At 58.3% G+C, this 57,671-nt stretch carries 39 protein-coding genes and 2 pseudogenes (1 of these 41 cut by a window edge); 17 read left to right on the forward strand and 24 right to left on the reverse strand.

All coding sequences use genetic code 11. The features are described 5' to 3' along the window. Positions 1–2,583 (reverse strand): LuxR C-terminal-related transcriptional regulator (locus GA0061098_RS45910; protein ID WP_245323117.1); only part of this gene is annotated, 2,583 nt, incomplete at its 3' end. 928 nt (positions 2,584–3,511) lie between these two features. Here GA0061098_RS45910 and GA0061098_RS00570 point away from each other — a divergent pair. Further along, positions 3,512–4,303 carry a Crp/Fnr family transcriptional regulator gene (locus tag GA0061098_RS00570; RefSeq protein WP_091952349.1) on the forward strand — a complete coding sequence of 264 codons (792 nt, stop codon included), beginning with the start codon at positions 3,512–3,514 and terminating at the stop codon, positions 4,301–4,303. Between the two features lie 618 nt (positions 4,304–4,921). Here the strand turns inward: GA0061098_RS00570 and GA0061098_RS47375 are convergent. After that, a pseudogene (locus GA0061098_RS47375) lies at positions 4,922–5,260 on the reverse strand (hypothetical protein); the annotation flags it as partial. A 553-nt stretch (positions 5,261–5,813) separates the two neighbouring features. Further along, entirely contained in the window at positions 5,814–6,503 is a 690-nt protein-coding gene (locus tag GA0061098_RS00590; RefSeq protein WP_091953815.1) for a LuxR C-terminal-related transcriptional regulator, read from the reverse strand. A 958-nt stretch (positions 6,504–7,461) separates the two neighbouring features. Here GA0061098_RS00590 and GA0061098_RS00595 point away from each other — a divergent pair. After that, on the forward strand, positions 7,462–7,806 hold the full coding sequence (locus GA0061098_RS00595) for an H-NS histone family protein (RefSeq protein WP_038946218.1): 345 nt from the start codon (positions 7,462–7,464) through the stop codon (positions 7,804–7,806). Positions 7,807–7,844: 38 nt separating this feature from the next. Here the strand turns inward: GA0061098_RS00595 and GA0061098_RS00600 are convergent, their stop codons facing one another. From GA0061098_RS00600 to GA0061098_RS00635, 7 genes are all read right to left on the reverse strand, one after another. Beyond that, positions 7,845–8,066 (reverse strand): hypothetical protein, encoded by a 222-nt coding sequence (locus GA0061098_RS00600; RefSeq protein WP_091952354.1) that lies wholly within the window; start codon positions 8,064–8,066, stop codon positions 7,845–7,847. Between the two features lie 348 nt (positions 8,067–8,414). Continuing rightward, positions 8,415–8,972 carry an acyltransferase gene (locus GA0061098_RS00605; protein WP_091952356.1) on the reverse strand — a complete coding sequence of 186 codons (558 nt, stop codon included), beginning with the start codon at positions 8,970–8,972 and terminating at the stop codon, positions 8,415–8,417. Between the two features lie 863 nt (positions 8,973–9,835). Continuing rightward, a complete protein-coding gene (locus tag GA0061098_RS00610; protein ID WP_091952358.1) occupies positions 9,836–10,066 on the reverse strand; it encodes a hypothetical protein in 231 nt (76 codons plus the stop codon). A 24-nt stretch (positions 10,067–10,090) separates the two neighbouring features. Further along, positions 10,091–10,699 carry a transglutaminase-like cysteine peptidase gene (locus GA0061098_RS00615; RefSeq protein WP_091953816.1) on the reverse strand — a complete coding sequence of 203 codons (609 nt, stop codon included), beginning with the start codon at positions 10,697–10,699 and terminating at the stop codon, positions 10,091–10,093. A 727-nt stretch (positions 10,700–11,426) separates the two neighbouring features. Then, positions 11,427–12,740: an HlyD family type I secretion periplasmic adaptor subunit gene (locus GA0061098_RS00625; protein WP_091952364.1), complete on the reverse strand. Its 1,314-nt coding sequence runs from the start codon at positions 12,738–12,740 to the stop codon at positions 11,427–11,429. Next, positions 12,737–14,440 carry a type I secretion system permease/ATPase gene (locus GA0061098_RS00630; RefSeq protein ID WP_165637080.1) on the reverse strand — a complete coding sequence of 568 codons (1,704 nt, stop codon included), beginning with the start codon at positions 14,438–14,440 and terminating at the stop codon, positions 12,737–12,739. Before GA0061098_RS00630 ends, GA0061098_RS00625 begins: the two co-directional genes overlap by 4 nt. Positions 14,441–14,766: 326 nt before the next feature. Beyond that, a complete protein-coding gene (locus GA0061098_RS00635) occupies positions 14,767–17,229 on the reverse strand; it encodes an Ig-like domain-containing protein (RefSeq protein WP_091952369.1) in 2,463 nt (820 codons plus the stop codon). A gap of 690 nt (positions 17,230–17,919) precedes the next feature. On the opposite strand from GA0061098_RS00635, the gene GA0061098_RS45600 reads away from it, so the two are divergent. Then, complete coding sequence (locus GA0061098_RS45600) at positions 17,920–18,258, forward strand: hypothetical protein (RefSeq protein ID WP_430649250.1); 339 nt, start codon at positions 17,920–17,922, stop codon at positions 18,256–18,258. 95 nt (positions 18,259–18,353) lie between these two features. Further along, a pseudogene (locus GA0061098_RS00645) lies at positions 18,354–19,292 on the forward strand (IS66 family transposase). 210 nt (positions 19,293–19,502) lie between these two features. Here the strand turns inward: GA0061098_RS00645 and GA0061098_RS00650 are convergent. Then, positions 19,503–20,540, reverse strand: coding sequence for a glycosyltransferase family 2 protein (locus tag GA0061098_RS00650; RefSeq protein ID WP_091952374.1), 1,038 nt, complete (start codon positions 20,538–20,540; stop codon positions 19,503–19,505). Positions 20,541–21,299: 759 nt separating this feature from the next. Between GA0061098_RS00650 and GA0061098_RS00655 the strand changes: the two genes are divergently transcribed. Next, on the forward strand, positions 21,300–22,160 hold the full coding sequence (locus GA0061098_RS00655) for a hypothetical protein (protein WP_091952376.1): 861 nt from the start codon (positions 21,300–21,302) through the stop codon (positions 22,158–22,160). A gap of 109 nt (positions 22,161–22,269) precedes the next feature. Here GA0061098_RS00655 and GA0061098_RS00660 read toward each other — a convergent pair whose 3' ends face one another. After that, entirely contained in the window at positions 22,270–23,544 is a 1,275-nt protein-coding gene (locus GA0061098_RS00660) for an O-antigen ligase family protein (RefSeq protein WP_165637081.1), read from the reverse strand. A 515-nt stretch (positions 23,545–24,059) separates the two neighbouring features. Between GA0061098_RS00660 and GA0061098_RS00665 the strand changes: the two genes are divergently transcribed. Both GA0061098_RS00665 and GA0061098_RS00670 read left to right on the forward strand, forming a co-directional pair. After that, positions 24,060–25,469 carry a nucleotide sugar dehydrogenase gene (locus GA0061098_RS00665; protein ID WP_091952381.1) on the forward strand — a complete coding sequence of 470 codons (1,410 nt, stop codon included), beginning with the start codon at positions 24,060–24,062 and terminating at the stop codon, positions 25,467–25,469. 18 nt (positions 25,470–25,487) lie between these two features. Beyond that, positions 25,488–26,768 (forward strand): glycosyltransferase family 4 protein, encoded by a 1,281-nt coding sequence (locus tag GA0061098_RS00670; protein WP_245323118.1) that lies wholly within the window; start codon positions 25,488–25,490, stop codon positions 26,766–26,768. A 112-nt stretch (positions 26,769–26,880) separates the two neighbouring features. Here GA0061098_RS00670 and GA0061098_RS00675 read toward each other — a convergent pair whose 3' ends face one another. From GA0061098_RS00675 to GA0061098_RS00685, 3 genes are read right to left on the reverse strand one after another with little or no spacing between them, the layout of a single operon-like run. After that, a complete protein-coding gene (locus GA0061098_RS00675; protein ID WP_091952387.1) occupies positions 26,881–27,606 on the reverse strand; it encodes a polysaccharide deacetylase family protein in 726 nt (241 codons plus the stop codon). Then, positions 27,603–28,832, reverse strand: coding sequence for a glycosyltransferase family 4 protein (locus GA0061098_RS00680; protein ID WP_245323119.1), 1,230 nt, complete (start codon positions 28,830–28,832; stop codon positions 27,603–27,605). The genes GA0061098_RS00675 and GA0061098_RS00680 overlap by 4 nt, the downstream gene beginning before the upstream one ends. A 27-nt stretch (positions 28,833–28,859) precedes the next feature. After that, positions 28,860–29,720 carry a glycosyltransferase gene (locus tag GA0061098_RS00685; protein ID WP_091952393.1) on the reverse strand — a complete coding sequence of 287 codons (861 nt, stop codon included), beginning with the start codon at positions 29,718–29,720 and terminating at the stop codon, positions 28,860–28,862. 656 nt (positions 29,721–30,376) lie between these two features. Between GA0061098_RS00685 and GA0061098_RS00690 the strand changes: the two genes are divergently transcribed. The 8 genes from GA0061098_RS00690 to GA0061098_RS00725 all read left to right on the forward strand — a co-directional run bounded on the left by GA0061098_RS00690 (position 30,377) and on the right by GA0061098_RS00725 (position 40,280). Beyond that, a complete protein-coding gene (locus tag GA0061098_RS00690; RefSeq protein WP_091953818.1) occupies positions 30,377–31,441 on the forward strand; it encodes a Gfo/Idh/MocA family protein in 1,065 nt (354 codons plus the stop codon). A gap of 46 nt (positions 31,442–31,487) precedes the next feature. Next, the gene (locus tag GA0061098_RS00695) at positions 31,488–32,963 is read left to right on the forward strand and encodes an oligosaccharide flippase family protein (protein WP_091952396.1); all 1,476 of its coding nucleotides are present in this window, start codon (positions 31,488–31,490) and stop codon (positions 32,961–32,963) included. A gap of 24 nt (positions 32,964–32,987) precedes the next feature. Continuing rightward, positions 32,988–33,467: an acyltransferase gene (locus GA0061098_RS00700; protein WP_091952399.1), complete on the forward strand. Its 480-nt coding sequence runs from the start codon at positions 32,988–32,990 to the stop codon at positions 33,465–33,467. Between the two features lie 113 nt (positions 33,468–33,580). Further along, positions 33,581–34,759: a DegT/DnrJ/EryC1/StrS family aminotransferase gene (locus tag GA0061098_RS00705; protein WP_091953821.1), complete on the forward strand. Its 1,179-nt coding sequence runs from the start codon at positions 33,581–33,583 to the stop codon at positions 34,757–34,759. Between the two features lie 5 nt (positions 34,760–34,764). Beyond that, positions 34,765–35,757, forward strand: coding sequence for an NAD-dependent epimerase/dehydratase family protein (locus GA0061098_RS00710; RefSeq protein WP_245323147.1), 993 nt, complete (start codon positions 34,765–34,767; stop codon positions 35,755–35,757). Continuing rightward, complete coding sequence (locus GA0061098_RS00715; RefSeq protein WP_091952403.1) at positions 35,754–36,893, forward strand: DegT/DnrJ/EryC1/StrS family aminotransferase; 1,140 nt, start codon at positions 35,754–35,756, stop codon at positions 36,891–36,893. The genes GA0061098_RS00710 and GA0061098_RS00715 overlap by 4 nt, the downstream gene beginning before the upstream one ends. Positions 36,894–37,123: 230 nt before the next feature. Then, positions 37,124–39,538, forward strand: coding sequence for a glycosyltransferase family protein (locus GA0061098_RS00720; RefSeq protein WP_091952405.1), 2,415 nt, complete (start codon positions 37,124–37,126; stop codon positions 39,536–39,538). Between the two features lie 67 nt (positions 39,539–39,605). Further along, entirely contained in the window at positions 39,606–40,280 is a 675-nt protein-coding gene (locus tag GA0061098_RS00725) for a class I SAM-dependent methyltransferase (protein ID WP_091952410.1), read from the forward strand. A gap of 28 nt (positions 40,281–40,308) precedes the next feature. Here the strand turns inward: GA0061098_RS00725 and GA0061098_RS00730 are convergent, their stop codons facing one another. The 9 genes from GA0061098_RS00730 to rfbC all read right to left on the reverse strand — a co-directional run bounded on the left by GA0061098_RS00730 (position 40,309) and on the right by rfbC (position 54,029). Then, positions 40,309–41,166, reverse strand: coding sequence for a hypothetical protein (locus GA0061098_RS00730; RefSeq protein WP_091952413.1), 858 nt, complete (start codon positions 41,164–41,166; stop codon positions 40,309–40,311). A gap of 211 nt (positions 41,167–41,377) precedes the next feature. Next, positions 41,378–42,724, reverse strand: a complete 1,347-nt coding sequence (locus GA0061098_RS00735) for an HlyD family type I secretion periplasmic adaptor subunit (protein ID WP_091952415.1) — start codon at positions 42,722–42,724, stop codon at positions 41,378–41,380. Between the two features lie 62 nt (positions 42,725–42,786). Then, on the reverse strand, positions 42,787–45,003 hold the full coding sequence (locus GA0061098_RS00740; RefSeq protein ID WP_091952418.1) for a peptidase domain-containing ABC transporter: 2,217 nt from the start codon (positions 45,001–45,003) through the stop codon (positions 42,787–42,789). Continuing rightward, positions 44,981–45,316, reverse strand: a complete 336-nt coding sequence (locus GA0061098_RS00745) for a hypothetical protein (protein ID WP_091952420.1) — start codon at positions 45,314–45,316, stop codon at positions 44,981–44,983. The genes GA0061098_RS00740 and GA0061098_RS00745 overlap by 23 nt, the downstream gene beginning before the upstream one ends. 10 nt (positions 45,317–45,326) lie before the next feature. Beyond that, entirely contained in the window at positions 45,327–50,144 is a 4,818-nt protein-coding gene (locus GA0061098_RS00750) for a DUF4082 domain-containing protein (RefSeq protein ID WP_245323120.1), read from the reverse strand. 439 nt (positions 50,145–50,583) lie between these two features. After that, positions 50,584–51,492, reverse strand: a complete 909-nt coding sequence (gene rfbA / locus GA0061098_RS00755; RefSeq protein WP_208610615.1) for a glucose-1-phosphate thymidylyltransferase RfbA — start codon at positions 51,490–51,492, stop codon at positions 50,584–50,586. Beyond that, on the reverse strand, positions 51,401–52,435 hold the full coding sequence (rfbD, locus tag GA0061098_RS00760; protein WP_347337515.1) for a dTDP-4-dehydrorhamnose reductase: 1,035 nt from the start codon (positions 52,433–52,435) through the stop codon (positions 51,401–51,403). The genes rfbA and rfbD overlap by 92 nt, the downstream gene beginning before the upstream one ends. Beyond that, positions 52,398–53,456 (reverse strand): dTDP-glucose 4,6-dehydratase, encoded by a 1,059-nt coding sequence (gene rfbB, locus GA0061098_RS00765; protein WP_091952426.1) that lies wholly within the window; start codon positions 53,454–53,456, stop codon positions 52,398–52,400. The genes rfbD and rfbB overlap by 38 nt, the downstream gene beginning before the upstream one ends. 15 nt (positions 53,457–53,471) lie before the next feature. Then, on the reverse strand, positions 53,472–54,029 hold the full coding sequence (gene rfbC / locus GA0061098_RS00770) for a dTDP-4-dehydrorhamnose 3,5-epimerase (RefSeq protein ID WP_091952429.1): 558 nt from the start codon (positions 54,027–54,029) through the stop codon (positions 53,472–53,474). Between the two features lie 383 nt (positions 54,030–54,412). Between rfbC and GA0061098_RS00775 the strand changes: the two genes are divergently transcribed. Together GA0061098_RS00775 and GA0061098_RS00780 are read left to right on the forward strand one after the other, a co-directional pair. Then, complete coding sequence (locus tag GA0061098_RS00775; RefSeq protein ID WP_245323121.1) at positions 54,413–56,695, forward strand: AAA family ATPase; 2,283 nt, start codon at positions 54,413–54,415, stop codon at positions 56,693–56,695. Positions 56,696–56,968: 273 nt separating this feature from the next. Then, positions 56,969–57,671: the 5' portion of a hypothetical protein gene (locus GA0061098_RS00780; protein WP_091953829.1), read on the forward strand. 1,109 nt of this gene lie beyond the right edge of the window; the window shows 703 of its 1,812 coding nt (coding positions 1–703); its start codon is at positions 56,969–56,971; its stop codon lies off the right edge, out of view.

Raw genomic sequence — 57,671 nt, forward strand, 5'->3', positions numbered from 1 at the left:
CGAAGCGGCGGGATGATTCTCGTTGTCATTGCCGACGCCATTCCCGCGCATGACGCCGGCTTCGGTCAACTCCGCTGCCGCCTGTGCAGACCCTTTCTCCGAAGCGTGCTGTTTCTCCGAAGCGTGCTGTGAGTTACCGCCGCCCGCGCTACCGGCCTTTGCAACGCCTGGCTCACCAGGGTCGGCTGCTTCTCGTGGCTTTGCAGAGGTTGAGTGCCCCGAATTGCCGTGTTCCACGCCATCGGCTTCTGCCGTCTTCGCAGACCCTCGCGAAGCCTCCGAAGCGGCGGGATGATTCTCGTTGTCATTGCCGACGCCATTCCCCTGCATGAAGCCGGCTTCAGTCGATTCCGCTGCCGCCCTTGCAGACCCTGGCTCCGAAGCGTGCTGTGAGTTATCGCCCGCCGCGATGCTAGAGCCAGCCCCCCCATTGATCGGCTCATTCTTCGATGTGAGATTTTCAACTGCCGTGACCGTCGTGCTATGAGAAAGCGCGACCGGTGATACATGAGCCAACCCACCGGACTCATCATCGCTCTGATCCGTTGTACCCACCGAATCGCTAGTGAAGGTTCTGAACCTGGTCGCTCCCCCTGAGCCGGTCCGAGCCTGCCCGAATTCGAACGTCAAGCCGTTGTCGGCCAGAGTGTTCCAAACTGCAGCGGTCCCGAGTGTGCTCTCGCTCGTCCCGATAACTGTATGGGCACTATCCGCACTCAGAACAGCTTCGGTTGCGGTCGCCGATGTCAGCGCTTCGAGCTGCTCCAGGGCGATCGCGACAGCCGCGCCTTCCGGCTGCCCGACGAAATCCGACTCCGCAATGGAGACAATCCCCTGCAGATGGATTTCCAGCAGACCCCGGTCCCCGACATCAAGACTCCGATCGGTCGGATTCACGTAGACGATCGTTTCGTTGGTTGCGGGATTGTAGATCCAGGCGAGGGTGTGCGGCGGTACGGACTTGCTTGCTGCTGTCATATGGAGCCAGGCAAGCGCTCCGAAAGCTGCAAGATTGATCCTGCTCGATCCAGATGCGAAATCGAATCCAGAGTGGGAAGAGGTCGAATTGGAATCGATCGGGGAGCGATGAACAACGTTTTCGCCAACGTCGCCGCCGATCCGTTGATCGCGGCCATCTCCACCAATACCGGCATCGCGACCAGAGCCCGGTGAGCCATGAGGTTCTTGCAGGTGGTCGTCCGCAGCACCATGACTCATTTGGTTCGAAGCGCCTTCTCCAGCGACGCGTTCGTTGCCGGTGGTCACAAGCGCGGCAGGCAGGCGCAAATCGTGCAAAGGGAAAGCCGGGGGAAAGCCGTCTACATCATTGGTATCGGCATCGGTTATCGCGGCCAGTTTTGTGGTCGCATTCTCGCCGGTGACCACCACGAAGCTGTCGATCGGCGCTTTGCCCGGGTCATGCGATTGCACGGCAAGATGGGGGGCGTTCAGTGCGTAGATCAACGCACCGGTCAGAGTGGCGAAGGTGCCATACCCTCCGTGAATCGACGTCGGAGTGGAAGCAAGCCGCGGGAATTGATGTTCCACGGTCGGGTCTCCAACGATCTGTGTGTCGCTGGTGCCCGGCAGTAATGGCGTAGGAAGATTGGGCGTGCTCGATCCAACCGGGCCGTAGTCCTTCGTTTTCGAGCCTACGGATTGCTCTGTCGGGCGCAGCGCTTCTATTGCCGCCGCCGGGTTCGTGACCAGGCTCGCCTTCGCAAAGAAGTCCCTCTGGGTGGACGTCTCGCCGGATTCCCAGACCACGAGGTGTCGGAGAATGGCTCTTTTCCAGGGCTCATATTCGGCATGCTCTCCCGCGCGACCGACGCTGTCGTCATCCGGATCCACGTCGTTCGCTTCCGACGCCTTGAGTTCGTCCGCAATTGCGAACGCCAGAAACGCCAGCGCAAGCAGGCCGAAGCCGGACGGTCGCTGCAACAACGCGAGGGTAGCGAGCACAGTTCTGTTGGTAATTTCAAGCTTCTGAAATATGTTGTATAGGTGTACTTTGACTGTCCCTGGGGAAACGTTTAGCTGGCGCGCAATCTCCTTGTTTGACATTCCTTCTGAGACCAGTCGTACAATTTGAAGTTCCCGGTGCGTCAACAGCTCCAGCATCGTTTCCACTTTGCCGCCGCCGTCAGCTCCCTGGCCGGCTGGCAAGAGATCGGATTGCTCGCGCGACACGCTGCGCTCTGTCATCAGGCGCAGTAAGCGCAGCATAGTGTCCGAGGAAGCATGCTTCGAGATTACGCTGGAGGCGCCAGCAGCAATAGCAGCGGCTAGATCGTGATCTGCTTCGGATTCGGTAAACAACACCAAGCGCGTGGAAAGATTCTCAGCTTTCGCAATCGCGAGGATCTCGGGGACCGTCAGATCTGGCAGGTTGTCAGCAACAAGCGTGACGTCGGGTGTCAAATTCCGAATTGCTTCGAGACACCTTGTCCCATCGCTGCACGATGCGACAACGTCGAAGTCCTGCTGTGCCCCGAGTACCGACTTCAGCCCCTGTAGAACGATCGGTTGTCGATCTACGATCAGAAGCCGGATCCGTCTCTGCTTCACAGATACGTCTAACATGGACTCTGCCTCGGCCCGGCCATCTATGTACTTCGGCATATGGCCGAGGCCAAGCGGGATTATTAAAATACAATTAATAGAATAGGGAAAAAGAGGCTTCGCGGGCTAAAAATGTCTTAAATCGCAAGCTTTTATGGCATTTAGGTAAGAAAATATATCATTTGACCCGATGGCCATTGCGATTGCCGATGGCCATTGCGATTGACTGGCTCGATGCTTACCGCGCGGGCGACATCGAGGCGATCTTGGGAATGTATGCCGAAGGTGCCGTGGTTTGCTGCGGCTGCGGGGGCGTCAAGACCATTACCTGCCACGAGGCACTTCGTGCCTATTGGATTGATTGCCTCCTAGAATATCCGGCGGGCACGTTGGACGATCTCAATCCCTGGCACGAGGGGGCCATTATCTCGTACGTCACCAAGAGCAGCGTCATGAGTGCGCTTTTCTCGTTTGACGTTACCGGGAGGATCAAGGAGCTAGGCTGCAGTCGCTGCCACTGGACCTTGGCGCGATCCGAGCCCGCGTTGGGTCACGTGTTGGCCTTGCGGGGCGCAGCCGGCGTTCCCGTACGAACGCGTCGTTGCGAGCCCGTTGCGTGCCACTCGTTAGCGAAAGCATGTCGAAGGACGATACGCCTCCAACAGAGATGTTAAGGAGGCTTCCCAGCTTGCTGCACCGCCAATGCGGCGCGAACGCGTGAAGGCGCTGGAGGCTCGGCTTCAGCTTGAAGCGATGCCGCCCCAACTCGTCTTCAACACGGATACTAGCGGGCCATATACCTACGACGCGGCATGCGAGTGTCGGGCCATTGATCACGGGAACCATATCTGTGGTGGTCGGTTGGCTTGCTGTTGAGCTGGTACGCCGCAGAGCAGCTCGACACATCGGCATGAGTTCTAGTGCCGAGTATCCGTCGGGAGCCAATCCCATGATGGACCATGCGACTAGAACTGGTAATCGTCTGTTAGCAGCGTTGCCGCCAGCGGATTTTGCTTTGCTTGCGCCTCATCTCCGGAAAGTCGTGATCGAACGCAATTCCGTGCTCATCCGATCGGGCGATCGGATCGAACATCTTCTCTTCCCCCTCAGCGGTGCCATCGCCGCGATCACGGAGCTGCCGAACGGGCAAACAGTTGCCACGGCGATCATCGGGCATGAGGGCGCCGTGGGTTTGACGTCAGCGTTTGGCGCATCCGCCGCGCCTGCGACCGCGGTCGCCCGCCTATCCGGGGCCGCGCTGCAGATCTCACCTGCGCAATTCCTGGCAGCCCAACATCGCAGCCCCGCAATCGCATCCATGGTGCAGGTCTTCACGATGTCGTTGTTGACGCAACTCCAGCACGTGGCAGCCTGCAATGCACTGCATTCCGTCGAAGCGCGCTTAGCGCGCTGGCTTCTTCACATCCATGATCGTGCGAATGAAGGTGACGTGCTCCCGCTGACGCAAGAAACATTGTCGGAGTTGCTCGGCGTTCGCCGCACCACGGTCACGCATGTCGTGTGCACAATGCGCGCGTCAAGAGCGCTGAAATCCAGTCGGCGCGGCCAGCTCGAGATTGATCGGCCGCGGCTCGAAGCCGTGGCATGCGAGTGCTACAAGGTCATGAGCCGCAGAATCGATCGGATAGTCTCGCACGGCGCGGTCGGGCTCATCCCTGGGGCTCCAGCGCGCCCCCCCTCCCGCTCGCCCGGTAGCCGAATAGCCGGGACAGGCTCGTAGGCCGGTTCGCTGTCGCGAACCATCCGCACGCACCCTTTCGGTCGTCCATTCGCTTTGGGACGCTCGTTACACCGCGATTTATTGCAACCGAGCAGCACGGGCATGAGCTTCGCCTGTGCGAAGCTGGAACGACTGCCGGCGGTCTGAGCTCAGGCATGGGGGACCGTCCGCCTTGCGCAGCTTGCGCTGACGATTCTCTTCTCGACCTACCCGGTCTCTGAGCTTCTCGAGTTCTGCGAGCCGGGCGACAAGCGCTTCGAGACGCTCTCCAAGAAGGGCCGCAGGACTCTCCGCTCGAATGCGGGTATTCACGACACGCCTCCTGTCCGAGTCTCCCGGGAGGCCGCTCGGCTGGCCAGATATGCTTTCGGCCTCGCGTTTGATCTGTCGGAGCAAAAGGCCCCGGCCCGGCTTGGCCGCACGGCAGCCCATCGGGCTCCTTCGTGGGCTGAGAAGATCTTACCGGCTGGATTGGGTTGCGCTGGAAATCCGAGTACTAGCTCCGGGGCAATCGGCCCTGCGCTTTTCCTCGTTCTCTTCGTCTGCGCAATCGACCCCACCATCTGCACTTGGAATTCCAGAGCCGCCGCCGGTTGCGAAGGGCCCTTTTGCATTGCCTCCGCCAGCACCGGCCCCGCCGCTACCGCCAGCCCCGCCGCCGGATGTCCCTCCGGCATGAGAAGATCCGGCAGGGAGACCACCAGGTGCTCCCCCACCCCCGGATGATCCGCCGCTGGAGCTCGCCGGGCCCGACGTGGACCGATCATTGTCGAAGAACGACTGGCCGCTGTCGCTTTGCCTCGCCCCGTTCAGGCCGCCCGAACGGGCAATGGCTTTTGAGGTCAGGGAGGTGGACAGAAGCAGCGTCATGACAGGGGGCGTCACGGCTGCAAATCTTCCGCAGGTCTTCAGAAACTCCCGCCGGTCGTCATCCTCGTTGCCGTCCCGGGTCACGATGCGCCTCCTCGATTTAAAACGCCATTTTTACATTATTATATATTAAATATAGATTTTCAACCAAGAATTTTCTTTGCCTGGTCAGAGGTTGCTGAACGTGCGTGCCCCGGACAGAAAGCCGGCAATTTCCCGTGTTTCCTCCGATTATTCCCGCCGCGTCTTGCCGACGCACCCAATTTGAGTTGCGCTCGGGCATTTAATTTAGTTAACTTGAATTTAACTAACGGGCGCGGGCTCGGCTACAATGGATCATTGCGATGCCACTGCAATTCTATCGGTCCGTCCGGGACATGGAGATCTGGAGTGCGAGCAGCCACGGCTTCTCGTTCGTGATCAGTTTCGAAAGCCCGGGAGGTCCGGGTTTTCACGGACGCTCCGGCTACCTGGCGAGTTGGCGTCCGCTCCACAATAACCAAGCCGCAATCAAGATTGGCGGCTCGCCCTTTCGAACGTTGGCCGAGGCCGAAGGGGCCTGCCTCAACATGATTGAGCATCTGGCACCGCGATAGGCCGCCCCTCGCGCATACTGCCGAAGACGCGCCAGACGTACCCGTCAGTTCGCGCTGGCTGGATCCTGACGCAACAGACCAAGGGAATCCGGCTCATCTGGCGCTGTATGCAGCTCGCTTCGCGAGATCGCCAATGCCGCGAGAACCGTACGATTGCTGATTTCCAGCTTCTGGAAGATATGATGAAGGTGGACCTTGATCGTACCGTCGGCGAGATTCAACCGACGCCCAATCTCCTTGTTCGATAGCCCCTCCGATACGAGCCGCATGATCTGCCGCTCCCGGTCAGTTAGCTGTGTCAAAGGCTTCACACTGGCCAGGGGGGCCTCGCTGACGTGCCCGTTGCTGGGCGAAGCCGCTGCTTGGCCCTGGGCAGTTTTCCGCAGGGTTGCGACCAGCATCTCCGCATCCGAATCCTTCGAGAGGACGATGCAGGCGCCGTTCAAGGCCAACCTTTGTAACTCACTGTCGGCCGTAATACCGGTGAAGAAGATTATCGGAGCACGTGGACCGACGGTGTTCGCACGAGCGAGCATCTGCTGTCGATTGAAGTCGGGCAGTGCAGCATCGACAAGCGCCACGTCCGGGGCAAGAAACCGAATTGCCTCGACACAGCTTGCGCCATCGCTGCAGGAAGCAACGACCGCAAAATCACGCTGCGCCGCAAGAACGCTCCTAACCCCTTGCAAGACGATCGGGTGTCGATCAGCGATAACAATTCTGATACGGCGCATGCTTCCCTTGCCTGTTGCTAACAACCCCGCTTGCAGCCGTTTAATCCCCACCCTCCTTTTGAGACGCGCGAGCTATAACCAGTCAGCTCCGTCAATAGTGTCGCAGGGTCTTGATCGAAGGCAGCACCTGGCGGCAACGCTCGATGGCCACGCTATCGTAACTCGCCCAGAGAATGCGTGCAGCACCGTAAGAATGCGGTGCTCGATGCAAAATTCGAAACCGCGAATTCTGCGAGGATAACGACATTCCGACTACAATTTTTGATAGTTTAAATCTTAAAATTCACGCCAAGAATGTCATCGGCTCACTGATCGGGCGGGTGCACTATGATGGTCAACATCCAATTAACTTAGTTAGAGTCGGATATTACCAACGATATATAGGGACATTCACGATTCAAATCTAACATTCGACGAAGTTTTACTGAAGCGAGGCCGTTCGTAAAGCCTAGCTCAGGAAAGGGAGGTGAGAAAGTATTACTATTCATCAAAGCAACGGCTGGTAATCAAGGACAGAACAAGGCTGCGGTTGATCGTAGCCCGTGTAACACCGACGGAAGTCCCAGTACCGCGCTTGAGGCCGAATTTCGTCAATTCAGCAATTTTTCAATGATTGGCACGGATTCGTCGTAGCAATGAGTAGGTGGTTCAAATGTATTCTTCGGCAGTTTTGCGTAAAACACATAAGGCCCTCATCGTTCAATTCACAGAATTGCAGAACTTACGTAATCGCGTGTTGAAAGCAGAGGAGCGATTGCTCTCGCCCAAGCGACGGGCCTACGGACGGAGGGCGCTCAGGAAGCGACCGCCCGGTCGGAGATACAGTCTTAACCGCTAGCACCAAGTACTGCGCTGCACCCAAGCGCCGCCCCGCGCCCGGATCGCGCTTGCCCAACCCTGCCATGACCTGATAATGCCCCCTCCTGCTTTGGTTCGGAAGTAGCTGGGGACGGCTTCCATGGGGAAAAATGACTGGGTCAACTTGACCACAGCCGAGCTGTGGGGGCTTTACGATGAGGTCACGACCGTTCTCAGTCGCAGGATGACCGCGGAAAAGGTCAAGCTCGAAGAGCGGCTGCGCAAGATTGAGGGGACCGCCGTTTCGTCCCCGAACGGGGAACGTCCGCGCCGCCCCTACCCCCCGGTGTTGCCGAAATACCAGAACCCGAAGGATCCGGCCGAAACCTGGTCCGGCCGCGGCAAACAGCCCCGCTGGCTGAAAGCGCAGCTTCGCGCCGGTAAGAAGCTAAATGATCTCCTAATCGACCGCTCGTCCGCACAAAGACGCCGCCGGACCGGCTGAGCCCCAACTGCACCGCGGCGTCCCATTGGACGAAGAATTTACCGATCGTCGTCCTCTCTTCCATTAGGGCTGCCGTCACGGCCGCCGTTGCCGAAGCCATTGTTGCCACGCACAGTACGGCCGCCTGAACTGGCTATCGCGGCCGAGGTCAGAGAGGTGGAGAGCAACAGCGTCACTGTCGGAGGGGTAACAGCGGCGAATTTTCCGCAGGTCTTCAAGAACTCACGACGATCATCGCCTTCCGCATCAAGTTGGGTCATCGGCTCGTCCTGCTAAAATCCAGCCCAACCTCAAGGTAGATCAAAATCATCACTCTCTCAAATTAAATAAGTTAATCGCGTGTCGAATTTCGCGGCTGACGATCACGATTTGCATCGGCTGGCGGCGCCTTGAAATCTCTCGTACCCCAGTTCGAGCGCGAGCTCGTCGCTTTATTTTGACATTTAATGTCAGGCCAATTAATAATCATTTAAATTTGCTGGCAGACTTGGGGCCTGGCACCAAGCACTGTAGCCGGAGTCTGCGGAATTGCCTGTTGATTTCCAGCTTTGAGCGGTCTCTTTGCTCGAAGGCGATAAGCCAACGAGAGCAGTCTCCAGCTGCATTATTTAGCTCTGACTAGGCCGGACTAGCGCAGGGCAACCAAATGCCTTAGCACCGGCAGGAATATCTCGATTGACGAAAGAGTTGGTCCCAATAATAGCCTGGTTGCCGATCGTGACACCCATCTGAACCACCGAGTTCGGGCCAATGTATACTCCATCACCGATCCGAGTGGGAGCGCAATCAATTGGCTCCCTTCCGAGCGATATTGAACGATTGACCGTGTGATGCGTGTAGATCTGAACGCCCGCGGAGATGGAGCACCAATCGCCGATCTGCAAATCTCCACCTGATCCATCCAGAATACATCCCGGTCCAATCCAGGTATTTCGTCCGACCTTCACAGACCCCAGTACGAGCACGTTGTCGTACATCGTGCTGCCCTCTCCAAAGCCATATGCCGCGGCGTTGTCGTCGCGCTCCGTGAGTAGGTCTCCAACCGATACCCTACGATCGAACTGCTCCCTCTTGCGAACGGCGAGCTCCCGCAAAAACGCTCGCGCGAGTGCAAGCCATTTGTCGACAACGTGATCAGACATTCTGGGGTCGAGCTGTGAATTCATGGAAGCTCACCTTTCATGGAAGCTCACCTTTCCCGCAATCGGCTCATAGCATCAACGACCAACTACTGTACAACAAGCCCCCGATGCCCAGTTGAACGACTCGCAATTGCGGCAAAAGGCTTTTTCGCAAACCGCCTGTGGGGCTGCCAGGAAACACTACAGCTCTTGGGCATCGCCAGCGCCGGGCATCCTGCATGAGAAAGGTCGTTCACCAGCAATCGCACTCCGCACCGGAAAATTGATGGTCCTCTTTCTGGAGGTGGCCCTGCCTCCGCGGTTTTTCGAAGCGAGTTGATCTATCCCACCGGCCACAAGATCGCCCGCATTTGGAAGGTGAAGGCATAGACTCACGAGTCGGACACCTCCTTTGATATTCCTCAAGAAATTGGCTTCGTTCTGCAGCATTTGGCCCACGGCGGTCCGAACAGCACGGTTTGACCCAACAGGCACAGTCGGATCAACCTGTCCCGCATGGCCTGGGAGCGAGAGACATACCGCTCGACCATCTTGAGGTCCCGGACGGTACCAATGCGGGCATCGTCGCCTCCTGGCGCCGGCGGGTTTGACGCCGGATCGGAGCCCGGCGCCAGTCCGCACAATTGGCTCAGCAGCACGCGTGCCACCGCACGTGCGGCGATCAGGTCGAGTTAGGCCTGAGCGATCGATCGGGCCTGCGCCAGGTCGATCTCGAGTTGCGGATTGCGCGGGCGAGTTGGTCGAGGCGGTGGAGGCGATCAGATCCGCCCCTAGCAGGCGCGGCGAGGCCATGGCGATATGCATTTTGGCTGGCCCGCCCTTTTCCCGCCGCGGATCTTGGGCCGGTGCTGCGTTGCGCATTGGCGCGATTGGCGGCGCGTTGCCGGTCACTGGTCATATTTCGGCTGCTGCAAGCTCGGAACTGAGGCCCCAACCGTCTCAATGTTCTTGCTCATAAGCCGTTGCAGTTGCTCCTGCGCGCGGAAACGGCGATAGCCGACGAGGCCTGCGAGGGCCTTGTCGCGGCGCGCAACCTTTGATGATTGCAACTGCTCGAGCACGATTAACGTCGGCAAGGAATCAAGTACCGCCTCTGCCTCCAAGGTGGATTTGTTCACGCCCGCGTCCCTGAAGATGGCCGCTCATAATCGTCCAACCACGGCCCACAGCCTGTTGCTGCCCGGGCTCTGCACGCGAACCCAGCGATAGGGCGCCCGCCACCACGGCTTGATCTGCGGCGTGATATTGTCGAGAACCACATCGCCGCTCCTGGTACGCACCACAAGCACCAAATGATGCTCTCCGGAACCAACGACAACTTCAGCCAATAGCAGGACTCGCGGCGGCCAGCCGCGCTGAAGCAGCTCATGACGCTTGCTCACGGCGTAGTCGTTGCAATCGCCGCGAACGGGGTTGATGATCCACGTCTCGCCCGCAAGACCGAGCTCGTTTCGGGCCGGTGCTATCGCCACGTTGACCGTGAGATTGACTTCCCGCAGGTCCGCCCATCGCTCCTCAGTCAACCGGATCGGGCCGCCGCGGAAGGAGCGTCGTAGGCGGCATTCGGCCTCATAGCGCAGACAAAACACCGTATAACTGAAGGGAGGAAGCGTCGGGCGTCCCAGCTCGATATGCGCAGGAGCCGGTCGCGAAGTCCCTGGCACGGTCAACAACGCCGCACGCGCCCACTGAACGCCTCCGATCATGACAACCAACGCTGCCGCAACCACCGCTCCCGAGGTTCGTTGCATCTGCCGATTCCCCATGCGCACGCCAACCAGGGCCCGGATTCACCACTCAGCGGGGCCGTCCCCCGGTCGCGGGAGCGGCTCGCATTATATTATTTAACCATATTATATTTGATTTAATGCGCAACGATAAATCAAAATTAAATCGGCGCAGAATATCCCCGCGCTGGGAGCCGCAGCAGGGCCCGCAGAGCCTGCCGAAGGAGGATGGGGAGCGAGAAGTCGCGATCGGCCCGTATCCGACGGAAGGGCGCGTCAAGCGCGGCACGAACGTGCTTCGCGCAACCAGCGAGCCGGAGTTGCTATTTAACAGCTGAACACAATTAAACAGTTGATTTAATGATTCACCGGAGCCTAACGTTCAAACCGCATTTCCGGGCCGGACGGATTATGAACGTACTGCGCGGACGCTCGTTCGAGCGGCCCGTCGTCTCGCCGGCGAGCAAGAGGCATCGGTCACAGTCGAGCCGTCGAAAGGCGCGCGATCTCCCGCGCTTGATCAGGCCTCGCGAAATCTCTTGCGACGGCCAGACATCACCAGACTGCGGCGGTTGGTTCTTCCAGACCAGACCGCAGCCTCCGTCCCGCCTCGCGCTTCCGTCTGCCCGGGCACGCCCGCTGCCGATGCGTCCGGCCGGACCGCCGTGCTTTCAGAGGTTAATCACAATGCTGGCGCCCAGGGACAGGGCGCCAGCCCCGAATGCGTGCAGTCGAGCGCTGCCGCGAAGCTTCAGCGCTCCTTGAACGCGCGCTCCGCCTGATCATGCAGCGGCTTGAGCAGGTAGGATAGCGCGGTCCGGCCTGCCGTCTTGATGAAGACCTCGACCGGCATGCCTGGCAGCAGCTTGGCCGCCCCCAGTTTCGCCAGCTCTTCCGGCGTGAGCAGGACGCGGCCCGTATAGTAGCTCGTGCCGGCGCGCTGATCCTGGGTAATGTCCGCCGAGACCATGCTGACCTCGCCGTCGATCTCGGGCGTGGTCTTCTGGTTGAACGCTGCAAAGCGCATCGTCGCTGTCTGCCCCACATAGACCTGGTCGATATCCTTCGGTGGGATCTTGACCTCGACCGCAAGCGAGTCCGCGTCAGGCACGATCAGCATGATTTGCTCGCCGGGTGAGATGACGCCGCCGACCGTGTGGACGCTAAGCTCGTGGACGCGGCCGGATTGTGGCGCCCTGATATCGATCCGATGCAATTGATCGACCGCCGCAGTCTTGCGCTCGCCCAGTTCAGAGAGTTTGGAGCGCGTTTCGATCAGGTCCTTGCCGACTTCCGTCCGCAGGTCCTGGTCGATCTGAATGCTCTGGAGGCCGATTTCTGAGATTTTGCCTTTCGATTGCGCAATCATGCCCGCCAACTGGCTGCGCTCGCCTTCGATGCGTGCGGAGTCGCGCTCCAGGGAATTGAGCCGCGTGATCGGCACCAGATTCTTCTGCCAGAGGCTGCGCACGCCCTCCAGTTCCTGGCGGATGAATTCGACTTCCTTCTGCTTGGCCTCGGTCTGCCCCGTATATCCCTTGATCTCGTTCTCCAGCTGCGCGCTTTTCTCCTGCAACTGCGCTTTCTGGCCGCTCCTTGCCTGGCGCCTGAGGTCGAACAGCTTCCGCTCCGCAGCGATTGCACGGCTCGCCTCGGAGTTGCTCTCCTTGGCTCGGTCGAGCAGCACCTTGGGAAACACGACCTGCTCGGCACCATCGCGCTCGGCCTCGAGACGAGATTGGCGCGCGAGCAGCTCATCGATGCTGTTCGTGACGATCGTCGCATTGGCGAGAGTCTGAGTTTCATCGAGGCGGATCAAGACGTCGCCTGCATTGACCCGATCGCCCTGGCGCACGCGCAACTCACCCACGATCCCACCCGTGGCGTGCTGAACCTTCTTGACGCTCGAATCCACCACGACCACGCCCTGGGTGATCACCGCGCCGGACAATTGGCTCGTTGTCGCCCAACCGCCGACCCCGAAGGTCACCAAGGCCAACATGATCATACCGACGATCATGTAACGCTGGATGGATTGCATCGCCGGTGCCACCTCGCCGTTCATCGGTTGCCTCCTTGAGCTTCCGCGACCACCTTGAGTGGCACGGGATTTCGCAAGACCTTCCTGAGGACCTCCTCTCTCTTGCCGAAGGACTGAACCCTGCCCTCCCCGAGGCATAAGACATGATCGACGGCTTCAAGCGCCTTCGGACGATGGGCGACCACGACAACGATTCCGCCGCGACGGCGCACGTTCAGGATTGCCTCAGTCAGCGCCTCCTCGCCCTCTGCGTCGAGATTGGAGGAAGGCTCATCGAGCACCACCAGGAACGGTTTGCCGTAAAAGGCACGCGCGAGCCCGATACGCTGCCGCTGCCCAGCCGACAATGCCAATCCGCCCTCGCCGATCTTGGTGCCGTAGCCCTCCGGAAACGAAAGGATGAGATCATGCGCGCCCGCGGCATGCGCGGCCTCCAGAACAGCGGCGGCGGTCGCCTGCGGGTCGAACCGCGCAATGTTCATCGCAACGCTGCCGTCGAACAATTCCACATCCTGAGGCAGGTACCCGATGTGCTTCCCGAGGGCGTCAGAAGACCAGTGATCGAGTGCGGCGTTGTCCAGACGTATCCGGCCTCGAATGCTCGGCCATACCCCGACCAGCGCACGTGCCAGCGTCGATTTGCCGGATCCGCTGGGTCCAATGATTCCAACTGCCTGCCCGCGCCGCAATTGGAACGACACTTCATTGACGGTGGGCCGCTCCGAATTCGGGGCGCCAATATAGAGTTGCTCGACGGTGAGGGCTTCAGTAGGAGGAGGCAATGCCAGCCGTTCCTCCTCGCCGGGGAGAAGTTTTAGCAAAGCATCGAGCCGTTGCCCCGATTGCCGCGCAGCAACGAACCCTTTCCAGTTCGCAATGGCCATTTCGACGGGCGCCAACGCCCGCGCTGTGAGGATCGATCCGGCAATGATGATGCCGGCCGTCGATTCCTGGTTGATGACGAGGACTGCGCCGACGGCGAGAACCAGCGATTGCAGGATCGCTCGAAAAAGCTTGGAGACGCCTCCGAGCCCGTTAGCGACGTCGCTGGCCTGCTCATGGGCCGCGAGGTACTTCGCGTTGACATCCCGCCAACGCAACGCCGCCTGCTGCCGCATGCCCATGGCCTGCAGAACCTCGGCATTTCGCCGCCCTTCGAGCGCCAGTGCCGCTCGAGAGACTGCGAGACGCGAGGACGCCTTTGCCGGCCCTCGCGTACGCGTTTCCGCGAGCATGGTAATGCCGACCAGCACCAGCGCGCCGGCCAGCGCAGTGACGCCAATCCAGAAGTGGAAGAGGAAGCAAACGCCGAGATAGATCGGCATCCAGGGTAGATCGAAGAGCGCAGTCGGCCCTCCGCTCGACAGAAAGCTGCGGACCTGATCCAGATCCCGCACCGGCTGCAGGCCGTCGCCATCGGCCCTGGTCTTCAAAGGCAGACGAACAAGCGCGTCGAATATGCGAACGCCGAGCCTTTCATCCAAATACCGGCCGACCCGCGCGCTGATCCTGCTTCTGACGAAGTCGAGCCCACCCTGAAACACGTAGAGTACCGTGGCCAGAACCATCAAGGCGATCAGCGTCGGTATGCTGCGCCCGGGCAGCACCCGATCATAGACTTGCAGCATGAAAAACGAACCAGTGAGCATGAGGAGATTGCTCATCCCGCTGAAGGCCGCGAGCGCCCAGAATATCCTGCGGCAAGACCGCAGGAACGCCGACATCTCCGACTGTGGCTCCTCATAGTTCTCCGCCGGCCGGAAGCGGGCGACGAAAATCCGCTGCCGCAGGGCGTCAACCCAGCGCCTTGCCCAGCCAACTAGCCGCGACGTCGGCCGTTCAGCATCGTTCGCCGATTGGCGCCCGGACGACCATAGCCCTGACAAATGCAAAAATGGGATTCGATAAAGATTCGCAGGCGGGGGGATCACCCCCCGCTGTCCAACGTCAGTCATGACACCTGCCCTTTAATAATGCCTTTGTCGGGGGATCCCCAAGCGATCCCCCGAGGTGGTTGTTGAGTACCAGCTGGTGCTGGCCGACCCGTTCCCTACGCGAAGTGGAAGTCGTGGCTGTTCAGCTTGTCGAGCTGCGTATTCTTCAGCGTGAGGGTGTCGCTCCCCGTCGCGATGACGACGTCCTGACCCGATTGGGTCGCGTGGGAGAGAACACTCGCAAAACTGTCGAACACGCTCTTGCTGAACTCTATCGTGTCGTGAGTAGAGCCGCTGGCAACGAAGCCCTTGACGACATCGTTGCCGAAATTCGCGGCAAACGAGAACGTGTCGGCCTTGCTGGTGCCAAGGAAGACGTCATTGCCTGAAGTGCTCGTCTGCGTGTTGCTGCCTGTCGAGGTCGAAGTAGTAGCAACGGCCTGAGTGGCGCTTGTGGACGACGTAGCTACGCTGGAAGTACCGATCTGCCCGTCACCGTTGAGATCCTGATGGAAGCTCGGCTCAAGCGATTTGAGGCCAGCATTCGTACCGGACACCGTGCCACCCGACGTAGAACCGGTCAGGGTGCTGACATGGGAGACGTAGTTGCCGTTGTTGTCGGTGTTCCACGCTGTGTACTGACCCGTGCTCGCCTCCTTCCAGACAACCTGATAGCCCGTGGCCGTCTTCTCTGCACCAATCGGCGCCCACGTGCCATCCGACCCGTCCACATAAGCCACTCCGCCATACTTCAGCGTAGGGCCCGTTCCGGTGCTGCTGTTGAGGTAGTATTTGTCACCACTTTCAACGAGACGCGTCGCACCAGCCGACTCGACTACCGTGCCAGCAGTTGGCGAGGTCGGTGTGGTGGGGGACGTCGGTGTGGTGGGGGACGTCGGTGCGGTCCCGGTGGTAGCACCGATCTGCCCGTCCCCGTTGAAATCCTGGTGGAAGCTCGTCTCGAGCGATTTAAGGCCAGAATCCGTACCCGATACCCAGCCGCCCGACGTGGAGCCGGTCAGGGTGCTGACATGGGAGACGTAGTTGCCGTTGTTGTCGGTGTTCCAAGCCGTGTAGTGACCCGTGCTCGCTTCCTTCCAGACGACCTCATAGCCCGTAGCCGTCTTCTCCGCGCCAACCGGCGCCCAGGTGGCATCGGCCCCATCGACATAAGCCACACCGCCATACTTCAGCGTAGGGCCCGTCCCGGTGCTGCTGTTGAGGTAGAATTTGTCACCACTCTCAACGAGACGCGTCGCACCAGCCGACTCGATCACCGTGCCAGCGGTTGGCGACGTCGGCGTGGTGGGCGACGTCGGTGTGGTGGGGGACGTCGGCGCGGAGGGGGACGTCGAGGTATGGGTGCTGGCCGTAACCATGGCGGACGCGGCACTGGTATTGCCGGCAGCGTCCGTTGCCTTCGCCGTGAGGCTATGCGAACCGGCCGCAAGGACGGCGGAAGTATAGGACCACATGCCGCTGCTGTTGGTCGTCGCGGTGCCGATCTGGGTCGTGCCATCGAACACCTTTACGACGCTGCTCGCTTCGGCATTGCCCGACATCACCACCTGATTGGCGCTGTTCACCGTATTGCTGACAATGGTCGGCACGGCCGGCGCCTTAGTATCGACGGTGACCGCCAACGCAGACGAGGCCGCGCTGGTCTGCCCCGACGAGTTGGTCGCGGTTGCGGTAAGCGTATGCTTGGCGTCCGTCAGGACCTTCGTGATGTAGTCCCAATGGCCGCTCGAGTCCGCGGTCGTCGAACCGAGTTGGGTGCTACCGTCGTAGATCTTGACCGTGCTGCCAGCAGCAGCGGATCCCTTGAGCTCGATGGTATTATCGTTGGTGACCTTGTCGCCAGCGGTGCCGCTGTCGGTCGAGAACGAGGTGATCGTGGGGACCCCCAGCTCGGTCGGCGCAGAGGGGGCCGAGGGCGCGGTCGATCCTTCAACCGCCCACGGTGGCGGGATCAGATCGCCCGGAACGAGCTGACCATTCACGATCGTCGCAGAGCGTACATTTTCCCACTGCGTGATGTGGATCTGCGCATTGACTTCCTGCAGGAGAAAGTCGCCGTAGGCAAATGGCCCCACAAAATACACGTCTTTGAGGGCCACGGAGATATCGCCTGAATCCGCGGCGATACGCAGACCATACGGTCCACCTTCGAACACGACATTGTCGAACGTGAACGACCCGCTGTAGCCGTCTGCAATCCACACGCCAGCGGTTGCATTGCTATCGTGAGATACAATGGTCGAGTTCTTGACAGTCAGATTTCCGGAGGCGCCGGGAGCGTAGGCCTGAATACCATCAGCATGGTCGCCCGATGCGCCCGTTGTCTCGATGTACGAGTTGTTGATCGTTATATCCCCGCCGCCCGCAATGCGCACACCTTCTCTCGAACTAATACGGACCTCGTCGAGGGTGAACGAGCCGCTGCCCATGACCGACGCAGCCGTGCCGCTATCAGTAATGCTTACATTTGAAAGCGTTTGGCCGTCTCGAAGTGTCACCGCCGACGAAGTCGCAACGCCGCTGAACATCGGGTCATTCCAGCTGAGAGGAATGGTCATCTACTTTTTTCTCCTAGTGGTAGCTTCGATTAATTGGTTCTTGGCACGCCGAGCGACGGGCCCCCTTAATGCAACCCTGCTAGCGCAGTGTCGTTGGCTGCGTCTTGTCGATTGGGGGAGGCTTTTTTGCGACGACACGACGGCCCACCAAAGGTAATTTCTTAGCTCACCAAGTCAAAATCTCGTTTAGCCGATTTAATAAAGCGGCGATTCTCTAATTCCCTCAAGCACTAGTTTGATGTGCAAGAGCAACATCGCTGCAATCGGACTATACCAATGGTTATTCGGAAAATTACCACGCTATTGCCTGCGCGCCAGGTCCGTGAACAACTCGGCAGGAGCATCAGCGCTTTAAATAACAAAGCAGATGGCCGCCGAGAGTGCCATCCACTGCTGTTGGCAATGCCAGCTATCCACAACGGCTGGAATAAATTGGGCTTTTATTGCAGGTCATTTATCATAAAGCCCGATTTGATTATCGGATCGATTTTCATTTTCACCTCATCGTCGCTTCCCCGTGAACCTGAGTGTGGCAGGCACAGGGCAGCTGGTCGATGTCGCGGTTTTGGAAACGTGGTCCGGACGTCCGCGAAAGAGGCGGACGTCCTGGCTAGCCGTTGAGATGCGGGAAGCATCGAGATCGAAGCCGAAGGCGTCACGATCCGGGTCGGCCGACGCGCGGACGTGACAATGATTGCGGCCATCGTCCATGCTGAAGGCAAGCCGGTGATCGGCCCGTCCGGAACTGTCCGGGTAATGGTGGCAACCAAGCAAGTCGGCTTCCGCCAGGGAATGAAGGGGCTTGCCATGTTGGTACGCGAGCACAAGAAGGCCGATGTGCCTATTCGCCAAGCGACTCGAGGAAGGTGTCTTCCGCTGGCCGAAGATCGAGGATGGCGTGATGCGTTTGTCGGCGGCGGAATTGTCGGCGCTGCTCGAGGGGCTCGATTGGCGGGCGTGTCTACGCCCACGAGAGGCGGTCGTCGCGACAGAAGCCGGATAATTGTGGGCCGCGCGGCGGCGAAGTGAATCGGGGCATCGCGTACGTCGTCCGGCGGGCGCTACCACGCTTTGATTTGCCTGTGAGCGATAACCTTCCTGATGATCCCGAGACGCTGAAGGCGATGCTGCTTGCCGAGCGGCACAGGAGCGAGCGGCTGCGCCAGATCATCAAAGAGCTGCAGCGTCATCGCTTTGGCCGGAAGGCAGAGCCCCTTCCCGAAGAGCAGATGCTGCTTGGTCTCGAGGACTTTCAAAAGGTTGCGGCCTGTACGGAAGCGAGCCAGGACGAGACCGCTCCGGAAGGCCGGCCGGAGCGCGCACGCAAGCGCCGCAGCAATTGCGAAGCACTACCGGCGCATCTGCGGCGGATCGAGGTCGTGGTCGAGCTCGATGACAAGACCTGCCGATCAGGGCCTATGCCGCCGACGACAGGCCCTTGGGCGGCCTCGATCCGCCAGGCATCGCCTTTGTGAACCCGACCGCAAGGCCGAGCGGCTGTTCAGCCATCTTGCCGGCTTCAAGGGCGTCCTGCAGGTGGATGGCTACACCGCCTACCCAAAGCTTGCCAAACGTGGCGAGGTCGAGCTCGCCTTCTGCTGGGTGCACATGCGGCGCAACTTCTAAGAACTCGCGACAGCCGGCCCCGCTCCGATCGCGAGCGAGGCGCTGAAGCACGTCGCTGCATCCTATGCCATCGAAAAGGAGATCCGGGCCGCAGCGCGGAGGAGCGTCGCCTCATGCGACAGCAGAAGAGCCGACCACTGGCCGATGCCTTCGAGATATGGCTGCGCGCTCTCCTCTGCTAGAAGATCAAGCTCGCCGAGGCCATCCGCTACGCCCTCTCGCGCTGGCAAGGCTTAACACGCTTCATTGATGACGACCGCATCGAGCTCGACGGTGGCGCCGAACATTAGGCCTTCGTCGCAACATTGGTCGAGACTTGCAAGATCAACGACGTCACCGACGTTCTGACAAGGATCGTCAGCGGGCATCCCAACCGCGACATCGACCAGCTACTGCCTAGGGCCTACCGCGCACAGGCTCTCAAAGCCGTGGCCTGAAAATGACGCTTGCGATGAAGCCCGTCACCCGCAAAGCCAAGCGACTGTTCAGCCACTTGCCGGCTTCGGTGGTGCCGCAGGTCGACCGTTACCACGTCTGCCCAAAGGTTGCGATATTGCGCGGCAATGGGCGGCGCGCATCGAGGCTCCACTTGCCATCCGAGAAATCTGTGACGTGGGCCTGGATTCCCGATTGGGATCGGTCCCCAATCAACCATGTCGTGGGGCCCCCAGCTTCCCATCCGGCCGCCCTGTCTTGCCTTGTGCGCCATCCAGCAAACCCACGAAAGCGACTCTCGCGGCCGACAGGGAGCCTTTCAGCATATATCGCGTTGCGAACAACAGTCCGACTCCGAAATGGCAAGGCCAGCGCCATCCCGCGAAGCGCCGAGCATAGAGAACGCTGTTGCGGGCAGATAAATAGATCGAGAGATGCGATCGCTTCTCCGGAGCGACGGCAGATCCGATGGTCGTTCCTCCGACGTGATAAATGATGGCCTTGCTCGCGAAGCCGATGCGGTGCTTTCCCCGTCGACGCCCCCAATCCAGATCTTCCATGTAGAGGAAATAGTCGTCCGCCATGAGACCGACATCCTCGACGAACTCTCGCGTTGCCATGACACACGCTCCGCTTACCGCATCGATCCGGCCAAAATCTTCGAGTGAGGGAACACTACCGATCGGCGCATTCCTTCCTATGGCAACAACACGGCCTGTGCTTCGAGACCAATGCAGCCCGTAGTTGATGATCTTGTCGGGGGCATTGTGAAAAACCAGGCTTCCGCCCACCATGCCGAATCCCTCAGCAGACTTGGCAATCAATTCAGACAGCGCGTGACGATCAACTTCGGTATCTGGATTCAGGACAAGCACTGAACCCCACCCGGGAATAGCGAGCAATGGTTCGAGCCACGCGTTGACGCCACCTCCGTAACCAAGGTTCTCGGTTCCGAGCCCAACGCGCACGACATTCGCACGATTCTGGAATCGGCATTTGGTCACTGAGGCGAGCCGTGTCTGTGGCCGGTCTAGAGTGCTTGCCCCATCGGAAGTTCGTTGCAACGTCTTGTCCGGTCCGACGAGCGCAGCCAGCAATTTCCCGTAGGCTGCCTCCCCGCCATTTTCGCAAATGAAAACCTCAAACTGACCCCAATCCGAATGAGCCAGCGACTTCAGGCAACGATCGACATCATCGGCATTGCCATATGAGACGATAATGATGGCCAGTTTGACGCCAGCGCTCAACATTTCCTAGACCTCCCATTCCTTCGAACCTGTCGCGCGAGCATTGCCACGTCAACACCGGCATACTCCGAGCATAGCTTACGGCGACAGTACTGCCGGCCCTGCCGTGCTCCACAAGACCTCCACGTCCGCCGATGAATCGGCACGCATCTCCACAGAGAAGGCTCGTCCGTAGCGTGACATAAGACCATCGTGACAATTGATACTACTCCGGTGCTCGCCCCGGATATTACGCTGAGATTGGACTGACGAGCCCGTCAAAGCAACTTCGGCCGAGGAGAGAATAGGCGAAATGCGGCGGCTCCGCGAGGCTGCGGTGCACGCTGGCCATGGGCCCTCATCGAAGCCACTGGCGGCGAATGCGCTCAGCCTTGAGGACAACCACGCGCAGACCGGCCCCGGCGAGTAAGATTTGGGTCAACTGGCATGCTTGGAGTACAGCCGAACTCAGGGGGCGCGAAATCCGCCAGGCTTCGGCATCATTCGGTGCCGGCCGAGGCGGAGCCAGCCGCCCCGCACCGAGTACGCTGAGCCGCAGCCTGCAGCTGCTCGGTGCGGCGTCCTCAAGTTGCTCATCGCAGACCTCCGGGGACGGGATCGAGCTCTCGATCGAAGTCAGATTATAGGGTATCTTGTGATAGCCCGCATGCCCGCAACAGCCTGCATCCGCGCTCTCGAAGCAAGAGAGAACCGTTCCCAAGGCGTTTCACTGGTGCGGATTGGTGCAGAGATCAGGTAGACATTCGGTTCAGGAGAGCTTCCATGCGCTACCTCATGACCCTGCTCCTGCTTCAGATCGGGCTCGTCATCGTCCAGGCGACCGTCACCTCAAGGCGGATTGAATCTGCGGAATTGACATGCCCTGATTCCGCGGGCGCGGTACTCTCGAGCGGCTCCCAGGCTGACGGTTTGCGGGAGGCGTGCAGAAGCGGCCCCTTAGCGGCTCCCGGCAAAGAGCTCGTAATCGTTCCTGCCGCGGTGCCTGATCCGGCCGCCAACTGGACCGGCGTTCCGTTGGGTTTCAATGATCCCGTCTATGCGAACGTCGCGAGCGGCACGAGGCGTATCGCATTGTCGCCGGATTCATCTCTGACCGACGTATCAATCGTTGAGAACTCGGGGGAGCCGACGATCACCTGCGACGGCTCCTGCAACCTCACGCGCGTCCGCATTCACTCGAGAGAAGGAGTTCGATGCATCAGCGGCGACATCAAGTTGACTTGGGTCTATATCGCGGCTACCGGGGTCGGCGACGATCACGCCGATGGTTTGCAGTGTTATTCTCCGGGCTCCACTGGCACCGTCACAATCAAGAACTCGACGTTCAAGCTGGCCGGAGCCACGACCGCGGGCTACTGGTCGGCCGACAATTGGCGGGGCTCACACGTCTTCGAGAACGTGCTGTTCGAGGGCGGCAATCACGGACTCCGTATCCCGGCAGACGGCGGCTCCTCGGTGAGTCTAAAGAATGTCTATTTCGTGCGTGGCTCCTTCCGCTACAGCGCTTTTCTATTCGATGCAGTCAACGGCCGACGCATCAACATCGCGCAATGGGAGAACGTACGCTGGGCGAGCTGGCAAGGCGATAAGCTCGTCCTCGGACAGCCCATCCCGCGGCCGTAGGCGCGATCCTCGCGGAGCTTCGATATCGTTTCCCGACAAGGCCGGCCACACACCCCGGCCTCTTTTTTGTTGACGGAACATCCCCTGGATTACGACGCCGAAGCGCCCGTCACGTTTTCCCCGTGAGCGAATATCGATGCGCAGCTACGCGACCACGCCGCCTGACAGGCGGTCGGTTGCTACGTGCTTCCGTAGTTCCGCAGGGGCCACGCTGCAAAAGCGAGGGGGCTGGAGAGCCCCAATTGCGCGGCTCAAACATCCACATGCCGCTACCGAGCAGGAACACCAACAGCACGTAAGGAGCATCCCACAAGTGAACCGTACAACTGGCGAGGGCCAGCCCGCAAAGGGTGACAATAAGACCCTTTCGGCACTGCGCAACGTCGAACGAGAGGTTCTTCAGCCGCCCCAGACCAAGGCAAACCGAAAGAAGGCCTCCGGCGATGAACAAGAAGCCGGGAACACCGTAGCGCACGGCAGTAACCAACCAGAAATTATCCATGCTGCCGCCCAGCCACTCCGGACGCTCCCAATCCTTGAAGCCGATTCCAAAGATCGGATGCTGCATTACCGATTGCATCCCGAAATGCCAGATGTGCACGCGCATATAGGAATTATCTGCGTTGAAAGTCAGATACGAGATAAAGACGGTGAACGGGCTACGATTGGAGTTCAAATCCACAAGAAAATAGGCAGCAGTCACCGCTGTGGCCAATATTCCCCAACGTCGCGCTACGCTTGCCGTGACCTTGTCCCAACCAATCAGGAGGGACTGGACGACGACCGATAGGAGAGCACCGGCAGAAAGCGAGGAGGCTACCGCCATTGTCACAAAACCCGTGACGAGCCGCCCTCCCCGGCGGGCGCTCGAACCAAACACATAATAGCTCAAGGCGAAGACACTCGAACAAACGATACCAAATAGAATGAAGTGTTCGAATGGGCCCTGAGCTCTTCTGAGTCCGAACCTTGGTTCGCTGCCAGCGACATTGTAAACGGAGAATATCTTGCCGAACAATTGAATCAAGATCGGCGAACCCGTGACATTCTCGTAAATTGCGAATGGCAGAAGACAAAGGACCATGAGCACCAGCGCGCTCACCATACGCTGGAACGCAAAGACATCTCGAATGTAGCGTCTCGCAAAAAGAAATGTCCCAAAGGTCTCTATGACGAATATGCCCGCCGATTGCAGGCCTTGCTCGATGCCGTGCACACCCACCAATACGGCCGCGCCCCACATCGCCGCCAGAAGCATCAAGATGTCGGGCAGCCGAACTCGCCCGACCGATCCAGATAACCACGCCACCAAACACGGAATGAAGGTCGCCACCAGTACCAGCCGATAGGGCGACAAGCGCGTCGGGCCGATGTAGAAATGCATCGGCATAGCCAAGGCGAAAACGAAGATCGGAATGAGAAGGGAGACCCTAGGGGTCCGGCTCAGCCGCGTCGCCCCGGCCCGCCCAACCGCGAAATGCAGTGAGCCTACGACCTCACGCGACCCACCTGTTGCAAGGCTTACCATCCTGTCCATCCGCTAGGTGGAGACGTGATCCACCACGGCACCGCCATATTTAATCACATATTATAGATTACATCAAGAAAGACAAGACCGTTCACCGATTTAAATCAACCGAATAAACCCAACCAACCGCATGTTAAGACGACGTGCGGGCGGACCGCAAGAGCTTCCGAATCCCTCGAAAATCAGCTAAAATAGCGCTTACTGCCGCCGCAGATCGTGACGCAAATCTAGGCCTCCGGCATCGCGATTTGCTCGAGCAACCAACAAACATTTAAATCCGTCGCTCATTATGGTTGCCATCCGGTCTATATTTAAATATATAACAACAGAAATTAATATATCATCACCGCATTAAAGTTCCCGAGAGAGCCATGGACACGTATGTTGACCGTCGTTCCCATTCGGCGTGGGACAGATCCACCTTAGAAAAGAAAGAAGCAACAAGCCTGGACAGCAGAAGCAAGTTCAGGATTTGCGTCTTCGGAATCGGCTACGTCGGCACCGTTTCTGCAGCCTGTCTCGCACGAGACGGACACGACGTGCTGGCGGTCGATGTCAATCAGGACAAGGTCGATCGTCTGAACCGAGGGCTGCCGCCAATTGTCGAACCGAGGCTCGCTGAACGTATCCGCTCCACTGTCCGTGCCGGTCGCCTGAAGGCAACCACCCAATCTCAGGACGCCGCCTCATCGACGGACATTTCATTGATCTGCGTCGGAACACCCTCGCGGGACAATGGCTCTCTGGAGACAGCGTTTGTCAGCCGCGTAGCGCAGCAGATTGGAGAAAGTCTCCGAAATGCGACAAGCTTTCATTCCGTCGTAATGCGCTCGACGCTGCTGCCAGGCACGATGGAGAATATCGTCGTGCCCATCCTGGAGCAGGCGTCCGGCAAACGAGCCGGTCAAGATTTCGGGGTCGCTTATCTTCCCGAATTCCTACGAGAAGGAACGGCTATCGCCGACTACGATGATCCGGGAACGATTGTTATTGGCGTAGACAACGATCCATTGACGCTCCAGCGACTTCTGGACCTTCACGCAAAATTTTCGGCCACCCCTCGCATCCTGTCAATTCGCGGCGCCGAGGCAGTCAAATATGCAAATAATGCCTGGCATGCGACGAAAATCAGCTTCGCAAATGAGATCGGGTTGCTCTGCAAGGCGATGGGGGTCGACAGCCACCAGGTCATGAACGTCCTGGTCGCCGACAAGAAGCTGAATATCTCGCCAGCGTACCTCAAACCAGGGTTTGCATTTGGCGGATCCTGCCTGCCAAAGGACGTGAGCGCTTTGCGCCACGCCGGAAGAGACGCCGATATCGACACCCCACTGCTCGATGCCGTGATGCAAGCGAATGAGAACCAGATTCGAAGCGCCTACCAACTTGTCGCGGCGACCGGGAAACGGCGTATTGGACTCGTAGGATTGAGCTTCAAACCGGATACCGACGATCTGCGCTATAGTCCAATGCTCGAGGTTGCGGAAAGATTGATCGGCCGCGGTTATCAGCTCGCGATCTATGATTCGAATATTCGCCTGTCCCGACTCACGGGGGTCAACAGGGCTCACCTGACGAGTCGCCTGCCGCACATTGCCTGTCTTCTTCGAGAGAAGATGAGCGACGTCGCCTCCTTTGCCGAGGTCATCGTCGTGGGAAACCGCAAGGAGTTTCTGAAGAACTCAGCGATTTTCAAAGGACAGGACAAAATCATCATCGATCTCGTGCGCATCACGCCGGAAAAGGAGACCGCAAGTGACTATCGCGGCATATGTTGGTAGGTCGCGGAGACGACCATCATGACCTTGACATCGGTAGTTGACGCCACGCGCCGCATGCACCGGCGACGAATATTGATGATTGTCGAAAACCTCCCCGTTCCATTCGATCGCAGAGTCTGGGCGGAGGCGCAATCCTTGCACAGAGCCGGCTACGAAGTGACAGTGATCTGTCCCCGCGGTCCGTTCGCGGAAGCTGCATACGAATCGATTGACGGCATCGAGGTCTACCGCCATCCGCTGCCACTCGAAGCTAGGGGCAAGCTTGGCTACCTCGCCGAATACAGCAGCGCGCTATGGTGGGAGTTCGCCTATTCTCTCAAGGTGTTTTGGTCGCGGGGTTTCGACGTGCTTCACGCCTGCAACCCGCCAGATCTCATTTTTCTCGTCGGCGCGTTCTACAAGTACTTGTTCGGCACAAAGTTCGTATTCGACCATCACGACCTGAATCCCGAGCTATTCGAGGCGAAATTTGGACATCGCGGACTGCTTTGGAAGGCGCTTGTCTTTCTCGAGCGAATGACCTTCAGCGTGGCTGATATATCGATCGCCACCAACAGATCGTACGCTGACGTCGCCATCCACCGCGGACGGATGACGCCTGACCGCGTGTTTGTTGTCCGCTCAGGCCCCAACCTCGCGCGCGTGCGTGAGCTCGCTCCCGACCACACTTGGCGCAACGGCCGGTCGCATCTGGTTGCCTATGTCGGTGTGATCGGGGAGCAGGAAGGCATTGATCTTCTGCTCGAGGCGGTTCGGCACATCACCTCTGCACGCCGGCGCGCCGATATCCAGTTCGTCATTATGGGCGCGGGACCGAGCCTCGAGCAGCTCAAACAGACCTGTGCCCGAATGCACCTGGCGGAATTTGTCACCTTCACCGGCAGGATCGACGATACGACGCTTTTCAAGGTACTCTCGACCGCAGATGTCTGCGTCAATCCCGATCGGCCCAATGCAATGAACGACATGTCGACCATGAACAAGATCATGGAGTACATGGCGCTTGGCAAGCCGATCGTGCAGTTCGATCTGGCCGAGGGACGGGTGTCCGCCCTGTCCGCCTCTCTCTATGCGCGCAACACCGACACGACCGATTTCGGTGACAAAATCCTTGAACTCATCGATGATCCTTCTCGTCGCAGGGATATGGGCTTGTACGGACAAAAGCGCGTCCGCGACGAACTATCGTGGGAGCATGAAGAACCGAAACTGATGGCGGCTTACGAAGCTGTGTTCAACAGAGCCTCTCGGGCGCGAAACGATCGCAATTCGGCGCGCCAACCTTGGCAGGTCAAATGATCTCGTGATTCCAAGTTTGAAAATCCGTCGGCCTCTCGTCAAGACGCCAAAAACGCGCAAAGGAGCTTTCGGAGCTCCGATTTTGTACCATCGGCATATGCTGCGGCGAGGGCTATCGATAGCGCCAGCGCATCAATTGGCGATAGAGTCCCAGCCTTGTGCTGACCCTCCAGGCAACGCCACGCACAGCGGTCGGATCAAGCAAGTGCCTGTGCATATACTCCGCATCCATGTTGTTCGTTAGGCACAGGCGAGAATAGAGAAATGGTTCGAACCCGCGATGATGCCCAAGCTGGATGGTGAAGAGGTGCGTATAGCCAGCTCTCAAGGCCGCTTCCCACACTCGCCTTGAAAATCGTCCGTATGGGAAAGCGAAGAGAGTGACTTCTTGCCCGAGGCGATCCTCCAGCATTAACTTCGAAACCATAAGCTCGCGCTCGAGTTCGGCGTCCGAAACGATAGTCAAATCGACGTGGCCCATGCCGTGGGAGCCGATCGCAACACCACCCCTGCCAAGCTCTTGAATCATATCCCAGGTCATACGTCCCGGTGCCGCCACGAAATCCACCGGAATAAAGGACATGAAGCCGGGAATCCGACCGGACTTCAGGTAATGTGCATAGGCAAGCGTATAGTCCGAAAGAAACCCATCATCGAAAGTGAGGAGGACCGCGCCGATGCCGTTGGCTTTCGGATCGGTGCAACGCTCCAGAAAGCTCCTAGGGGAGACTAGCCTGTCCTCGTAAAGTGAAAGATGCGCATCGAATGATTCGTGGGTCAGACACCACGCATTCGGAGGCGAGGCTTCAACCAGCTCGTGATAATTCAAGACAATCATAGAGTTTGTATCAGATCCGAGACCCGCCGGCCCCAGGTCTGCCAGTTCAATCGCGCCTCGAAGGCGTCTCGGCTCGATCGTCTTAGGCGGGCCAGCCGGTCCGCATTCGCAAAAATCTCGAGGATGATCGTCGCATAGTCCGCCTTCGTGGCATTCGGCGGCAGCAAGATGCCGGTCTCCCCGTTGCGGATAGCGCAGGAGACGCCACCAGTGGCCGGCGCAATGCTGGGCACGCCATGGGCCGCAGCTTCACAGAAGACGATACCGTAGCAATCTGCCCGGGTCGGCAGCAGAAAAAAATCCGCGTCGCGATAGAGTTGATCCAGCCGGTTGCGCTGATCACGATCATTCTTGTCGAGGTAAGGGATGATCGTCAGGCCATCATGGGTGACGGGTTTGGGCGGAGTGCATCCGCAGATTACGAGCTCCGCCTCTACGCCCCTGTCCTTTAGTTCAGCGAGAGTCCCGACCGCGATGTCCGCGCCTTTCTCTTCCCAGTTCGCTCCGATGAAAAGGAGCCGGCACGGACCCGGCTTGCGACATCCGAGCACGGAGCCACGTTCGGGTGCCTCTTTGAGGTTGGCGCCCCAGGGAATAACGTGCACCCGCGCGCGGTCGGCGCCGTAATCTCTAATAGCGGATTCGGCTGCCCATTCCGACGGGTAGAGTATCAGGTCGGCGCGCGCAATCGTGTTGCGTTCCAAGCGTTCAGCCATGTCTCGAGCAGCGCGCGACAAGTTTCGATAGTTGGGATGGTAATTGTCAACAAGCCGAAAGGTCGCGTCGGACGCATAGACCAGGGGAACGCCCTTGGGCACTCCCCATGCGAAGCTTGAGCCAGCGGGTGCGAAGACGACATCGGGCGAGGCCGCGCGGATTTTTCGCTCCGAGTCAGCTGCGTACTGTGCAACCACACGCCCCGCATGGAACGGAGAAACTCCTTGCCGGAGAAAGGTACGGCAAAATCTTGAATACGCCTTGTAGAGAGGGAGACTCGGTGCGTTCAAGGGACCGATATGAAGCACCTCATGACCTTCGCTCGACAGCGATTCCGACATGTGAAACGGGGTGCCGGACCAGAATCTGACCTCACGCGCATCACCGATCGTGGCGAATGCAATCCGCCGCGCCGCCCGGCCGCCGGAGACGTGGCTCTGAGTCATTTTATTCCCTACAGATGCAGCAATCGAACCGCTGTACAGAGACTGACCAGGATTGTCTTTCATTATTGCGACCCGATTTATCCGCGGAGCTCATGAGGGCGACCCGGCGGACAACGTTCGGCGTGAAGTGTCATCTCGTTGCCACACGGCAGCTTGGACATTAGAAGACCTTACCGCTCGGAAACGAGCACGAATATTGACATAGCAATAGATCAACAATCCCGGCCACAGGCGCAGTTCCCTGAACAATCGAATGAGCGTTCGATTGTTGGTTTCGCTCCTGTTCACCGATAGCTCGGGAAAGCGGCGGGTGATTTCAAATACCCCGGCATAGGCCCGACTTCTGACAGCGATAAGCTTTGAGATTGAGCGCGCAGGAAAAACCTTCGATTTGACGTGCGGGAGGGTCTCGCGTTCCTCCGCCTTAAATTGAAGGCGAACATAGATGTCATCAGCAACGACATCTGGAAACTGCCCGAACCGCCTGCGCCCCGCTTCAGATAAGAAGTAGACGCCGGAGCCACCGATACCTTCGCACGAGGAAGGCAGCCGCGACCAAATTGCGTAGTACTTGCGGACCAGCCAGGAACAATCCGTCAGATCGATATCAGCCGTTGGCGCGACTGCGAGAACGTCGCCCTTCTCAAGGCGCCGTGCGAGAGCTTGAATGGCATCGAGTGTAAGAACAATGTCCGCATCAGCATACATCCGGGGAAACACGCCCGAGATCTGATCGCCGATGTTCAGGGCGTGGGTTTTCCTTGCAGTATCGGTTTCGACAACCTGGACCGGTGAACCGAAGCGGCGAGCGACGTTCGCGGTGTCGTCTGTGCACCCGTTACAGACAACGACCACTCCAATTTGGTCGGAGGCCGCATTGCTGACCCATTGGCCTAACAACCGAGCGATAACAGAACTCTCGTTGTGAGCTGGGACGATGATCGAGATCATTGTTGGCCTGGACGGAATGGATCAGATGTGAGGCAACAGGTTCGGCAAGGCTCATGGTTGCTTTTCGCTAGTCCGTAACATCCATGAGAGCATAGGCCGCTAACGCCCAAGTATTTAAATTAACCGACAATTTAAATCAACGCAAAAAAAGACTGACCTACCCACTAATATAATCAACATCCAACCGGAGCAGTTTCGGAACGTGCACGAATCCCGCCGGACGCTGTTGGCCTGCCCGTAAACCGGACTTAAGCTCAAGCCAAGTCCATAATTTACAAGTTTCGAAGCACATTTGCACCGGAATTAGCACTCATCCACGGGATTTTAAATTTAAACCAAAATAATATAATTAAACGTAGATTTTGGATTTTACGGCGTTATAATTGAACGCATTGATTTTGACGGAGACGGGTGATCGCCTGATGAACAGCCCCACCTTCCACGATTTGGATGCTCTTTCACGCGCCGCACGACCAATCGTCGCTCCTCAGAGCGACTTGGCCGCTGGGCAAGCAACGGTGCGACGGGCGTGTTCGGTCCAGAACGCGACAAGCACCTCCTCCCCCCATTCGCCGTCTCATCGGAATCGACATCTGATTTCACCTGAACTCAGCGCGAGACGCTGCCAGCATGCGTAGAAAGAAATGGTACTAGAGATGTCAAATGGAACCATCGGCGTCGGCGTTATTGGATACGGCTACTGGGGGCCAAACCTCGTCCGCAATTTCGCTTCTCACCCCAAGGTGCGCCTGGTCGGACTCAGTGACCTTGATCCGAAGAAGATTGCGGCTAGCAAGCGCCTGTATCCAAGCCTAATGACGACATCCTCTTATCACGATCTTCTCAGGAACCCAGCCATCGATGCGATCGCCATCGCAACGCCGGTTCATACTCACTATGAACTTGCCCTTTCGGCCCTCAAGGCCGGTAAGCACGTGCTGGTGGAAAAGCCGTTTGCACAAAATTCGGATCAGGCCCGGCGTCTAATCGATGAGGCGGCCCAGCGCGGTCTAACGCTGATGGTCGATCATACCTTTCTCTACACACCCGCCGTGCGGAAGATCCGCGAGCTCTTGCTCAAGCAGGAGCTTGGCAACGTCTATTACTACGACAGCATACGCTCAAGCCTCGGCCTGTTCCAAAGCGACGTTAACGTGATCTGGGACTTGGCCGTGCACGACATTTCGATCATCCACCATATCTTGGATGAAGAGCCCGTCGCGGTTTCGGCGACAGGGTCATGCCATGTGGTCGGCTCTCCGGAAAACATGGCCCACATTACTTTGTTCTTCGATAGCGCATGCGTGGCTCACGTGAGCGTCAACTGGCTCTCGCCGATCAAGGTTCGCCAGACGTTCATCGGAGGCAGCAAGAAGATGATCGTCTATGACGATCTTGAGCCAACCGAAAAGATTAAGGTTTATGATAAGGGTATCACCGTCGACGGCCCCTCCGACAATGCCCATCAACTGCGGATCGGTTATCGAGCTGGCGATATGTGGGCGCCCCACGTCTCTCCCAATGAAGCGCTTCAGATCGAGGTCGACCACTTTGTCGATTGTGTGCATAGCGGAGCGACGCCAATTTCAGGCGGCATGTCTGGCCTGCGGGTGATCGAGGTCCTTGAGGCTGCATCGCGCTCGATTGCCGAGCACGGGAAACCGATCTTTCTGAAACGGGAGAAGCGCTGGAGCCGGGAACAAACGAGAGCGACGGCCTGACCGTTGGATAGACGCCAATCCACTCGACCCACAGCGACGATCCCCGATGAATTCGGTACAACGCTCGATCCTGTTTTCTGCGGCCGATCGCTATGGCAGCCTCGCGCTGTTCTTTGTCGCCACCGCAGTCCTCTCTCGCCTGCTGTCACCGGCGGAATTTGGGGTCTATGCGGTCGTCAGCGCCGTCACGGCGGTCATCGGAGCATCCTTCCAGGAGTTCGCAGGCGGAAATTATCTCATTCAAAAGCGCGAACTGTCCGCAGAAAGCGTTCGCTCAGCCTTCACGATCACATTTGGGATCTCCGCAGCGATTGCCGTTCTTCTATATGTTCTTGCGGGTGCGCTCTCCGATCTTTTCGCCGAGGCCAATCTCAAGACGGGCATCGAGGTATCGGCGTTGAACTTTCTGCTCGTACCTTTTTCTGGGACGATTTCTGCCTTGCTGCGTCGAGACATGAAATTCGGCACGTTAGCCATTTGCAACTTCGCCGCTGGAGCGGCGGTTGCCCTTGTCTCGATCGGGCTTGCGATGACAGGATTCAGCTACATGGCCCCCGTCTGGGGAGCTCTTGCAGGAAACGTGACTCTGACTTTGGCGTTGCTCGCTCATCATCGTGATTTTGGGGCACTGCGTCCCTCGCTCGTCGAATATCGCGAAGTCGTCGGCTTCGGCCTTTATTCCAGCGGGATCAGCGTAATCAACGTCTTCTACAACCTCGCCCCCCAGCTTTTCCTTGCACGAATTCTCGACTTCGCATCTGTCGGTCTGTACAGCCGCGCGGTCAACTTGACACAGGTCTTCGACAAACTCGTCACGCAGGTGTTGACCCCCGTGATCATGCCGGCGATCGTCGCGCGACGCCGGGCCGGCGAAGATCTCAATGCTGTTTACCTGGACTCGATTGAGCTTCTTTCCGCCATGCATTGGCCATTCCTGATATTCGTGGCGATCATGGCGCGGCCAATAATCGCAATTTGGCTGGGCGAGACATGGTTGGAGGTCGTACCTCTAGTGCGCCTGCTGTGCATCGCAAACCTGGCATTTTTTGCAGCATGCCTAAGCTATCCCATCCTCATAGCCGTCGGAAGCGTGCGGGAGGCATTGATCTCCTCCCTCATCTCACTACCGCCTTCACTTCTTTTGATTTTGGGCGCGTCTTTCTTCGGTGTACAGGCTGTCGCTGCATCCGCACTCTTGACGCTGCCGTTTCAGGCTGCGGTCGCGATCTACTTTATCGGGCGGCATCTACACTTCGGGCCAATGGATGTTCTTCGCGCGTTGACAAGGAGCGGCCTGGTCACGGCCGCAGCCACGTTCGGCGTAGCCAGCTGTGCGGCTCTGACGGAAGCCGGAATGCTGACATCGCTTGCCGGTCTGGTGTTGGGGGCGTGTGCTGCGGCTCTTTGCTGGAGCTTAGGGCTGATATTGACCGGTCACCCGCTGCTGCATCACGTCCATCTCGCGGCCGTTAGCCTCGCGCGTGCTGCACCAAGACTTCGACCGTCGCGTTCGGCCCTATAGGCCATAGACAATATTGGAGATGAGATGCCCGTCGCAAAAGACGTAAAGCTCGGCAGGCAAGTCAGAATCTTCCATCCAGAGCTAATCAACCTCTATGGCTGCTCTGTCGGCGACGAAACGGGGATCGGGGCTTTCGTTGAGATCCAAATCGGGGCGACGATCGGTGCGCGCTGCAAAATATCATCCCACACATTTATTTGCGAGGGCGTGAGCATCGACGACGAGGTGTTCATCGGACATGGCGTCATGTTCACGAACGACAAGTATCCTAGGGCCACCACGACCGACGGCCGCCCACAGGCGTCCTCCGACTGGACATTGCAGCGCACACATGTCGCTAAGGGAGCATCCATCGGATCGAATGCAACGATCTTGTGTGGCGTGACTATCGGCGCAGGAGCAACGGTCGGCGCCGGGGCGGTGGTGACAATAGATGTTCCACCAGGAGCGACCGTGGCCGGAGTGCCCGCTCGGATTCTATCTTGGTCGAAGGTCGAATCGTGAGTTTATCTTCTTTCTGCCGCGGAGATTAAATATCCGCTCTTTGATTATTGATTTAAATTCAAATAATGATTAGTTATATTAATTAACGACCCGTCAAAATGGAAGGGATTAACTTGATACCATTTCTCGATCTGAAAGCTCAGTACGTTCAAATCCGACCAGAAATCGACGCTGCGGTGGCCAGGGTCATCGGCAGCGGGCACTTTGTGCTCGGGCCGGAGGTGACTGCCTTCGAGGAACGCTTTGCGGATTACTGCCGGACGGCCCATTGCCGCGCGGTGAACAGCGGCACTTCGGCGCTTCACCTTGCCTTGCTGGCGGCGGGGATCGGACCCGGTGACGAGGTCATTACGGTATCCATGACGTTCGTCGCGACAACCGCGGCCATTCTCTACAGCGGCGCCAGGCCGGTGTTTGTCGACGTCGACCCCGTGACATGGACGATGGATCCCGGCTTGATCGAAGCTGCGATAACACCGCGAACCAAAGCTATTCTGCCGGTTCATCTCCACGGCCTGATGGCCGACATGGATCCCATCACGGAGATCGCGCGTCGGCACGGCCTGGTGGTCATCGAGGACGCCGCGCAAGCGCACGGTGCGGAATACCGGGGACGGCGCGCAGGCTCGGTGGGCGATCTGGGATGCTTCAGCTTCTATCCCGGCAAGAATCTGGGCGCTTTCGGCGAGGGTGGGGCCGTCGTAACTGATCGGCCCGAGTTCGCGCGCCGCGTGTCACTGCTGCGGGATTGGGGTCAGGAGTCGAAGTACGACCACATCATTGCCGGATACAATTGTCGCATGGATGAGATCCAGAGCGCGATCCTGAACGTCAAGCTGGACTATATCGAGCGCTGGACGGAAGCGCGCCGGTCGCTGGCTGAGCGATACGATGCACTGCTGTCTGATCTCCCATTCGCGCGTCCCCAGCCGCCTCGACATGCCCGTCACGTGTATCACGTCTATGCCGTCAGATCCCAGGGCCGCGACGACGCGCTGACGCTGTTGCGTGATGCCGGAATTGGCGCCGGGATTCACTATCCCGTTCCGGTGCATTTGCAGAAAGCCTACGCAGAGCTCGGCTATCGCGCCGGTGATTTCCCCGTCACCGAGATGCTCGCGGACGAATTCCTCTCCCTTCCCATTTATCCGGAACTGCTGCCGGAACAAGCCGCCGAAGTTGTCACCACATTGAGGAGCGCGGCGGCCCTGCGGCCCAGCGTCGCCGGCAGCGGCGGAGCAGAGCATCCACAAAGCGTCATGACATGGTCCCACAACAGGAGAGCGTCTTGATTGATCTGAAGGGTAAACGCGTTCTGGTCACGGGCGGGGCGGGATTCATTGGCTCCCACATCGTCGATCTGCTCTGCGACGAGGGCTGCATCGAAATCGTTGCCCTCGACAACATGGTCAGAGGCCGGCCGGAAAATCTCCGTCGCGCACTCGGGCATGGGCCAGTCAGGCTGGTCCATGGCGATATTCGCGATCGCAAGTTGATGGAAGCGTTGGTCAAGGCGGCGGATATCGTTTTCCACCAGGCCGCGCTCCGCATCACTCATTGTGCGGTCGAACCGCGTCTCGCCAAGGAGGTCATGGTGGATGCCACCTACGACCTGCTGGAGCTGTGCATCAAGCATGACATCGAAAAGATCATCGCAGCGTCCTCGGCTTCGGTTTACGGCATGGCGGAGGATTTTCCGACGAGCGAGCGACAGAACTGCTACAACAATAGGACCTTCTATGGGGCAGCGAAGGCGTTCAATGAAGGCCTGCTGCGCGCGTACAATGACATGTACGGTCTCGACTATGCGGCGTTCCGATATTTTAACGTCTATGGCAGCCGCATGGACCTACACGGGCGATATACCGAAGTTCTTATCCGCTGGATGGAACGCTTGGAGACCGGGCTGCCTCCGGTCATTTTCGGCGATGGCCTACAAACCATGGATTTCGTCCACGTCCGGGACGTCGCACGCGCCAACATTCTGGCCGCAAGGGCGAACGTGACGGATGAGGTATTCAACGTGGGTACCGGCACGGAAACCAACCTGGTGCAACTCGCGACGGCGCTCGCATCGGTGATGGGGCGGCAAGGAATGCTCCCGGAGTTCGCGCCGGAGCGGTTCATCAATGCCGTGCCGCGCCGCCTGGCCTCAACCGGAAAAGCCGAACGCCTGCTGGGTTTTCGGGCCAGCACCGGGCTTGATCAAGGCCTGCAAGAGCTCGTCAAATGGTGGCGCGCTGAGCGCGAGCTCACGGCTGGCAATCGGCGACAGGCGGCTGTGTCGTGATTCCGATCGCATTGCCGCTGCTGGCCCATGAAGAGGCGGAGGCGGCGCGCGCAGCCGTCCTGTCGGGCTGGGTGTCGCAAGGTCCGCAGGTGACTGCCTTCGAGCAGGAATTCGCCGCTCTCGTCGGAGCTCCCTTCGCTTGCGCTGTTTCAAATTGCACGACGGCCCTGCAGCTCGCTCTGGCGGCGCTCGATATCGGCCCCGGTGACGAGGTCATCACCGCAAGCCATTCGTTCATCGCGACAGCGAACTCGATACGATACCAAGGCGCGACCCCTGTCTTCGTGGATATCGATCCAGAGACCTACAATATCGATTCCGCCCAGGTGATGGACGCGATTACGCATCGCACGCGCGCGATTATCGCCGTTCATCAAATGGGCATTCCGTGCGACCTGGCTGCGCTTACGGCGATCGCCAAACGCAGGGGAATTGCCCTCATTGAGGATGCCGCCTGTGCGGCCGGTAGTGAGATCTCAATAGACGGCGAATGGGAACGCATAGGCAAGCCGCATGGACGTATTGCCTGCTTCTCCTTTCACCCACGCAAAGTGATCACTACCGGCGAGGGTGGGATGTTAACAACCGCCGATCCGGAGCTCGACCGAAAGTTCCGGCTGCTCCGGCAGCACGGCATGAGCATTCCGGACACCGTGCGGCATGGCTCACCGCAAGTCCTTTTCGAAGACTATCTCGTCGTGGGCTATAATTTCCGAATGACCGACATACAGGCCGCCGTCGGACGCAAGCAGTTGGAGCGCCTTCCGGAATTGGTTGCGCGGCGCCGCGCTGTCGCGCTTGGATATGCCGAGCTACTTGGAAACCTGGAGGGACTGCGACTGCCAGCAGAGCCCGCATGGGCCAGATCGAACTGGCAAAGCTACTGTGTGCGCCTGCCTGATAGATTGGATCAAAAAGGGGTGATGCAGACACTTCTCGACCAGGGCATAGCGACGCGACGTGGAATTATGTGCGCGCACCGCGAAGCGCCCTACGCCGCTGAAAGCCACCGGCATCAACTGCGCCAGTCCGAACTCGCACAGGATCATTCGATCTTGCTTCCAATCTACGCGCAAATGACCGAAGACGATCTGCGCTATGTCGTCAACGCTCTCACCAGGGTATTATACCGATGACCGCTGCTCACTCCACGAATTCGTCCGAGCGCTGCGATCGCACTCTGCTTAATCTGCCCATTCGGGCAGCACATCCGTGCAACAACGGACTTGCGTCTACGGACGCAGCCCGATCATCGCACTCACCCTCACGCGGCCGCCGCACTCGCTACATTGGGCCCGCAACGAATCTATCTGAAGTTTGACGCACCGGACTGCGTTACGGCAATCTAAGTAAAACTGAGGACCAGATGGCTACCTTCGATCCAAAGCCTAAGCTAGTCTTCTTTCAATACAAATATGACGACGAGCTGCCTGCCTTTCTTCTGGCGCACAAAAGAGAGCACGTCAAATGTCTCTCAGAGTTCTTCAATGTCGTTGTCGTAGATCACGATTGTGATTATGCGCACATCTGCGATATTCATCACCCGGATTTGACGCTTTTCGAAGGCGGAGTTCCGTTTCCTTCTTGCCGTCGACCGAAGGTCAGCAGCGCGCATGCCAACGCGCACATTCCGAAACTTGGCCTCCTTAATTCAGATGCCTTCTGCTGCGGTCGCGCAGGATTTTTGTCCGACATGGACCATCTGGGAATCACCACGTATTTCGCCATAGCAACAGCGGCGGCCGAGAATACGCCAGCCATTTCGGATTCTCTATTCATTTGGCCAAATTCCATCGACCCTGATCTCTATCGTGACTATGGCGTCTGGAAGAGCATCCCAGTGCTCTTCGCCGGCAACAACACAGCTCTATATCCCTGGCGACAGCGGATGATGCGCCTCATCTCTAAAAACTATTCGTCCTTGATTTGCAATCATCCTGGCTATGCACCTAGGAGGGAGCAGCAACAAATAAGGGTCGGCGAACCTTATGCGCGAATGTTGAACGCGTCCGTGTTCGTGCCGTCGTGCGGGACACTGGCAAAGGAAGTCGTCCGAAAGCATTTTGAGATTCCCGCCTGCAAATCATGCCTGGTCACAGAGTCGTCTCCAGCGCTCCAGGCAGCAGGCTTCATCGATATGGTCAACTGCGTGTTTGCCGACGAGCACGACGTGTTGGACAAGCTATCCTTTCTGTTCAACAACCAGGATGCACTCGAAGCGATTGTTCAAGCAGGGTTCGACTTGGTTCACCGTTCGCACACGATAAAGCAACGCAACCAGATTCTCCAATGGTATGAACTCAACAAGGCCGCTCAACCCCACCAGAGGATCCTTCAACCCGGCCCGTTCGAGCCGCTCCGGCTTGTGGATGCTTCGCCTACCAGCAACGTTGCAGGCATTGCGCCCGGAGGTTTGCACCTACGTCTTTTGCAGCAGGGCGACCAATTGCTCGCGCAGCGCAACTACGAAGGCGCAGAGCGCCTCTATTTGAAGTGCGCACAATATATTCCGTGGATGCCTGAACCGAAATTGCGACTTGCGCTTTGCGATTTGCGCAAAGGCAATGCGAGCAGAGCGCTCTCTTGGATCTCCGAGCCGATCCAATTCACTCTTTCCGAGTACAGAGCAGCAGATCCCGATCCCGTTGAATGGGCGTACTTCATCGTTGCAACACTCTGCTCGAAAGACATCGCCGAAGCGGTCAGATGCGCCAACCAATTTCCCTGGCTCGACCATGAGGAATTGAATCGAGCTCGGCGTGCAGTGGCGATACTCTCGGGTCGAAAGATCGTGCTTCCTGCGGGCGTTGGTGAGCACCGAGAACACCGACGGAGCATTCACCAACTGCCACAACGCAATGACCAGGCGTGGTTCACCAGCCTATGCGACATTCTTACCGCATGTAAACGAGCTAATCTGGCGGAGCAGATAAGGAACTATTTGAACCGCGGAAGTGCCGCATTGGCAGATCTGAACAATCGCAATGTCGCGATTCGGCAAGAGAACAACGATGAACTTTCCAATGCTTCCTTGACCTTACCGCCTCAAGGGAAGACAAGGTACTTTGAGTGGCGACTTCGCATCTACAAGGTGCGGGCGGGCCTCAAGCAGCTGGTCAAGCGAGGCCTCTATGGTGCCGAGGCAAGGTACGGATACTTCATGCCACATCATCTCTCGAGCAGCAGAAATGATGAGTTTTATGGACTGATCCATGATCTTGCTCGCGGAGAGAAAATAGGTGCGGCCTTGGTCGTAGGCGCAGACCGGCGCTGGCGCGGCACTCAAGCGCTCATAGCCGGGCTCAGAGCACAGGAGGAAATATCCCGCCTGGTGTGCTTGAAAATAGGCGGAGGCAGTGGAGATCCTTTTGTTGGCGCGCCGAGGCCGGAGGAGGATTGTGTAAAATGGTATGGGCCTCTGGACCTCGATCCTGGCGACATGGGAGAGCAGTTCCGGAACTCGATAAGGAGGATAAAGGACGACAACAATGTCACAAGCTTCGACCTATTGTTGTTTAATGGCTCTGCTCGTGTGCAGGAGGACGGCTTCTACGAAGCCCTGTATGAATTGTTGCGAGAGACAAAGTACGTGCTACTCGACGACGTCAGTGATGTTCGCATTCATGATATCTACAGGCGCCTGAAGAGCGAGGGACGGCATCGCGTGACCGACGAAAATCCATCTCTCCGGAACGGATATGCCGTGCTCGAGAAGCGCAATGGAAACAATGGCAGAACCAACGCCTCTTCGTTCGACAGGCCGGTGACGACACTATCCTGAAAGTCTTCTGGCCGCTTCTCTATCGTGACCAAAAAAAGGGTAATGAGCATTCTGGAGTCACCGAAAAATGGACTATTTCCACTGGGTGCGACGCGAAATTCACCCGCTCTTGCCGAAGCAATGTAGCAGCATATTGGAAGTAGGAGCCGGCGCCGGCGCCACGCTAAGATGGCTGAAGGGCTATTACCCAAACGCGGAAACGACGGGGGTCGAGATCAATCCAGCCTTGTCGGACGAGTTGGGGCGGAACGTTGATCGGGCGATTATCGGTTCCGTAGACGAAATCATCGTACAGCTCAAGAAGTACGACCTTATCCTATTGCTCGATGTTCTCGAACATCTTCCTGATCCAAGCGCGACTCTTCAAAGCCTGGCAAAGACACTGAATCCGGGAGGCCGCGTTATCATTTCAGTTCCGAACATAGCTCACTTCAGCGTTTCATTGCCTCTTCTGCTGCATCGCCGCTTTGACTATCAGGAAGCGGGCATTCTGGATCGTACCCATCTCAAATTCTTCGTAGAAGATACGGCAATCAAGCTTCTAAGCGATGCAGGCCTGAAAGTCACAGATGCCCTTATCTCCGGAATGGAGCGAAGGGCAAAGATCTTCAACTTCTTCAGCCGCGGCTTGTTACGGCATTATCTGGCACGACAGTATATCATGCTGGGCCAATTGAGCGATCGCCATTTCGGACAGCAAGCAATCCGATGGCAGGTCGCGACTGACGAAGGCGCAAAATAAGGCTAGGCGCATCACCCGGTCATGACCGTCACAATGACGACTGGGGCCCGTTAAAGCGCTTCTTGCCTCGCATCAGCGCGAGATACTCAACAAGCTTGGAAGCCGGACGCCAGCAAACCACATCAAGCTCCGAGCCAAATTGCTGATCTACTCGCGTCTTGGCAAAAGGTTTTAGGCGATCCTTCGCGTAGTTGTTCGGCAAGTGATAAACCCAGGACCAAGATGGGGCGCTCAAGGTACTCGGATCGACGGGTGATACGTAACGAGTAAGAAAGCCCTCCGGGGGACTCTCGAAACACAAGCCCATTGCCGCGCGACAAGCAACATCCCACTCTGGTCGTACCAGCTTGCTGCGCTCGCGATCAAACGAAGGTGTCTCGACATATTCCAGTGCGAGCTCGCGGTCCAAGATGAACATTGCGTTGAATGGATAGTCGAGGTTGACAAAGGCATACCCATCCAGATCCACGCGATTCCTCGAGTTCAAATCAGCCACACCGACCTGATCAACGAGATAGAGACGATTGTCAGCGTCGTTGTATTCGATGCGCTGGAAAGATGGTATCAACCGCCTCTCCTTAAGTATCTCTCGATAATGGGTGAAGTAGCAGAAGTTCTGGAAGGACAGCAGAATATCATCTTCGACGTATATGAAATGAGTATAGGCCGACCCGGCGCTTAGAAACCTCTCCGAAACAAGATGCTTGTGACTCCAGGGCAAGAGCCAAGGATTGGCAAGTTTCGGAAAGCTCTCGATCGAGAGGGTTTTTGTTGACTTTGAGCGCGCGGGTAAGGACCTGAAAAGCGGTGCACTCAAATCTCTGATTAGCTCGACGGCTTCATCCTGGTCGGTGTTGGTGATGATGACAACATCCAAAGCTTCCACGGGATATTCGCAAAGCGATCGAAGGACTTGAAATAGATATTGAAGGCGGGACTCTCGGAAATGAAAAGTAACCGCGGCAAGGATTCGCAAGGGGCTTTCAGTCACAGCTAGCATGCTTTCCTACCTTCAGATCTGTATCGTCCACTAGCGCTGGCTCCCGCCCGCCCAGCTGCAATCCTTTGACCTGCGCCTAAACTGACTATGGCATTCGTTAGGGCTCGCGGATACTTTCATCCAAACCGCGAAGCAGAGGATAGAGGAAATAAGAGATGACACTGCGCCGCCCGACCTTCATTTCGGCGGTAACCGCCATGCCGGGAATCAATTGAACGCGTTCCGGCCGCAGCCGAAGGTGCACGTCCTGCAAATCGACCAGTACGCGATAATAGGGAGCTGTCGTGCGACGCACACCTTCGGCTTTCGGGTCCGGCGAGAACGAGTCCTCACTGACGACCCGAACCTCACCCACGGCTGTCCCGTACTTCTGGAATGGAAATGCCTCAAACTTGAGCCGCACCGGCTGCCCTACCGCGACCTGACCAACGTCCCTGCCCTCCACGTTGACTTCGGCCTGGAGCTGCCCGTCCTGGCGAACAAGCACGAACAACGTTTCAGCCTCGCGGACCACCGAGCCAACGGTCCGGCTGGCAATCTCGAGCACAACTGCCTCTGCGGGAGACTTTAGCACGATCAGTTGCCGGCGAAGCTCGGCTTTCTTCAGTTCCTCAAGGGCACCATCGCGCTTGCCGGTGGCCTCGACCAGATCCTGGTAAGCGGTGCGACGAAAGTCCTCCGCGAACACCTTTTGATCAGCCAAGGCCTTTTCCAGACGATGCGAGTTGTCTTCGATACTGCCCCGGACGCGCGCGAGATTGCTCTCAACCTCCAGCCGCGCGTCGCGCGACAACAAAAGGTTCAGTTGTGAACCGACTTGCTTGGCCATCAACGCACTTCGCATCGTCTCGATCGAGTGCATGGTCTCCAGTCGCTGAACTAGGACCGCTTCTTCGTTCTGCGCCGTTCTCACGTTGGCTTGGGCTGAAGCGATCTGCGCTTTGAAGTTCCGGAGCTGGGCGTCGTAGGTGGTGCTTCTCTGCAGGAACAGCTTATGCTGCAGCTGCTCGTCTTTATTGCTCGCGCTGGTAACGATGAACTCGGTTCCGTCCAATTCGGCGCGGAGCCGGGCGATAGCCGCCTCGAAGGCGGCGACTCGGATACGCAACTGGTCGACGTCCGCTTGCGAGAAGGTCGGATCGAGCGTCGCCAGCAAGTCGCCGCGCTTCACTCGATCGCCGGCCTTGACGTGAATTTCGCGGATCACTGACGTTTCCAGCGGCTGCACGACGAGGTTTGGACGCGTGGTGATCAACTTCCCCTGCGCGGTAACGATCATGTCCACTTGCGATACAGACGCCCACGCGACCGCGACGGCGATCAGCGCAACGACAAGGAAGAGCGTGACGTGAGCTACCTTTGCCGGGACTCGTTGCTCAACTTCGATTGCGTCGGGCTGAAATTCTGTAATGACGCGCGGTCGCCGCGGCGCAGAGCGAAACATGGTTCGACGCCTTCGCGTGACTATTCTTGCTCCCGAAGTTTCACGTGGCCTTTCTGCCCTATTCATGCGGACTGCTTCGTCTGTTGATTCCAAAGATGGCGGTAGATGGTGGATTTTGAAAGCAGTCGGTCGTGGTGATCCACGTCGACAACACGACCGCGGTCGATCACAAGGATCTGGTTCGCTTCGGCCAACATGGAGAGGCGGTGCGAAACGATGATAACGGTCCGTCCCGCCGCGAGACGGCGCAGATTGCGCCTGATGATCATCTCGCTCTCGGTATCGAGTGCGCTGGTCGCTTCGTCGAGAATCAGAATGCGCGGGTTGGTAATGAGAGCCCTGGCGATGGCAAGCCGCTGCCTTTGTCCCCCGGAGAGGTTTGACGCCTCCTCTTCGAGCATGGTGTCGAACCCCCGGGGCAGCCGCTCGATAAACTCGTCCGCCCCCGCGAGCTGCGCTGCTCCTACAACCTCCTCGAATGTCGCGTCCCGCTTCACGCACGCGATATTCTCACGGACAGTTCCCCGGAACAGGAAGCTGTCCTGCAGGACCACTCCGAGATTCCGCCGGAGATGGGGTAGATCTAGCTCCCGGGCATCATATCCGTCGATGCGTAGCAGACCCTGCTGAACGGGATACATTCCTGAGATCAGCCTGGTGAGCGTCGTCTTGCCGGAGCCGCTTCGGCCGACGATCCCGAAGATCGAGCCGGGGGCAATCGAGAAGGAGACTTGATCGAGCGCCGGAGCGCCTTCCGGGCCATAACGGAACGAGACACTTTCAAACTCGATCTTTCCGGCGAGGTCAGGGCGCAAGCCGTCCCTCTTGCCGTCACGCTCGGCTTTCTGGTTCATCACCTCGCCAAGCATCTTAACTGCCAGGGCGACCTCCTGGTACTCCTGCACCATCGTCACGAGCTGGACCAGGGGCCCCGAGACTCGCCCTGCCAACATATTGAACGCGACAAGCGCGCCGATCGTCATTTCTCCACTGAATACGTCAAGCGCACCCAGGGCGATGATCCCGATCGTCATCATCTTCTCTAGAAATCCGGTGACCGCCTGGGCGCCCGCCGAGATCTTCTCAACTCCGAATCGCATTGTAACCGCCTGCGCACAGCGGTCGTCCCACACCCTGCCCTGCAACGGCTCCATCGCCAGCGATTTCACTGTGCGCATGCCATGAACGGTCTCAACGAGGAGCGCCTGCCGTGCGCCTTCGGCCTGATACAACTCGTAGAGGCGCCGTCGGAATGGCCCCATCAGCACCGCGACAACGATCGCGCTAATCACGGTGAACGCCAGAACCATAGAGGTCAACTTGGCACTGTACAGTGCCAGAACGGGAATAAAGACGATCAGTGACAGCGCATCCAGCGTGGTGAGGAATAGCCGTCCGGTCAGGAATTCGCGAATTCGCGCAGCTTGCTGCATATGCTTCACCAGAACGCCAGCAGAGATGTGCTCGAAGAAGGTCACTGGCAATCCGAGAAGATGGCCGAATGTCTTCGTCGCAACGCGGATATCCACCCTGTTTGTCGCGTAAATCAAAAGGTAACGCCGCAGAAAGCCAAATATTGCATCGAACGCGAGCGCCGCGACCGCGCCGGCCGTGAGCACATAGAGCGTCGTGAAGCTCTCGTGCACAAGAACCTTGTCTATGACCAATTGAAAGAAGATCGGAAGCACGAGGCCCAGCGCGTAGAGGACGATCGCGGCAACCGCCACGTTGCCGAACAGCCCCGATTGCCGGAGAAGTTCCGGGACGAACCACCGCAGTCCGAACGCTCTACCTGTGTCTGCCGGCAGACGTTCGCGTTTCAACAGGATGACCTCTCCCGTCCAGCACGCGCAGAAGCGGTCCCTCGGAACGATCAGAGGCTCATCCTTACGGTCGGCGAGCGGATCGAGCGTCGCGACGGTCTCGGCTCCGTCAACCCCAGCCCCCGCGCCAAGAATGACAATCCAGTTCTCATTTGCGAGCCGGGCAATAGCCGGATATGCTTCTCCCAGACGACATAGCGCACCCCAATCCAAGTGTGCGGTCTTCGCCCGAAGCCCCGCCTCGCGCGCCATGCGCAGCAACAAGTCTGTCGAAAAGCTCTTGCCGTCAATGGCATAGGTGTGGCGCAGGCGGTCCACGGGCAGGTCGATGCCGTGATGAGCAGCGACCGTAGCCAGGCATTCCTGCGCAGTATTGGCAGCCGACTGCGGCGATTCCAAAGAAGTCGCCACCGCCGTCTCCGTCACCGGCAATTCAGCTGAAATTACTTGAGACATTCGGCGACCGTGAGCTGTTCAACACAGTGGGACCGCGCTCGATCGGCGCAATGTTGTGCGGGGGGTCCGCCGATGTCTTCGACTGGCTGCGCCGCACGGCTCCGGCATCGATCAGGCCCTGCAGAGCGTTCTGCATGACTTCAACGGAGTTCGCGAATGACTCCACCGAGAAAATCAGCCTTTGGCGAAAGACCTTCTTGGGCGCGTTATTGGCGTCTCGCTCCGTGGGCGAGAGGCTCATCAGATCGACGCGCACGATCGAACCACCGATCGTGATCTCGTCCACTCCGTCAGTATAAATTTCGGCGTGCATCCTATAGCTCCTATGCTGCGAGTTGCGGTCTGAAGATGACGTCGACCGCATAGCTTGTGGAATTGAAGGTATTGGTCGGGAACAGGCTGCCGGTGCCGTAAGCGTAAACACCATTGCCACCGCTGGACGCGGACGACGGAGCAGTCAACGGCCCGTTGGTGACCGAACCAGCAAAGAGATTTGGATCTGCGGAGTAGTTTCCCGCTGTGTGGTAGGAAGCAATGTAGGTCGTTCCGGCCGCTATCGTCACGGGCGCATTGAAATTGACCTGCTGCCAGCCGCTCGCCGTCTCGTTGGAAAAGGTTGCAGTCGCCAGTAAGGTGCCCGTGCTGCTCCAGAGGTCAGCGACGTGCGTGCCCGTGTTGTTGGGTCCTTTGTAGAAGCGCAACCCGACGATGTCGCCTGCGGCGGAAGCTTGGAATTTCATGCCAAGCTCCACCGAGTTTTGGTCATTGACCGAGACAATGCCCGGAGTTGGATTCGAGCTGAACAAGGAGGCGGTGCTGGACGATGACGCCTGGACGGTGACGTTGACCGTTGCGCTGGCTGCACCGGACCGGCCGTCCGAGATGGCATAGTTGAAGGAAGCCGGTCCGGTATAACCGGTGGCCGGGGTGAACGTCACCGTGTTGTTTTGTGCGTTGAAGCTGGCGGTGCCGTTGACGACTCCACTGACGCCCGTAATCGTCAGGACGTCGCCGTTCGGATCTGTGTCGTTGGCGAGCAATGAGGTCCCTGCAATGGTAAGTGGAGTGTTTTGGCTGGCATTGAAGCCGTCGTCATTGTTTGCGACAGGTGGCTGGTTGGCACCACCGCCCGAGCTGTTGAACAGGACGTCGACCCAGTAGTTCGTGGCATTGAAGGTGCTGGTTGGAAACAGATTTCCGTTACCATATGTGTAAACGCCATTGCCGCTCGCCGGGGCCGTCAACGGCCCGTTGCTGTGGGCGGTGGCGAAGTAGTTGGACGTCGCGGTGTAGCGACCGTTGCTGTGGAAACTCGCGACGTAGGTGGTACCGGCCGTGATCGACACGGGATTGCTGAACGTGACGGTTTGCCAGCCGCTGCTGGTCTCGTTAGTGAAGGTCGCCGTTGCAAGCAGCGTACCCGTGTTGCTCCACAATGACCCGGAGTGCGTGCCCGTATCACTGGCACCCTTGTAGTATTTGATCCCGGTAATGGTACCCGACCCGGACGAGGTGAATTTCACACCAAGGTTGACCTGCGACGCGTCGGTGCTCGACAGCGTTGCCGGCGTATCCGAGCTCGAGAACAAGCTTACGATTGTTGGGCTGGTCGCCACGGTTATGTTGAACGTCTCGCTCGCAGCGAGGCTGCCGAGGTCTGTCGCCGTGGCGTTGACGCTGACGGTCCCCACGTTTGCGGATGTCGGTGTACCGCTGAAGGTGCGGGTCGAGGCATTGAAGCTCAGCCAGGAGGGCAGTCCAGTCGCTGAATAAGCGAGCGAATCCCCCGAATCGACGTCGGTGAAGGTGCCGGCAGGCAGCGTCAGGGAGAACGCCGTGCCGACCGTCGCGGTCTGGTTGCCGGTCTGGACCGCCAACACTGGCGCGTCGTTGGCGCCATGAATGGTGACAGTTAGCGTGCTCGAGGATGTCGCACCGGCGGCGTCGCGCATCGTGTAGTTGAAGACATCGGTCAGCGTGTCGGTCGAAAGCCGTAAGGCCTGCACCGCCGTGTCGGCTTCATTGACGGTATAGGTGAACGTACCGGCGGCATTGAGGACCAAGCTGCCGTGGGCGCCATTGAGGGCCGCACCGACTGTCCCGGACGTCGAGCCGAAACTAACCGCGGTCACCGTCTTGGTATCACCAGCATCGGGATCGGTATCGTTAGTCAGCACATTGCCTGTGCCGGGAGAACCACCCGTGCCGTTGTTGGCACCGCCCTTCTCGGTGGCATTGGCCGCGTCCGCCACAGCGGTTGGCGGCGTGTTGCTGCCATTGCTGGGTGCAAACACCACGTCCGCCCAGTAGTTCGACGAAGAAAACGAATTGGTCGGGAAAATGCCAGCCGTAGCGGTACCGCCGTAGGAATAGACGCCATTGCCGCCCGATGTAGCCGAGGACGGCGCCGTCAAAGAGCCGCTCGTGAATGCGTTGGCGAAGAAATTATTCGTGGCCGCGTAGGCGCCGTTGGTGTGATACGAGACGATATACGTTGTATTGGCAGCGATTGTGACCGGGGTCGCCAGATTGACCGTTTGCCAGCCGCTTGCCGAGGTATTGGTAAAGCTCGCGCTTCCAAGCTTGGTGCCGGACGAGGTCCAGAGGTCGAGGAGGTCGGAGCTACCGTCGCTCGGACTGCGATAGAATTTCAGCGCGGTGATTTGTCCGGCCGTGGAGGAGGTAAACTTCATACCTACCTCAAGTGGCGTGCCATCATTCAAACTTGTCTGGGCGGGGACGTTGGAAGCCGTGAAGAGGCTTGCTCCGCCGCCCCCGCCACCACCCCCCGTAATATTGACACTGACCGTGGCAGGAGTGGCTTGCATATTGACACTATCATCAGTCGCTCGCGCCTCGATGACTCGCGCACCAGAGCCCGAAGCAACCCACGTATAGCTCCAGTTCGTCGTGCCGCCAGCCGGGTGCCACGTCGTACCGCCATCAGTCGAGACTTCGATACCGGCCACACGGCCGCCGACGTCCGAGGCGGTGCCGGTAATCGTGACCGTTTGGCCCGGGTTGATGTTGGTCCCGCTTGTCGGAGAGGTGATGACGGCCGTTGGCGCGGTGTGGTCGGTCGACGCTTGGGCGGTCACGAGACCGGCCTGCAATGTCTGGGGATTCACTCCCATGTCGGCGAGGAGATTCACCATCGACTGCTGCACGGCCGGGCTGACGGGCGCGGTCAGGCCCCTGTACGGAACATATTGGTCCGACAATCCCCACGAATACATGACCGTGCCGGCGCCGAAAACCAGAGCACCGCTCTCCGGATCTCGGTAGAGTGTCAGGCTATGCGTGGCGGTGCCCGAGCCTGTCGTCGCACCATTGTCCAGCAGCAACGTGTTGACATTTCTGGTCGTCGACGACATGTCGATCAACCCTGCCGGCCGGAAGCCATTGTCCAGATCGCTATCCCACTCGTAGCCGAGCAGGCGCGTCAGCGTTCCTCCGTTGCCACTGGCAATGCTGGTGTTCCGCCAGAAGCGCAGCTGCGACATGCTTGCCGGAATGCTGATATTGTCTAGCGAGCCGATATCGTCGACTGTGAAGATCGTACCGGAGAGAGAATTTTCCGGAGTACCAGGTCCATAGACTGGATCACGGAATATGCCCGCTCCTCCGTTGGCCGTGCCGTTCGGGTCGAGTTGGGCCCCGCTCCAGATGTCCTTGTACTCGATGATCGTTCGGTTCGCCGTGTGGCTCGTGTCGAAGCTCGCACCAAGCTCGATATCCCAATAGATTTCGTTGCCGCTCAGGAAAGCGAGGTCAATTCCCGCATCGCGCGCGGCGGTGACATTGGCGAACTGCGATTGCGACCAGTATTCGTCATGGCCGGCATCCATGAAGGCGCTCGCGTTCAGGAGCAGTCCTGGTTTGGTCGCGGAATCAATACCGGAGATGTAACTGATGTCATAGCCATTCTGCTCCAACCAGTAGATTGCGGCGTACTCCTCGCCAAACAGGAAGTCCTGCGCACCGGCCAGGTTAGAGTTAGAATTGATTGCGAGCGGACGGTTGTAACTGACAGCGTAGGCGCGATCGCTATTAGTGCGGCTGGGCCCTTGATACAGATTATATCCGCCCCATGGATTGTACGCCTCCCATGTCGTATCGTTGGTTTGGAACAAGATGTCTGAAAAGGTGCCATCGTTGCGAACGATGAACGGAATCATGTTCTGGAAATTTCCGCTGTCCGTTGTCAATTTCGCAAAATAGACGCCGGAGACGGCGGTGGCGGGAACTGTCCATGAATCTGTGACGGACCAATTTCCGGCATCGACCGTGTTGGTCGGATCATTGAAAATTGGGGCTGGTTGGTTGGCAGATCCGGCGTGGTGCATGCTGGTGATAAGGCGCGCACCACTACCACCATAGTAGCCGAGACGGTAAATATCGAGCGTGTAACCGCTCGACGCCGTATCGATCTTGAAAGAGACGGTTTGTCCGGCGTTGGTACTGATCTGTGTGGAAAAGCCTTCAATCTGAGAGTCGCCCTCGTTCTCGAACGAGCCGTGGATCCCCCATGTGCTCTCCGGCGTGCCCGGCAATTGATTCTCCGTGACAATCTTGTTGCCCGCGTCACTGAACGTCGCCGTCCCAGTTTGCGCGCCGGAGATCGCGGTGAGTTGCAATGTCGCTCCGGTCGCTCGGCCATCAGCGGGCACCTGCCATTGCGCGACGACAGTCCCGTTGGCCAGCCCGTCCATATCGCCGACGGCACCGTCCTCGAGCGTGAAGGGCGTATATACATCGGCAATGCCGTTGGCGCCTGGCGCGCTCAACAGGTCGACAATATCGAATGTGACCGACGCTCCCGGCCGGACCCCGGCCGCGGTAAAGGTCGCTGTGCTGCCGGGCGCGTAGTCCGCGCGGTCCGTCGTTACGGACAGCGAACCTATCGAGCGAGAATTGACGGCAGATCCGCCATCTGCTCCGAAGGGCATTGCAGCGTCGGCCGACGTAGAGAACAGATCCACCGATCTCGAATGAGACGCCGGCTGGCCTGCCATGTCCGCAAGCGCATCGGGCAGGTGCTCTGACCCGTTGACTGGCTCTGCGCTCCAAAGCGGCCCTGATACGGATGTATCATAGCCGCCGATCGAATTGATCCAACGGGTAGTACCGACGCTCGACATCGATGACGTCCGCCCTATCTCACGCTCGAGCATGGCCGAGCCCCAGGGGGCTGCTACGTGCGGTCGGGTCGACAGCCTTGCTGAACTGGAGAGCAAATCAGTCAATCTCGATCGAACTGGCAGGGAAGCGAGACCCAGTATCTTGCTGAAACCTCCGCGCGAAGGAACGGAACTCGCCCCGTGACCTGAGTGCGGGCCTGCGATTGGCTTGCCCAGCAGTTCCGACACGCTGACTGGGTGGTCCGCATTCGGCGAGATCCATGCGCCTCGCCACATGGCATCTGACCCCTCGCCTTCTTCCGGGAGAAGCGGCATGGTTCCGCGATCAAGTACGCTCCCCTGTGTGCTCAGCATGGCCAGCCTCTTAAAATTTAACGCAAGAGCGTACCATTTAATTTAAATACAAACCGACATTCAATTCAATGAATTTTATTTCCGATCAATTTAAGTCGGCGCCCGATTTCGGGGGGACAATGGGATAAATCTGCAAGATTTCATTAAGATATTGGCCATACCCGCTCTTCTCCAACGGTCGCGAGAGCGCGAGAAGTTGATCACGATTGATGAAGCCGAGTCTGAAGGCGATCTCCTCCAGGCAGGCAATCTTCATTCCCTGCCGTTTTTCCAGGGTCTGCACGAATGTTCCTGCATCGATGAGAGACTCGACTGTACCAGTATCCAGCCAAGCAAACCCTCGCCCCATCCGCTCAACGTGTAGCGCATTGGCCGAAAGGTAGCGCATCTGAAGATCGGTAATCTCGAGCTCTCCGCGCGCAGATGGCTCGACGCGACGAGCGTAGCGGACAACGCGATTGTCGAAAAAGTACAGCCCCGTGATTGCCCAATTCGAAGCTGGCCGTCTTGGTTTCTCCTCGATCGATACGGGGCGGTCCGCCTCATCAAACGCGACCACGCCATATCGTTCTGGGTCTCGCACGTGATAGGCAAAAACCGTCGCGCCTTCCTCCCGTCCTGCCGCTCTGGCAAGCAACTCGCTCAGGCCATCGCCGAAGAAAATATTGTCTCCAAGCACCATCGCGACTCGATCGCTTCCGATGAAATCGGCGCCAACAATGAAGGCGTCCGCAAGTCCGGCGGGACGGGTTTGTTCCGCGTAGCTGAGCCGGATGCCCCATTGGCTGCCGTCACCCAATAACCGCTCGAACTGAGACCGGTCTGAAGGAGTAGTAATGATCAGCATTTCCCGAATTCCTGCCAGCATCAGCGTCGACAGGGGATAATAGATCATTGGCTTGTCATAGATCGGGAGCAGCTGCTTGCTGACCACGCGCGTGATCGGATAGAGACGCGTTCCGCTGCCGCCGGCCAGCACGATTCCCTTCAGCATTGGCATCTCCTTCTCCGACCAGGTGATCCAGACAGGCTTTGAGCGAATGGCGCCACGGCGGCAATCGAACCCCGAACACGCGTTCGGCCTTGGATGAGTCCAGGCGCGAATTCCGAGGCCGACGCGCAGCGGTCGGAAACTCCTCGGTCGTAATCGCTTCGAGCGCCGGAATCCGCGCGCCACGACGGGAATACTCGTAGAAGATCGCCTGTGCAAAGTCGTGCCAGTTAGTCTCGCCTTGACCCGCGAGATGAAAGATACCGGCCGTCGTCCGCCGATCGTCCGTCCCCAACCGTTCTGCGATCCGAAGGACGGCCTCCGCGAGGTCGAATGCATTGGTCGGATTGCCATATTGGTCGCGGACAACTCTTACAATCTGCTGCGTCTCACATAGCCGCAGCATCGTTCGAACAAAATTGCTGCCATAGGGGCTGTACAGCCACGAACATCTGACAACGGTCGCAAGCGGGTGCGCGGCCAACACAGCAGCTTCGCCGGCCAGCTTTGACGCGCCGTAGACGTTCAACGGTGCGGGAGTGTCACTCTCGTCGTATGCATCGGGTTTTGCACCGTCGAACACATAGTCGGTCGAGAGATGGATGAGTGGAACATTCATCTGCCATGCGATATCAGCCAATGCCGCCGCGCCGTCGCGGTTTACGCTGAATGCTTTCGCTGTTTCGGATTCGGCCTGCTCTACCGCCGTATATGCGGCCGCGTTGATGATTGCAGACGGTGCGATTGACGCGATGAGCTTGTCGATCCCCTTGCGGTTCTCCAGATCGAGTTCCGGGCGCCCGAGAATCACCGCAGGAAGACCGCGCGTGGCAGCTAGATCACGAAGACACCTCGCGAGCTGGCCACTCCGTCCAGCAATTAGGATGGGGCGATCCGTCATCTTCACCTCAGGGTTGGGAGGCCAGGAGACCGAGCCGCGAGCCATTATAGACACCGCGGCGCGCACGATCCCACCATGCATCGTTGGTGAGATACCATTCGACAGTTTCAGCCAATCCCTGCTCGAAGGTTCTCGTCGGTTTCCAGCCGAGTTCGCGACGTGCCTTCGACGCATCGATTGCATAGCGCGCATCATGTCCCGGACGATCCGGCACGAACGTAATAAGAGATTGGCTTGCTCCCGCGCAGGGAGATAATCGATCCAGCACCTCACATACCCCGGTGACGACCTCCAAGTTGGATCGCTGGGCATCGCCACCGAAATTGTACTTCTCGCCCGGTTTCCCTTCGTGCAATAGTCTTATCAGGCCGGCGGCATGATCATCGACGTGAAGCCAGTCGCGAATATTTCTGCCGTCGCCGTAGACCGGTAGGGGCTTCCGGTCGATCGCATTGAGGATCGTCAGCGGGATCAGCTTTTCCGGGAACTGGTATGGCCCGTAGTTGTTCGAGCAATTCGATACGATGACCGGCAAATCATAGGTTCGAAACCACGCCAGTGCGAGGTGGTCCGATGCGGCCTTGCTGGCCGAATATGGCGAGCTCGGCCTGTAGGGCGCGTCCTCGCGAAACAGGTCGTCCGGCCCCAATGATCCGTAGACTTCGTCTGTGGACACATGGATGAAGCGGAATTGCTTCCGCCTCGGAAGCGGCAGACGTTCGTAGTAGGTTCTGGCAGCCTCCAATAGCGTGTAGGTGCCAACGATATTGGTGTTGACGAAGGCGCCGGGCCCGTTGATCGAGCGGTCGACGTGGCTTTCGGCGGCCAGATGTATGATCGCATCCGGCTTATAATCGGCAAACGCGAGATCTATGACCTCGCGATCGCAGATGTCGGACTGCAGGAACGAATAAGACTCCAATCTCTCGAGGCTTGCGAGCGAAGCCAGGTTAGCTGCGTATGTCAGCTTGTCGACGTTGATCACTGCGGCACCGGTCTGCAGCACCAAACGACGGCACACCGCAGAACCGATAAAGCCCGCTCCACCGGTCACCAAGATACGCATTCTACTCGTTTCCCTCTATTCGAAAACGCAACCAAGCTGGTTAAGCGCAGGAAGGGTTTTGTCCTTTGGCGACAACTGAGCCTCTGAGGTTGTCACGGGCCACTTGATCCCTAGCGCCGGATCAGCCCAATAGATGCCACCGTCATGGTTCGGGGCGTAGACCTGGTCAACCTTGTACAAGACGACGGTCTTGGGCTGCAGCGTACAGAAACCATGCGCGAAGCCCTTCGGAATGAACACCTGCTCACCGCTTTCGCTATCCAGCTGGATTGCGATGTGCTTGCCGAAGTTGGGCGATGAACGCCGAAGATCAACTGCAATGTCGAGAATGGAGCCGGTCAACACCCGTATCAGCTTCGCCTGAGCGAACGGCGGGCGCTGGAAATGCAAGCCACGCACAGTACCGATCCGATCCGAACTGGACTGATTATCCTGAACGAAGTCATGGAGAATTCCCTTTGCTGCAAACGCCGATCGCTGGAACGTTTCACAGAAGTAGCCGCGGGCGTCGGAGAACCGATCTGGGCGAATTACTTTGACATCGGGGATTGCCAAGGATCGCAGTTCCAGCATTGGGCACCCTCCTCCCCGCCCTCATTTCGGATCGGGCTGGACGGGGTGGACTATAATCCCGACAGAGTTAATTCTCTGGTCGGCCAATCGCCTCTAAATACTCTCACTATTTTGACGAAACTATCGACGTGAGGTAAGGCATCGAAATATCTCGATTTTATCGCGGCGACCTAGAACGACAGCCCCCAATCCTATTTTTATCTGCACCCAGATTAATATATGCTCCATTTAATTTGGCAAGATGATTTTTATAAGATATATAATAATCTCGCCGCCCTGCGGGCCTCCTAAATGGACTTGCGGGCGGGCTGCCACAACGTGACCCATGGTCGGACAGGTACGTGATGCTTCAGAGTAATCTACTACAGACAGAGAGACTGCCATTGAGCGGACAGGGGCAGTTCGATCAAAAGGAAGACGGCGGGATCGGCGAGCTCATCAAGTTCGGGATAACCTTTCTCCGGCGTCAATACCTGATGATCGCGGTCACTGCCGCGCTCTCAACCGCGGCTAGCCTGCTCTACCTGCGATTGGCTCCGCCGACCTATAGCGCGCAGGTTCAGGTGCTGCTCGGCAATACCAGGGCACAGTTCGTCCAACAGCAGTCGCTCCTCACGGAGCCGGCCTTCGATGTAAGCCAGATCGAGACGCAACTTCAGCTGCTTAAATCCAGAGCTACCGCGGCGGCCGTAATCGAGCAGCTGAAGCTCGCTAATGATCCGGAGCTTAATGAAGCCGAGCCCTCGTTGCTTTCCTTATGGCAGCGGCTTCGGCCATCGGTGACGTCCCGCCCCAAAGATCGCCAACCCGAACTACAAGGACAGCCGTCGGAAGCAGTCATCGACTCATTCCTGGATAGGCTCTCAGCAAATCGCATCGGCTACAGCAACATAATCGAGATCAACTTCAACTCGAGCGACCCCGGCCGCGCGGCTGATATCGTCAACGCAGTGGCCAAAGCCTATGTCGCCGATCAGCTGGACGCGAAATTCGATGCCAATCGCAAGGCCACGAGCTGGTTACAGGAGAGACTGCGCGACCTGGGTGAGCAAGCACTAACTGCGCAACGTGCAGTTGATGCCTACAAGGCCCAAAACAACATCGTCTCATCCGACGGAAAGTCCATCGGCGATCAACAAATTACGGAACTTAACGCCCGATTGGCCGCCGCCCGTGCGCAGAACTCCGAGGCCAGGGCAAAGTTGACCCGCTATGAGAACCTGCTTGGCACCGATCCGGCAAAATCTACGTTGATCGTTGGTCTGGATGCCATCGGACCTGACGCCACGACTAGTTCGATCATCACTGCCCTGCGTCAGCAGTATCTCGAACTCTCGAGGCGCGAAGCGGAATTGTCGGCCCGCGTCGGTCGCGACCACCTCGCGGTGGTCAATGTCCGCAATCGCAAGCACGAGTTCAGCAACTCTATTTTCGAAGAAGTCAAGCGACTGGCCGGAATCAGCCGAAGCGAATTTGAACTCGCCACGCAGCGCCAGCAAGAAATTGAAAAACAGTTGGCGCAAGCCGTGTCGCAATCACGATCGACCAATTCTGCTGAACTGACGATCAAGGATTTGGAAAGCCGCGCAAAGGGCCTGCGGAACCTCTACGATACGTTCCTGCAGCGTTACGTAGGCTCGAGCCAGCAGGAGACATTTCCGATCACGGAGACACGGGTAGTCTTTCCTGCCTCGCCACCCCAGACCAAAAGCAAGCCGAAGACAAAGCTGGTGTTGGCGTTCGGCATCCTTGGCGGTTTGGCACTCGGCGTCGCCCTGGCGTTTGTCAGAGACGTCATGGACCGCGTATTTCGTACCTCCTCACAGATCGAAGCGGCGCTGGAAATACCGTGCCTATCCCTCGTACCGTTGCTACGAACTCCTACGGGATCGACAGGCCGGCCCTCACGGGCGGAAGACGATCCGAAGCAACGGACACTCTCGACTGTGCCGGCGATTCACCGTGCGGTTGTCGGCATGCCCCTATCCCGATTTGCGGAGGCGATTCGCTCGATTAAACTAGCCATCGACCACAATCCCGCGAAGATCTCCAACCAGGTCATCGGTATCACGTCGGCCCTGCCGAATGAGGGAAAGACCACAATTGCAGCCTCCCTTGCGCAATTGATCGCGCAAAGCGGCAAGAGAGCGATCATTGTCGATTGCGATCTTAGGAATCCCTCGCTCACGGCCAGCCTCGCACCCAAAGCACTCGCCGGACTGATCGAGGTCGCAAGCGGCAATCGCTCCTTGGAGGAAGCGATATGGCGTGATCCTCAGACCAACCTTTCGTTTCTCCCGGTCGTGCGGAAAGGACCCCTGATTCATACCAGTGAGATCCTTTGTGCCGAGACGATAAGCAGGCTGTTTGACCGTTTGCGCGCCAGCTACGACTACGTGGTCGTGGACCTCCCGCCATTGTCTCCTCTGGTCGACGTACGGGCCACAGCACCGCTGGTTGATTGCTTCGTTCTAGTTGTCGAGTGGGGACGGACGAAGATCGACGTCGTCCAACACGCTCTGCACACTGCACCGACGATCCACGAATCGCTCGTCGGTACGGTCCTTAACAAAACCGACATCAAGGCAATGGCTCGATATGATGCGAATCGGAGCGACTATTATGATGACAGCCACTACATCCGATATGGCTTGTCCGGATCCTGATGCTTCTTAGCGTCTCCTCCACAGGATCTGGAGACCGGCCGTCGCGAGAGATGTGAAAACATGACTGCTCCGCTCGCAATACTGGCTCTGCTCTTAGTCACTTCCTTATCATTCTTGTTGTCTGCAGATACCCTGGCGGTCGCGGTCACATCCGCGACCCTTGCGGCGGCAGCGTCAGCTCTAGCCGTCTTCCAGCCAGCCTCCACATTTACGCGGCTCGCTCGGCTGATGCGACCTCTTTTCGTCGTTGCGCTGGTTGTGCCGGGGGCCTGGATGGGTCTGCAACTGGTTCCGATCCCGTTTGGCGGATTCGGGAATCCCATCTGGGCGACGGCGTCGGCGACCCTGAACGAGCCAATCGCCGCAAGGTTCACCGTCGACTTCCGCGCAACCATGCTGTCACTGGCGCAGTATAACGTCATCGTCGCTACGGCGCTGGTGAGCGCCATCGTCTCCTTAGAGAGACAGCGTGCGGCACAGTTTCTTTACGCCCTCGTGGGTCTTACGATCCTCGTCTCCATACTGGCTATCCGGAGGGCAATTAGCTCCTCACATGATGTCCTGCCCGGCGCGAGTGCCGCCGCTGTGACGGACGCCATGATCGCAGCAACGCTGGGCGTCATCCTCTCAACGGCGATGGCTATCCGAGCGTTGGATCGGCTTCAGCGAAGGCAGCCACGTTCGGTGAAAGGCGCGATGACCAGCCTCTTGGCCGCCGTTCTCTCACTGATCTTCTCTATGGGAACGATCCTGATCTGTGCCGATCCCGCCGTAATCGTCGCTGCTCTGCTCGGAACTGGGACGTTGATTGCTATCGTAGCGATCCGGAAATGGTTCCTCGGATTCTGGGGGATAGCGGGCGCCATTGCAACTGCTTCAATCATTCTCGTCGCGAGTTTCACCGTCATTCCGATCAAGAAAAATGCCGACCTGACGATCGCTTTGTCGACGCAAAATCAGCCCGCAACTGAGCGGA

This window comes from Bradyrhizobium shewense (assembly GCF_900094605.1).
In the GTDB taxonomy this organism is placed as follows: domain Bacteria; phylum Pseudomonadota; class Alphaproteobacteria; order Rhizobiales; family Xanthobacteraceae; genus Bradyrhizobium; species Bradyrhizobium shewense.

What these genes read in the sequence shown, in the direction of transcription:
- GA0061098_RS00725 (WP_091952410.1), top strand. Translation starts at nt 39,606, where the DNA reads ATGGACTATTTCCACTGGGTGCGACGCGAAATTCACCCGCTCTTGCCG.
- GA0061098_RS00670 (WP_245323118.1), top strand. Translation starts at nt 25,488, where the DNA reads ATGACCTTGACATCGGTAGTTGACGCCACGCGCCGCATGCACCGGCGA.
- GA0061098_RS00750 (WP_245323120.1), bottom strand. Translation starts at nt 50,144, where the DNA reads ATGTCGAGCGTCGGTACTACCCGTTGGATCAATTCGATCGGCGGCTAT.
- GA0061098_RS00735 (WP_091952415.1), bottom strand. Translation starts at nt 42,724, where the DNA reads ATGTTTCGCTCTGCGCCGCGGCGACCGCGCGTCATTACAGAATTTCAG.
- GA0061098_RS00675 (WP_091952387.1), bottom strand. Translation starts at nt 27,606, where the DNA reads ATGATTGTCTTGAATTATCACGAGCTGGTTGAAGCCTCGCCTCCGAAT.
- GA0061098_RS00690 (WP_091953818.1), top strand. Translation starts at nt 30,377, where the DNA reads ATGTCAAATGGAACCATCGGCGTCGGCGTTATTGGATACGGCTACTGG.
- GA0061098_RS00650 (WP_091952374.1), bottom strand. Translation starts at nt 20,540, where the DNA reads ATGTTGAGCGCTGGCGTCAAACTGGCCATCATTATCGTCTCATATGGC.
- rfbB (WP_091952426.1), bottom strand. Translation starts at nt 53,456, where the DNA reads ATGCGTATCTTGGTGACCGGTGGAGCGGGCTTTATCGGTTCTGCGGTG.
- GA0061098_RS00740 (WP_091952418.1), bottom strand. Translation starts at nt 45,003, where the DNA reads ATGTCTCAAGTAATTTCAGCTGAATTGCCGGTGACGGAGACGGCGGTG.
- GA0061098_RS00600 (WP_091952354.1), bottom strand. Translation starts at nt 8,066, where the DNA reads ATGACCCAACTTGATGCGGAAGGCGATGATCGTCGTGAGTTCTTGAAG.
- GA0061098_RS00615 (WP_091953816.1), bottom strand. Translation starts at nt 10,699, where the DNA reads ATGCAACGAACCTCGGGAGCGGTGGTTGCGGCAGCGTTGGTTGTCATG.
- GA0061098_RS00680 (WP_245323119.1), bottom strand. Translation starts at nt 28,832, where the DNA reads ATGAAAGACAATCCTGGTCAGTCTCTGTACAGCGGTTCGATTGCTGCA.
- GA0061098_RS00655 (WP_091952376.1), top strand. Translation starts at nt 21,300, where the DNA reads ATGCGCTACCTCATGACCCTGCTCCTGCTTCAGATCGGGCTCGTCATC.
- GA0061098_RS00685 (WP_091952393.1), bottom strand. Translation starts at nt 29,720, where the DNA reads ATGATCTCGATCATCGTCCCAGCTCACAACGAGAGTTCTGTTATCGCT.
- GA0061098_RS00570 (WP_091952349.1), top strand. Translation starts at nt 3,512, where the DNA reads ATGATGGACCATGCGACTAGAACTGGTAATCGTCTGTTAGCAGCGTTG.
- GA0061098_RS00700 (WP_091952399.1), top strand. Translation starts at nt 32,988, where the DNA reads ATGCCCGTCGCAAAAGACGTAAAGCTCGGCAGGCAAGTCAGAATCTTC.
- GA0061098_RS00595 (WP_038946218.1), top strand. Translation starts at nt 7,462, where the DNA reads ATGGGGAAAAATGACTGGGTCAACTTGACCACAGCCGAGCTGTGGGGG.
- rfbD (WP_347337515.1), bottom strand. Translation starts at nt 52,435, where the DNA reads ATGGCTCGCGGCTCGGTCTCCTGGCCTCCCAACCCTGAGGTGAAGATG.
- GA0061098_RS45600 (WP_430649250.1), top strand. Translation starts at nt 17,920, where the DNA reads ATGATTGCGGCCATCGTCCATGCTGAAGGCAAGCCGGTGATCGGCCCG.
- GA0061098_RS00660 (WP_165637081.1), bottom strand. Translation starts at nt 23,544, where the DNA reads ATGCATTTCTACATCGGCCCGACGCGCTTGTCGCCCTATCGGCTGGTA.
- GA0061098_RS00605 (WP_091952356.1), bottom strand. Translation starts at nt 8,972, where the DNA reads ATGAATTCACAGCTCGACCCCAGAATGTCTGATCACGTTGTCGACAAA.
- rfbA (WP_208610615.1), bottom strand. Translation starts at nt 51,492, where the DNA reads ATGCTGAAGGGAATCGTGCTGGCCGGCGGCAGCGGAACGCGTCTCTAT.
- GA0061098_RS00625 (WP_091952364.1), bottom strand. Translation starts at nt 12,740, where the DNA reads ATGAACGGCGAGGTGGCACCGGCGATGCAATCCATCCAGCGTTACATG.
- GA0061098_RS00745 (WP_091952420.1), bottom strand. Translation starts at nt 45,316, where the DNA reads ATGCACGCCGAAATTTATACTGACGGAGTGGACGAGATCACGATCGGT.
- GA0061098_RS00635 (WP_091952369.1), bottom strand. Translation starts at nt 17,229, where the DNA reads ATGACCATTCCTCTCAGCTGGAATGACCCGATGTTCAGCGGCGTTGCG.
- GA0061098_RS00720 (WP_091952405.1), top strand. Translation starts at nt 37,124, where the DNA reads ATGGCTACCTTCGATCCAAAGCCTAAGCTAGTCTTCTTTCAATACAAA.
- GA0061098_RS00630 (WP_165637080.1), bottom strand. Translation starts at nt 14,440, where the DNA reads ATGTCGGCGTTCCTGCGGTCTTGCCGCAGGATATTCTGGGCGCTCGCG.
- GA0061098_RS00590 (WP_091953815.1), bottom strand. Translation starts at nt 6,503, where the DNA reads ATGCGCCGTATCAGAATTGTTATCGCTGATCGACACCCGATCGTCTTG.
- GA0061098_RS00695 (WP_091952396.1), top strand. Translation starts at nt 31,488, where the DNA reads ATGAATTCGGTACAACGCTCGATCCTGTTTTCTGCGGCCGATCGCTAT.
- GA0061098_RS00665 (WP_091952381.1), top strand. Translation starts at nt 24,060, where the DNA reads ATGGACACGTATGTTGACCGTCGTTCCCATTCGGCGTGGGACAGATCC.
- rfbC (WP_091952429.1), bottom strand. Translation starts at nt 54,029, where the DNA reads ATGCTGGAACTGCGATCCTTGGCAATCCCCGATGTCAAAGTAATTCGC.